Source organism: Wohlfahrtiimonas chitiniclastica (genome assembly GCF_002252325.1).
Taxonomy (GTDB): domain Bacteria; phylum Pseudomonadota; class Gammaproteobacteria; order Cardiobacteriales; family Wohlfahrtiimonadaceae; genus Wohlfahrtiimonas; species Wohlfahrtiimonas chitiniclastica.
Window position 1 is genome coordinate 288,124 of record NZ_NEFL01000003.1, and the last position, 53,299, is coordinate 341,422.

51 protein-coding genes and 1 tRNA gene (1 of these 52 cut by a window edge) are annotated in these 53,299 nt (G+C 44.8%); 35 read left to right on the forward strand and 17 right to left on the reverse strand.

Annotated elements, in window-relative coordinates:
* A protein-coding gene (htpX, locus tag B9T10_RS09060; RefSeq protein WP_008315367.1) for a protease HtpX crosses the window boundary here: on the forward strand, window positions 1-813 show its 3' portion. 72 nt of this gene lie to the left of the window's left edge; 813 of the gene's 885 nt are visible here — the last part of the coding sequence; its start codon lies beyond the left edge, outside the window; its stop codon occupies window positions 811-813.
* Between the two features lie 53 nt (window positions 814-866).
* On the opposite strand, the gene B9T10_RS09065 is transcribed toward htpX, so the two are convergent.
* Genes B9T10_RS09065 through B9T10_RS09080 form a run of 4 tightly spaced genes read right to left on the reverse strand, consistent with a single transcriptional unit; the run spans window position 867 to window position 4,936 of the window.
* On the reverse strand, window positions 867-1,874 hold the full coding sequence (locus tag B9T10_RS09065) for a glycosyltransferase family 2 protein (protein ID WP_094538308.1): 1,008 nt from the start codon (window positions 1,872-1,874) through the stop codon (window positions 867-869).
* Between the two features lie 48 nt (window positions 1,875-1,922).
* On the reverse strand, window positions 1,923-3,485 hold the full coding sequence (gene putP / locus B9T10_RS09070; protein WP_094538309.1) for a sodium/proline symporter PutP: 1,563 nt from the start codon (window positions 3,483-3,485) through the stop codon (window positions 1,923-1,925).
* A 28-nt stretch (window positions 3,486-3,513) separates the two neighbouring features.
* Window positions 3,514-3,981: an rRNA maturation RNase YbeY gene (gene ybeY, locus B9T10_RS09075; protein WP_008315364.1), complete on the reverse strand. Its 468-nt coding sequence runs from the start codon at window positions 3,979-3,981 to the stop codon at window positions 3,514-3,516.
* Entirely contained in the window at window positions 3,974-4,936 is a 963-nt protein-coding gene (locus B9T10_RS09080; RefSeq protein ID WP_008315359.1) for a PhoH family protein, read from the reverse strand. The genes ybeY and B9T10_RS09080 overlap by 8 nt, the downstream gene beginning before the upstream one ends.
* Before the next feature lie 201 nt (window positions 4,937-5,137).
* Between B9T10_RS09080 and pilB the strand changes: the two genes are divergently transcribed.
* The 4 genes from pilB to B9T10_RS09100 are packed head-to-tail and all read left to right on the forward strand — an operon-like array spanning window position 5,138 to window position 8,976.
* Window positions 5,138-6,829: a type IV-A pilus assembly ATPase PilB gene (gene pilB / locus B9T10_RS09085; RefSeq protein ID WP_094538310.1), complete on the forward strand. Its 1,692-nt coding sequence runs from the start codon at window positions 5,138-5,140 to the stop codon at window positions 6,827-6,829.
* A 36-nt stretch (window positions 6,830-6,865) separates the two neighbouring features.
* Entirely contained in the window at window positions 6,866-7,249 is a 384-nt protein-coding gene (locus tag B9T10_RS09090) for a RidA family protein (RefSeq protein WP_026165756.1), read from the forward strand.
* A gap of 3 nt (window positions 7,250-7,252) precedes the next feature.
* Window positions 7,253-7,942, forward strand: coding sequence for a pseudouridine synthase (locus B9T10_RS09095; protein ID WP_094538311.1), 690 nt, complete (start codon window positions 7,253-7,255; stop codon window positions 7,940-7,942).
* Entirely contained in the window at window positions 7,939-8,976 is a 1,038-nt protein-coding gene (locus B9T10_RS09100) for a methyltransferase (protein WP_094538312.1), read from the forward strand. The genes B9T10_RS09095 and B9T10_RS09100 overlap by 4 nt, the downstream gene beginning before the upstream one ends.
* Window positions 8,977-9,026: 50 nt before the next feature.
* Here the strand turns inward: B9T10_RS09100 and pckA are convergent, their stop codons facing one another.
* The 9 genes from pckA to B9T10_RS09145 form a co-directional block, all read right to left on the reverse strand.
* Window positions 9,027-10,640, reverse strand: coding sequence for a phosphoenolpyruvate carboxykinase (ATP) (gene pckA / locus B9T10_RS09105; RefSeq protein WP_008315353.1), 1,614 nt, complete (start codon window positions 10,638-10,640; stop codon window positions 9,027-9,029).
* Window positions 10,641-10,743: 103 nt separating this feature from the next.
* Entirely contained in the window at window positions 10,744-11,904 is a 1,161-nt protein-coding gene (locus B9T10_RS09110; RefSeq protein ID WP_008315352.1) for a D-alanyl-D-alanine carboxypeptidase family protein, read from the reverse strand.
* A gap of 15 nt (window positions 11,905-11,919) precedes the next feature.
* Entirely contained in the window at window positions 11,920-12,762 is an 843-nt protein-coding gene (locus B9T10_RS09115; protein WP_094538313.1) for a septal ring lytic transglycosylase RlpA family protein, read from the reverse strand.
* Window positions 12,762-13,796 (reverse strand): lytic murein transglycosylase B, encoded by a 1,035-nt coding sequence (mltB, locus tag B9T10_RS09120; protein WP_063503269.1) that lies wholly within the window; start codon window positions 13,794-13,796, stop codon window positions 12,762-12,764. Before mltB ends, B9T10_RS09115 begins: the two co-directional genes overlap by 1 nt.
* Window positions 13,793-14,929 carry a rod shape-determining protein RodA gene (gene rodA / locus B9T10_RS09125; protein ID WP_008315348.1) on the reverse strand — a complete coding sequence of 379 codons (1,137 nt, stop codon included), beginning with the start codon at window positions 14,927-14,929 and terminating at the stop codon, window positions 13,793-13,795. Before rodA ends, mltB begins: the two co-directional genes overlap by 4 nt.
* Window positions 14,929-16,764, reverse strand: coding sequence for a penicillin-binding protein 2 (gene mrdA, locus B9T10_RS09130; protein ID WP_246782188.1), 1,836 nt, complete (start codon window positions 16,762-16,764; stop codon window positions 14,929-14,931). Before mrdA ends, rodA begins: the two co-directional genes overlap by 1 nt.
* 90 nt (window positions 16,765-16,854) lie before the next feature.
* Window positions 16,855-17,337 carry a rod shape-determining protein MreD gene (mreD, locus tag B9T10_RS09135; RefSeq protein WP_008315345.1) on the reverse strand — a complete coding sequence of 161 codons (483 nt, stop codon included), beginning with the start codon at window positions 17,335-17,337 and terminating at the stop codon, window positions 16,855-16,857.
* Window positions 17,334-18,212, reverse strand: a complete 879-nt coding sequence (gene mreC / locus B9T10_RS09140; RefSeq protein ID WP_008315344.1) for a rod shape-determining protein MreC — start codon at window positions 18,210-18,212, stop codon at window positions 17,334-17,336. The genes mreD and mreC overlap by 4 nt, the downstream gene beginning before the upstream one ends.
* A 5-nt stretch (window positions 18,213-18,217) precedes the next feature.
* On the reverse strand, window positions 18,218-19,264 hold the full coding sequence (locus tag B9T10_RS09145; protein WP_026165755.1) for a rod shape-determining protein: 1,047 nt from the start codon (window positions 19,262-19,264) through the stop codon (window positions 18,218-18,220).
* Between the two features lie 149 nt (window positions 19,265-19,413).
* Between B9T10_RS09145 and tpiA the strand changes: the two genes are divergently transcribed.
* The 14 genes from tpiA (at window position 19,414) to B9T10_RS09215 (ending at window position 30,000) form a co-directional block, all read left to right on the forward strand.
* Window positions 19,414-20,166 carry a triose-phosphate isomerase gene (tpiA, locus tag B9T10_RS09150; RefSeq protein ID WP_094489122.1) on the forward strand — a complete coding sequence of 251 codons (753 nt, stop codon included), beginning with the start codon at window positions 19,414-19,416 and terminating at the stop codon, window positions 20,164-20,166.
* A 15-nt stretch (window positions 20,167-20,181) separates the two neighbouring features.
* A complete protein-coding gene (gene secG / locus B9T10_RS09155; RefSeq protein ID WP_063503272.1) occupies window positions 20,182-20,529 on the forward strand; it encodes a preprotein translocase subunit SecG in 348 nt (115 codons plus the stop codon).
* A 70-nt stretch (window positions 20,530-20,599) separates the two neighbouring features.
* A tRNA-Leu gene (locus B9T10_RS09160) sits at window positions 20,600-20,684 on the forward strand.
* Window positions 20,685-20,709: 25 nt separating this feature from the next.
* The gene (locus B9T10_RS09165) at window positions 20,710-21,927 is read left to right on the forward strand and encodes a type II secretion system F family protein (RefSeq protein WP_008315339.1); all 1,218 of its coding nucleotides are present in this window, start codon (window positions 20,710-20,712) and stop codon (window positions 21,925-21,927) included.
* Window positions 21,927-22,856, forward strand: coding sequence for a prepilin peptidase (locus tag B9T10_RS09170; protein WP_094491811.1), 930 nt, complete (start codon window positions 21,927-21,929; stop codon window positions 22,854-22,856). Before B9T10_RS09165 ends, B9T10_RS09170 begins: the two co-directional genes overlap by 1 nt.
* Entirely contained in the window at window positions 22,853-23,482 is a 630-nt protein-coding gene (gene coaE, locus B9T10_RS09175) for a dephospho-CoA kinase (RefSeq protein WP_094492538.1), read from the forward strand. The genes B9T10_RS09170 and coaE overlap by 4 nt, the downstream gene beginning before the upstream one ends.
* Before the next feature lie 3 nt (window positions 23,483-23,485).
* On the forward strand, window positions 23,486-24,199 hold the full coding sequence (gene zapD, locus B9T10_RS09180) for a cell division protein ZapD (protein WP_008315336.1): 714 nt from the start codon (window positions 23,486-23,488) through the stop codon (window positions 24,197-24,199).
* 12 nt (window positions 24,200-24,211) lie between these two features.
* Window positions 24,212-24,946, forward strand: coding sequence for a 3-oxoacyl-ACP reductase FabG (gene fabG / locus B9T10_RS09185; protein ID WP_094538315.1), 735 nt, complete (start codon window positions 24,212-24,214; stop codon window positions 24,944-24,946).
* A gap of 104 nt (window positions 24,947-25,050) precedes the next feature.
* Complete coding sequence (gene acpP, locus B9T10_RS09190; protein ID WP_018122678.1) at window positions 25,051-25,290, forward strand: acyl carrier protein; 240 nt, start codon at window positions 25,051-25,053, stop codon at window positions 25,288-25,290.
* Between the two features lie 123 nt (window positions 25,291-25,413).
* Entirely contained in the window at window positions 25,414-26,655 is a 1,242-nt protein-coding gene (gene fabF, locus B9T10_RS09195; RefSeq protein ID WP_008315333.1) for a beta-ketoacyl-ACP synthase II, read from the forward strand.
* Window positions 26,655-27,731 (forward strand): endolytic transglycosylase MltG, encoded by a 1,077-nt coding sequence (gene mltG / locus B9T10_RS09200; RefSeq protein ID WP_094538316.1) that lies wholly within the window; start codon window positions 26,655-26,657, stop codon window positions 27,729-27,731. Before fabF ends, mltG begins: the two co-directional genes overlap by 1 nt.
* 2 nt (window positions 27,732-27,733) lie before the next feature.
* Window positions 27,734-28,345: a dTMP kinase gene (gene tmk / locus B9T10_RS09205; protein WP_094538317.1), complete on the forward strand. Its 612-nt coding sequence runs from the start codon at window positions 27,734-27,736 to the stop codon at window positions 28,343-28,345.
* Complete coding sequence (holB, locus tag B9T10_RS09210) at window positions 28,342-29,283, forward strand: DNA polymerase III subunit delta' (RefSeq protein WP_094491815.1); 942 nt, start codon at window positions 28,342-28,344, stop codon at window positions 29,281-29,283. Before tmk ends, holB begins: the two co-directional genes overlap by 4 nt.
* 144 nt (window positions 29,284-29,427) lie before the next feature.
* A complete protein-coding gene (locus B9T10_RS09215; protein WP_094491816.1) occupies window positions 29,428-30,000 on the forward strand; it encodes a prepilin-type N-terminal cleavage/methylation domain-containing protein in 573 nt (190 codons plus the stop codon).
* A gap of 60 nt (window positions 30,001-30,060) precedes the next feature.
* Here the strand turns inward: B9T10_RS09215 and uvrB are convergent, their stop codons facing one another.
* Window positions 30,061-32,055 (reverse strand): excinuclease ABC subunit UvrB, encoded by a 1,995-nt coding sequence (gene uvrB / locus B9T10_RS09220; protein WP_094491817.1) that lies wholly within the window; start codon window positions 32,053-32,055, stop codon window positions 30,061-30,063.
* 156 nt (window positions 32,056-32,211) lie between these two features.
* Here uvrB and lon point away from each other — a divergent pair, with 156 nt between their 5' ends.
* From lon to B9T10_RS09270, 10 genes are all read left to right on the forward strand, one after another.
* Window positions 32,212-34,692, forward strand: coding sequence for an endopeptidase La (lon, locus tag B9T10_RS09225; RefSeq protein ID WP_008315326.1), 2,481 nt, complete (start codon window positions 32,212-32,214; stop codon window positions 34,690-34,692).
* Window positions 34,693-34,794: 102 nt separating this feature from the next.
* On the forward strand, window positions 34,795-35,091 hold the full coding sequence (locus B9T10_RS09230) for an HU family DNA-binding protein (protein ID WP_008315325.1): 297 nt from the start codon (window positions 34,795-34,797) through the stop codon (window positions 35,089-35,091).
* 103 nt (window positions 35,092-35,194) lie between these two features.
* Window positions 35,195-39,166 (forward strand): ATP-dependent RNA helicase HrpA, encoded by a 3,972-nt coding sequence (gene hrpA / locus B9T10_RS09235; RefSeq protein WP_094538318.1) that lies wholly within the window; start codon window positions 35,195-35,197, stop codon window positions 39,164-39,166.
* Window positions 39,167-39,264: 98 nt separating this feature from the next.
* The gene (locus B9T10_RS09240) at window positions 39,265-39,717 is read left to right on the forward strand and encodes a DUF441 domain-containing protein (protein ID WP_063455819.1); all 453 of its coding nucleotides are present in this window, start codon (window positions 39,265-39,267) and stop codon (window positions 39,715-39,717) included.
* 46 nt (window positions 39,718-39,763) lie between these two features.
* Entirely contained in the window at window positions 39,764-40,039 is a 276-nt protein-coding gene (locus tag B9T10_RS09245) for an accessory factor UbiK family protein (protein ID WP_246781933.1), read from the forward strand.
* Window positions 40,036-40,581: a disulfide bond formation protein B gene (locus tag B9T10_RS09250; RefSeq protein WP_094538319.1), complete on the forward strand. Its 546-nt coding sequence runs from the start codon at window positions 40,036-40,038 to the stop codon at window positions 40,579-40,581. The genes B9T10_RS09245 and B9T10_RS09250 overlap by 4 nt, the downstream gene beginning before the upstream one ends.
* Entirely contained in the window at window positions 40,578-40,961 is a 384-nt protein-coding gene (locus B9T10_RS09255; protein ID WP_094538320.1) for a rhodanese-like domain-containing protein, read from the forward strand. Before B9T10_RS09250 ends, B9T10_RS09255 begins: the two co-directional genes overlap by 4 nt.
* Window positions 40,958-41,329: a glutaredoxin domain-containing protein gene (locus B9T10_RS09260; protein WP_094538321.1), complete on the forward strand. Its 372-nt coding sequence runs from the start codon at window positions 40,958-40,960 to the stop codon at window positions 41,327-41,329. Before B9T10_RS09255 ends, B9T10_RS09260 begins: the two co-directional genes overlap by 4 nt.
* The gene (locus B9T10_RS09265) at window positions 41,329-41,940 is read left to right on the forward strand and encodes a MiaE family protein (RefSeq protein WP_063503283.1); all 612 of its coding nucleotides are present in this window, start codon (window positions 41,329-41,331) and stop codon (window positions 41,938-41,940) included. Before B9T10_RS09260 ends, B9T10_RS09265 begins: the two co-directional genes overlap by 1 nt.
* A gap of 1 nt (window position 41,941) precedes the next feature.
* A complete protein-coding gene (locus B9T10_RS09270) occupies window positions 41,942-42,505 on the forward strand; it encodes a M48 family metallopeptidase (protein ID WP_094538322.1) in 564 nt (187 codons plus the stop codon).
* On the opposite strand, the gene recD is transcribed toward B9T10_RS09270, so the two are convergent.
* Together recD and B9T10_RS09280 are read right to left on the reverse strand one after the other, a co-directional pair.
* Window positions 42,488-44,296, reverse strand: a complete 1,809-nt coding sequence (gene recD, locus B9T10_RS09275; protein ID WP_094538323.1) for an exodeoxyribonuclease V subunit alpha — start codon at window positions 44,294-44,296, stop codon at window positions 42,488-42,490. The two genes, B9T10_RS09270 and recD, sit on opposite strands and share 18 nt — an antisense overlap.
* The gene (locus B9T10_RS09280) at window positions 44,293-47,526 is read right to left on the reverse strand and encodes a UvrD-helicase domain-containing protein (RefSeq protein ID WP_094538324.1); all 3,234 of its coding nucleotides are present in this window, start codon (window positions 47,524-47,526) and stop codon (window positions 44,293-44,295) included. The genes recD and B9T10_RS09280 overlap by 4 nt, the downstream gene beginning before the upstream one ends.
* A gap of 161 nt (window positions 47,527-47,687) precedes the next feature.
* Between B9T10_RS09280 and B9T10_RS09285 the strand changes: the two genes are divergently transcribed.
* A complete protein-coding gene (locus B9T10_RS09285) occupies window positions 47,688-47,909 on the forward strand; it encodes a hypothetical protein (protein WP_008315313.1) in 222 nt (73 codons plus the stop codon).
* 64 nt (window positions 47,910-47,973) lie between these two features.
* Here B9T10_RS09285 and hemJ read toward each other — a convergent pair whose 3' ends face one another.
* Entirely contained in the window at window positions 47,974-48,408 is a 435-nt protein-coding gene (gene hemJ, locus B9T10_RS09290) for a protoporphyrinogen oxidase HemJ (protein ID WP_018122660.1), read from the reverse strand.
* Window positions 48,409-48,541: 133 nt separating this feature from the next.
* On the opposite strand from hemJ, the gene ispG reads away from it, so the two are divergent.
* The 5 genes from ispG (at window position 48,542) to B9T10_RS09315 (ending at window position 53,097) form a co-directional block, all read left to right on the forward strand.
* On the forward strand, window positions 48,542-49,759 hold the full coding sequence (ispG, locus tag B9T10_RS09295; RefSeq protein WP_018122659.1) for a flavodoxin-dependent (E)-4-hydroxy-3-methylbut-2-enyl-diphosphate synthase: 1,218 nt from the start codon (window positions 48,542-48,544) through the stop codon (window positions 49,757-49,759).
* Window positions 49,752-50,444, forward strand: a complete 693-nt coding sequence (gene trmB / locus B9T10_RS09300; RefSeq protein ID WP_094538325.1) for a tRNA (guanosine(46)-N7)-methyltransferase TrmB — start codon at window positions 49,752-49,754, stop codon at window positions 50,442-50,444. The genes ispG and trmB overlap by 8 nt, the downstream gene beginning before the upstream one ends.
* A gap of 20 nt (window positions 50,445-50,464) precedes the next feature.
* A complete protein-coding gene (locus tag B9T10_RS09305) occupies window positions 50,465-51,217 on the forward strand; it encodes a lytic transglycosylase domain-containing protein (RefSeq protein WP_094538326.1) in 753 nt (250 codons plus the stop codon).
* A 121-nt stretch (window positions 51,218-51,338) separates the two neighbouring features.
* Entirely contained in the window at window positions 51,339-52,487 is a 1,149-nt protein-coding gene (yiaY, locus tag B9T10_RS09310) for an L-threonine dehydrogenase (RefSeq protein ID WP_094538327.1), read from the forward strand.
* Window positions 52,488-52,539: 52 nt separating this feature from the next.
* On the forward strand, window positions 52,540-53,097 hold the full coding sequence (locus tag B9T10_RS09315) for an elongation factor P hydroxylase (protein WP_094538328.1): 558 nt from the start codon (window positions 52,540-52,542) through the stop codon (window positions 53,095-53,097).
* Window positions 53,098-53,299: the final 202 nt, after the last annotated feature.

Genomic DNA, 53,299 nt, shown 5'->3' on the forward strand with positions numbered 1-53,299 from the left:
GTCACCGGTTTGAGCGGTGCGTTAAACGGTGGCCAAGGTTTATTGCCAATGTTGCTTGCCGCAGCGGTGGTGGGCTTTACCGGCTCCATCATCTCTTTATTAATGTCAAAAAAAATGGCCATCCATGGCATGGGTGTGCACATTATTACCGAGCCTTCTAACCAAATGGAAGCATGGCTTGTGGATACAGTGCATCGCCAAGCAAAAGAAGCAGGCATTGGTTTGCCGGATGTGGGTATTTTTGAGTCAGCTGACCCGAATGCCTTTGCAACGGGCGCGAATAAAAATGCAGCCCTTGTGGCCGTCAGCACAGGTTTATTGCACACAATGAATCGAGATGAAATCGAAGCAGTGCTCGGTCATGAAGTTGCCCACGTTGCCAATGGTGACATGGTGACCTTAACTTTAATCCAAGGCGTGGTGAATACCTTTGTGATCTTCTTATCACGCATTGTGGCGAACATCATCACATCAGCCTTGCAAGGGAATAACGATGATGAGGCACCAGTTGAAAACAGTGGCACATTCTTCATTGTCTCGTTTGTATTGCAGATCATTTTTGGCTTCTTAGCAAGCATCATTGTGGCGTGGTTCAGCCGTAAGCGTGAATTTAAAGCTGATGAAGGCGGTGCACGTTTAGCAGGGCGCGATAAAATGATTGGCGCATTGCAAGCCTTACAGCGCGGTCATGCGAACGAAGATTTGCCGGGCAATATGGCAGCATTTGGCATCTCTGGTAAAGTTGCGAACTTATTCAGTACGCATCCACCATTAGAAGAGCGCATTGATGCTTTGCGTTTACAGCAACGTTAATAAAGTGAATTGAATAAAAAAAACCGTTGATGATTCAACGGTTTTTTTATTGATCAGCCAAAAATCTTTGCAAGGAGCCAAGCGGTCTTGATGTGGTTGTTTAAAAAGAGCTTGGCAACGATGCGTTTGATGAAGGGTAAATCCTGTAAATCGATCATTTGTTCTGTGATTAAGCGGGTAAAGTTTGCTTGAGCAATGGGGAAAAGCATGGCTTTGAGTTCAGGTTCTTTAGTTTTACGGATGATTTTGCTCACAAGCATCCGATACGCATCCTCTGCCATCTGTTGTTTGAGGCGCGCTGCCATTGCTTGAGAAATGCGCGGCGCTTTAAAAAAGTAATCATACGTATATTGTAGGCGGCGGGTGGCATCATTGAGATAACGTTGATGTTTTAAACTTGACGTCACACTGCTCGGGTGCCTGCGATAAAAATAGAGTGGCAAGTCAATGAACGCATAATCACGCGTGTTTGCGAGGATTTGTAGCGTGTAGAATACATCATCTTCATAGAAGATCTCTTCACAAAAGCGCTCATGACGATAGCGCTCAGTTCGGTAGAGTTTATTCCAAACATTTGCTTGCGGCGAATGGGCATCTTTATCTAAAAAGCGCACAAAACCATCATGATAAACCGTAATAGGTAAGGGCGAAGGAATCGCAACAGGCTGAATGTGATTCTCATCACTGAATAAGACCTTATCAAACGCCACGCAATCGAGGGTATCAGAGGATTCAATGACGGCTAAGCTCACTTTTAAAGCCTCAGGATGCAGCAAATCATCGCCATCGAGAATCATGAAGTAATCGCACGGTTGTATTTTTTCTAGACCCACATTGCGCGAATGGCACGGTGAGCCATAATTGCGCTCATTTTGTATGGCCACAAAGCGTGGATCTTTTTCGCTAAAGGCCGTGAGTTTTGCAAAGGTGTCATCGGTGGAGCAATCATCAATGCAGTAGCAGGTAAAATCTGCATGGCTTTGCTCAGCGATTGCCGTTAAGCAAGATGTGACATAGTCAGAGAGATTGTAAAACACAACAATGATGCCAACACTCTTCATAAAAAATCTCCATTAAAAAATTGCCCCAATGAAGGGGCAAATCAAGGATTATTGTAAGTAAGCTTTTGTGGCATCATCAAAGCGCTGCTGCATGGTGTTTGATGCAGGTTGACCGAGTTTGCTGAACACCACAATGGCGATCGTGGCTAAAATGAAGCCTGGGATGATTTCATACAATGATAAAATCGGCACGCTGTCAAATAGGCCTTGGCTGATGTTTTGGTATTGATCATCTGTTAAGCCGCCATAAGTGAGGGAAATATAAATCGGGACGATGTTTTTATACACAATCACCGACAATGCACCCACGATCATGCCCGCTAAAGCACCATTACGCGTCATGCCTTTCCATAAGAGGGATAAAATCACCACAGGACCAAATGCTGCCCCAAAGCCTGCCCAAGCGTAGGAGACTAAGGATAAGACTTTACTGTTCGGATCTTTGGCAATGAAGATGGCGATCGCTGCAATCATGAACACCATAAAGCGACCGACCCACACAAGTTCTCTATCTGAGGCATTGCGTCTAAAGAATCCTTTGTATAAATCTTCAGTTAAGGCGCTTGATGATACAAGGAGCTGACAGCTCAACGTACTCATCACTGCTGCCAATACACCTGATAACACAATGCCTGCCACCCAAGGATTGAGTAGGTATTTGGCCAATTCCATAAAGACTTTTTCAGAATCACCATTGACGATGCCAGCAATGGCTGCATTTTGTGTAAAGTATGCACGGCCAAAAAAGCCAATGCAGATGGCGCCAAATAGACACAAGGCCATCCAGGTGATGGAGATGCGGCGGGCTTTTGGAATGGTGTTCACAGATTCAGCCGCCATAAAGCGCACCAAAATGTGTGGCTGACCAAAATAACCTAATCCCCATGCTAAAAGGGAGATGATGCCGATGGTGGTCATGTTGTGGAAGATGTTCATGAAGTTAGGATTTTCTTTTAATACGATCTCCATCGTTTGCGGAAGGTCAGACAAGGAGAGGATCACCATGGTGGGCAGTAAAAGCAATGCAAAGATCATCAAAGTCGCTTGAATGGTGTCTGTCCAACTGACGGCTAAAAAGCCCCCAATGAATACATATAAAATGGTTGCCAAAGCGCCCACCCAAAGAGCCGTATCATAATTCATGTTAAAGGTGCTTTGGAATAAGCGTGCGCCTGCCACAATGCCAGAGGCACAGTAGATCAAAAAGAAGAATAGGATGATGAGGGCAGCAAAAATTTTCAATAAGCGTTTGTCATCTTCAAAGCGGCTATGGAAATAGTCTGGCAATGTTAAGGCATTGTTATTGAATTCAGTAAAGACGCGAAGGCGTCCTGCCACAAATAGCCAGTTTAAATACGCACCGAGGGTTAAGCCGATGGCGATCCATGATTCTGATAAGCCTGCTAAATAAATCGCGCCGGGTAAGCCCATTAAGAGCCAACCGCTCATGTCAGAGGCGCCGGCAGATAATGCAGTGACCACACTGCCAAGGCTGCGACCCCCTAAAATATAATCGGATAAATTTTGCGTGGCGCGATAAGCGATGAAGCCAATGGCGATCATCGCAAATATGTATAAGAAAAATGTAATGGTTAATGGGTTAAATGACATGTCTACCTCCTAGGAGGTGACATTATACTCAAATTTCGTAAGGATTTTTGATGGATAACGCCTCTAAAATCTCAATTTCCAAACTTTCCATCTCTTCGGCCTCTTCATCGATGATGTGATCATAGCCTAAAAGGTGCAAGACACCATGTGTCACCATGTGGGCTAAGTGATGGTCGAAGGTTTTTTCTTGCTCAATGGCTTCCGCTTCCACCACGCTCAAACAGATGATTAAATCCCCAAGAAAATAGACATCACTCTCTGGCAGATTACATGTTGAAGGAAAAGAGAGTACATTGGTGGGCTTATCTTTGGCGCGATAGGTGTGGTTGAGGGCTTGAATCTCCTCATCATCTGCAAAACGAATGGTGAGTTCTACAGTTGGCTCATCAATGGCGATGAAGGACAGGGCATTATTGACCCAAATTGCTAATTGATCATCCGTTGGGATGCTTGGATGGGTGGATGCATTTTGTACATCTAGCACTAAATCACTCATGACTGTTGTCCTCAGCCTTTTGATAGGCATTGATGATTTTGGCCACAAGCGGATGGCGCACCACATCTTTTGAGTCAAAGAACGTCATGGAGATGCCTTCGACGCCCTCAAGCACATGCATGGCATTTTTAAGCCCTGATTTGACATGCTTAGGTAAGTCAATTTGGGAGATGTCGCCTGTAATCACCGCCGTTGAGTTAAACCCTAAACGGGTGAGGAACATTTTCATCTGTTCAACGGTTGTGTTTTGCGCTTCATCTAAAATAATGAAGGCATCGTTTAAAGTGCGACCACGCATAAAAGCAAGGGGCGCGATTTCGATCACGTTGCGCTCGATGAGTTTGAGCACCGTTTCAAAACCCAGCATTTCATACAATGCATCATATAAAGGGCGCAAATATGGATCGACTTTTTGTGTCAAATCACCCGGTAAAAAGCCTAAACGCTCACCGGCTTCAACGGCAGGGCGCACTAAAATGATGCGGCGAATGGTTTGGCGTTCTAAGGCATCAACGGCGGAAGCCACCGCTAAAAATGTTTTACCGGTACCGGCAGGGCCAATGCCAAAGTTGATGGCATTTTCTGAAATTTCATTGAGATATTGTTGTTGATTGAGGCTGCGCCCGCGGATCATGCCGCGCTTATTTTTTAAGACCACTTCTTTGCGCTGAGTGTGTGCCGTATTGATGGCAGAGGCAACATCAAAGTTCGCGCCATGAAGGGTTAAACGCACCACGTCTTCATCTAAAATTTCTTCAGCGGTGGCATCATACAGGTGTTCTAAAACCAATTTAGCCGCAGCTTCGGCTTTTTCTTCCCCAATGATTTTAAATTGAGTGCCACGATTGGCAATCTCCACAGCAAAATGTCTCTCCACTAAATGTAAATGGGCATTTAAATTGCCACAGAGATTTGCGAGGCGTTCATTGTTGTCTGGAAAAGTCAGCTCAATCATTCATCTACCATATCTAAAAGGAAACCATTATACACCCAACGCCCCTAGAAGAAAGAGTGCATCTCTATTTCTAAGGTGGCAATAATTCGCTATAATCAAACCCATGAATCGATTGACCTTTAAAAGTGAGAATCTGGTGTGGCTATAAATCCAACGCAAAATAATACGAATGATGCAGCGCAACCGAAGAGTCCTTCATTGATGCGATTGATGCACAATGGCCTTGTGAAGGCATTGATGGAAAAAGGATTGGTGACCGAAGCGCACTTAGACCGAGCCGATACCATCATGCAGGCCGATAAATGCTCCTTAATGCGAGCATTGATCACCTTGAACATTGCGCCGCAAGCGCTGTTTGAAGTGACGCAGAGTTTGTCAAACTTGCCGCGTTTTGACTTTAGAGCATTTGATCTACGCACAAAACCGCCTGAGCTGTTGTCCACAGAAGAGATGGAAAAAAACCTTGTATTTCCGCTTCGCATGAAAAATGGCACGCTTTATGTGGCGGTGGCGGATCCGACGGATAGCCGCATGCTTGAAACATTGCGCTTTAAGTCACGCGCCATCATTGAGCCCATTTTAGTGGCGCCGATGCAATTGGTGGCACACTTTGAATCGTATGGCGGCGTGAACCGTGAGAAGTTGCAAAGCATCTTCACCCAAATGGAGACGCAAAAGAAAGAAGAAGCCACAGATCCGGATGCATCGGTCACTTATAACTTGATGAGTGACAAAGACAATTCACCGATCGTGCGCTTCATTAACGGCGTATTGGCCGATGCCATTACGCGCGGTGTGTCGGATTTGCACTTTGAACCGTATGAACACAGTTATCGCGTACGCTTTCGCATCGATGGCGTATTGCAAGAGGTATATACACCGCCAGATAGCTTTAGAGATCAAATTGCGGCGCGTATTAAAGTCATGTCCCAATTAGACATCACCGAAAAGCGCGTGCCACAAGATGGTCGTATTAAAGTGGATTTGAAAGGTCGCATCATTGACTTTCGTGTGAGCATCTGTCCGACCCTTTGGGGCGAGAAGATCGTTATGCGTATTTTAGACAGCTCAGCTGCGAACCTTAACATCGAGATTTTGGGCTTCAGTGACATTCAAAAGAAAAACATTCTAGAAGCCATTCAAAAACCACAAGGGATGATTTTGGTCACAGGGCCCACAGGTTCGGGTAAGACGGTGACGCTTTACACCTGTTTAGGCATTCTCAATCAGCCGACCACCAATATTTCCACTGCAGAAGATCCTGTTGAGATCAACTTAGAGGGCATCAATCAGGTGCCAGTGAATCCAAAAGTGGGGCTGAACTTTGCGGCGGCATTGAAATCCTTCCTTCGTCAAGATCCGGACATCATCATGGTGGGTGAGATTCGTGACTTAGAAACGGCGGACATTGCCATTAAAGCGGCGCAAACGGGTCACTTGGTGTTATCAACCTTGCATACAAACTCAGCGCCTGAAACCCTCACCCGTTTGATCAACATGGGTGTGGAAACCTTCAACATTGCCTCAACTGTGCATTTGATCATCGCGCAGCGCTTAGCCCGCCGTTTATGTTCTTACTGTAAGGAGCCGGTGCGCATTGAGTCAAAAGTGTTGGAAAGCTTAGGCTTTTCTGCGATGCAAGCTGCGGGACAAATTTATGGTCCTGTGGGCTGTGAGATGTGTAACAAAGGTTATAAAGGACGCGTCGGTATTTATGAAGTGATGCCCATTTCTGATACCATGGAGCGCATGATTTTAGACAAAGCGAGCGCCGTTGATATTGCAGAACAGGCTCGTTTAGAAGGGGTGGATAGCATTCGTCAATCTGCCATCAAAAAAGTAGTAGAAGGGGTGACCAGCATCGATGAGTTATTGCGTGTCACCACGGATTAATGATGCGGTCTTGTTTAAGTTAATGATATGGAGACTATGATGAAAAAAGTGATTGATTCACCAAAAGCGCCAAAAGCCGTTGGCCCTTATTCACAAGCACAAGTGTTTAAAGATTTATTGTTCACATCGGGTCAAATCCCATTAGATCCAGACAGCGGTGCTGTTGTGGGCAATGATGTGAAAACTCAAGCCCAGCGCGTATTTGAAAATTTACGTGCCGTGCTTGAAGAAGCCGGCGCAAGCTTTGATACAGTGATCAAAGCCACCTGTTATTTAGACAATATGGAAGATTTCGCAGCATTTAACGAAATCTATGCTCATTATTTAGGTGAAAGCTTGCCTGCACGTTCATGCTTCGAAGTGGCGCGTTTGCCAAAAGATGTATTGTGCGAAGTTGAACTGATTGCGTATGTTCCATAATTTATGCGTTTAGATCAATTCCTACAAAAGACTTTAGGGGTTTCTCGCCAAACGGCCAGAAGCATTCTTAAAAGCAAACAAGTGAGCGTCAATGGGGAAATGGTCAAACAAGCAAAACATCAACTCGATCTTGCTGTGGATCGAGTTTTTTATGGCCAAGAGCCGCTTGTTTACCAAGAATTCTACTATTGGATGCTCAATAAACCGAAGGGTTATGTGTCTAGCCACATTCATGATGGCGGCATTCCCATTTATCAATTGTTAGAAGATTTTAGTCATGTGGAGATGCATTGCGCAGGGCGCTTAGATGTGGACACCACGGGCTTAGTGCTCATCACGAATAATGGTCAATGGTCGCACAGAGTCGCGCACCCAAGCCAAGCGTGCTTTAAGCGTTATCGCGTGATGACACAAATGCCATTGTCAGATGATGCCATTGCTGCCTTAGAAAAAGGCGTCACCCTTGGCAATGGTGAAACCACATTGCCCGCGACAGTGGTACGTTTAGCAGACAATGAAATTGAGCTGTCCATTTGTGAAGGCAAATTCCATCAAGTCAAACGCATGCTCAAAGCTGTGGACAATGAAGTGATTGATTTGCACCGTTTACAAATTGGTGCCATCACCCTTGGCGATCTCGCTGAAGGGGATTTCCGAGCATTAACAGAAGCAGAGATTGAGGAGTTTGCATGATGCAAGATGCATTTAGCGCCCTTTATCAGCGCGCTGCCCATCAAACCTTTGATCAAAGTCTTTGGTTTGTGGATGAAAATTATGATGTGGCAAATCGCCCATTGATGATCAATGTGACAGATGCCATCACCAACCGCATTGACATTGCAGATTACTTAGCTGAGCATTGCACGGTGAATTTATCGGATTATGATTGTGCATCGTACGCCGATCACAGCATTGATGCAGTGTATTTGCGCGTGCCTAAATCTAAGGCATTGCTCAATCATATGGTGCGTGAATCATTGCGTGTCTTAAAGCGAAATGGGCGCTTAATTTGCGTGGGCTTTAACGATGAAGGGATTAAAAACACCTTTAAAAAGATTGAAAAAGCCACCGGTGAACTCATCGAGCAAGAGTTATTAGGCAAAGGGCTACGCATTGCAGAATTTAGCGTCACTGCGGCGAATGCTGCGGCGATTGAAGATCGTGGCTATCAAAACACCCTCAATGTTACCAATGACTTAGGTTTAACAATTGTGGGCAAAGCAGGTGTGTATGGGGCAGAGAAGATCGATGCGGGCAGTGCATGGCTGTGCGATGTGATGTTAGAGAATCTTTCGACTTTGCCAAATGCAGTGTTAGATTTAGGCTGCGGCAATGGTTTGATTGCTCTGCGTTTAGCGCAGCACTTTCCGGCAACCCATTATGTGGCGACGGACAATAACGTCACCGCAGTTGAGATGTGCCGCTTAAACTTTGCTAAAAATGGTGTGCAAGGTGAGGTAATTTTAGCTGATTGCGGGCAGACTTTAGCTGATCGCAGCTTTGAGATGATTGTGTGTAATCCGCCTTTTCATCAAGGTTTTGACACCTCTGAAGCCTTAACATTGAAGTTCTTAGCCACCATTGAGCGTTTGCTCACTAGAAAAGGGCAAGCGTGGCTTGTGATGAATCGATTTTTAAAAGTCGAGCACCTCATTAAAGGCACGGGGCTACAATTGACGAAGATTGATGAGAATCATCAATTTAAAATCTTAAAGCTCAATCGATGAGCATAAAAAAACCCTCAATTCTGAGGGTTTTTTATTAGATTAGAGATGCATTAATCTTTTTGTGGGCCAGCAGCCACTAAAGATTTGCCTAAATCTGTGTCTGTGTATTGGGCAAAGTTTTTGATGAAGCGGCTCGCTAAATCATCTGCTTTTGCTTCCCATTCAGCAGCGTTGGCATAAGTATCACGTGGATCTAACAATTTAGGATCAACATTTGGTAATTCAGTTGGCACTTCTAAATTGAAGATCGGAATGTGTTTAGATGGCAACTGATCAATTTCACCGCTGATGATGGAATTGATGATGGTGCGCGTATCTTTCAATGAGATGCGTTTACCTGTGCCGTTCCAACCTGTGTTCACTAAGTAAGCTTCTGCACCTGATTCTTGCATTTTCTTCACCAATACATCTGAGTATTGTGTTGGGTGAAGCAATAAAAATGCTGCGCCAAAACATGCTGAGAATGTGGGTGTTGGCTCAGTAATGCCGCGTTCTGTACCGGCAACTTTTGAAGTAAAGCCTGATAAGAAGTAGTATTGCGTTTGCTCTGGGGTTAATTTAGACACTGGAGGGAACACGCCAAATGCATCTGCCGTTAAGAAGATCACTTTTTGTGCAGGACCTGCTTTAGAGATCGGCTCCACAATGTTTTCAATGTGGTTAATCGGGTAAGACACACGCGTGTTTTCTGTTTTAGAACCATCGTTGAAATCTACAGTGCCATCTTCTAACACCACAACGTTTTCTAACAATGCATCACGGCGGATTGCGCCATAAATTTCAGGTTCATGATCTTTAGATAAATTGATGGTTTTTGCATAGCAGCCGCCCTCAAAGTTAAACACGCCATCATCATCCCAGCCGTGTTCATCATCACCGATCAATTCGCGGTTTGGATCTGTAGATAATGTGGTTTTACCTGTGCCAGATAAACCAAAGAAGATGGCCACATCGCCATCTTTACCCACGTTTGCAGAGCAGTGCATGGAGGCAATGCCTTTTAATGGCAATAAGTAGTTCATGACAGAGAAGAGACCTTTTTTCATCTCGCCGCCGTACCATGTACCACCGATCAATTGAACATTTTCAGTTAAGTTAAATGCTACGAAGTTTTCTGAGTGTAAACCGTGTTCTTTCCAGTTTTCATCAGTACATTTTGCGCCATTCATCACGGTGAAGTTAGGTTCAAATGTTTTGAGCTCTTCTTCCGTTGGGCGAATGAACATGTTTTTCACAAAATGTGCTTGCCATGCCACTTCTGTGATGAAGCGTACGCTTAAACGCGTGTCTTTGTTTGCACCACAAAATGCATCGATGATGTAGAGTTTTTTGCCTGTCAATTGATGCGTGACCACATCTTTTAACTCTGTCCACACTTCTTGCGTAATGGGATCATTATCATTTTTAACGCCACCGGTACCATTCCACCATAAAGTGTTTTCAGTGGTTGCATCTTTGACGATGAACTTATCTTTTGGGGAACGACCAGTGAAAATACCTGTATCCACTGCCAGCGCACCTAGATTGGTTAAGGTTGCTTTTTCATAGCCAGTTAATGATGGATCCATTTCTGCCTCAAACAGCACATCATAACTCGGATTATAAATAATCTCCGATGCTACAATATTGTGTGATTGCAAAAAGGCCTTAATCTTATCGATCATTTCAATCTCCAGGATGAGTGTCAGTGTAATAAAGTTAAATAATAAAGTTGAATATTATACAAGAATGCTACAAGTTTACTACAAATAGTTCGAGTTATTTCGATCACATGATTTGTGCTTTTAGCTTTTGGAATTTGTTTTGGAATTTGTATTTAAACTGATCCCAATAACGCTTCATAAAGCTTGCTTGTTCCACGGTTTCTTGTGCATAAAGTGGGGTGTTTAAAATGGTTTGTGTGCCATTTTTAACGATGAATTCGCCAATTTTTTGACCTTTTTCGACAGGCGCAATGAGGGGTTTTTTCACCTCAACGCTCGCACGTAAATTGTCATATTGACCACGCGGATAAGTGATGTAGATGTTTTTATCCGACACTAAATTCACGCTGTTGCTTTCCCCTTCATGAATGGGGGATTGCAAAATCACTTGGTCAGCATCGTATAATTTTTTGTGCTCAAAGTTCATAAACGCATAGTTCAAAAGCTCTGTCGATAACTGAGCGCGCTCTTTTTCGCTGTTTGTGCCAAGCACCACAACAATCACGCGAAAGCCATTACGAATGGCGCTTGAGGCTAAGTTATAGCCCGCTGAACGGGTGTGGCCTGTTTTGATACCATCCACACTTGGATCTGTCCACAATAAAGTGTTGCGGTTCTTTTGTGTGATGCCATTCCATGTGAAGGATTTGTGTGAGTAGATTTCATAATGTTCTGGGAAATCTTGAATCAAATGGCGCGACAAAACAGCAAGATCATAGGCGCTGCTGTAATGATTCGGATGCGGTAAACCTGAAGCATTCATGAAATTGGTGTCATTCATGCCAAGTTCTTTGGCTTTTTTGTTCATCTCAACGGCAAAATTGGGCTCACTGCCACGTAGATATTCTGCTAAAGCAATCGATGAATCATTGCCTGATTGAATCACAAGGCCAAGCACTAAATCATGCACGGTGATCTGTGTGCCTGCTTCTGCAAACATGCGTGAACCTTCTTGAGATTGGGCATATGGCGAGATGCTCACTTTAGCATCGGGCGCAATGACGCCTTTGTCTAACGCTTCGGCGATGAGGTAGCTTGTCATCACTTTGGTGACGCTTGCAGGCTCAAGGCGCTCTTTGCCATTGTAATCGGCTAAGATTTCGCCAGTGTCATAATCCATGATCACCCATGCTTTGACGGGGACATTGACGTGAATCGGGGGCAATTGCTGAGCAAAGCTCGCAGTTGAAAAAATCGAAAGACAAACCAGTAGAATTTTTTTCATGAATCGACTCTATGTTTATGACTGAATGTGGAAGGTTTTTGCCGATAAACCCTCTTTTTTGAGGGCCAATGCTGCTTCATCGGCTGCTTGTTGGGTATTATAACGATGAACAATCACGCGGTAAAACTGTCCGTCGTAATGAACTTCGGTGGGCAATTGATAGGCTTGCTGAATTTGCTCTTTAAAATTGCTCGCATTGTAAGGGCTGCTGTAGGCATTGAGCTGAATGGTGTAATTGCCATTAGCATCATGCTTTGGCAAGATCGGCGCATCATTATTGACCAGAGAATCACCATGGGAATCGGAGATCACATCGGTGGCCTCTGGAATGTATGTGTGCCCATAGGCTGCTTTTTCAGAGTTTAAGTGTTGGTAAGGCTTTAATGCCACCACGCGCACTTTCGCTGTCCCTTTGCCGATCATGCCCAAATCTTTAGCGGCTTGATAGGACAGATCAATGATGCGGCCTTTCGCAAAAGGTCCGCGATCATCAACGCGCACATTGACGGATTTACCATTTTCAAGATTTGTCACTTGCACATAAGTGGGGATGGGCAATGTGCGATGCGCCGCTGAATAAGCATGCATATTATAAGGCGTGCCGCTTGAAGTGCGCTTAGCATGGAAATCTTTCCCATACCAAGAAGCAATGCCCGTTTCGCTGTAGCCTTTTGAGGTTTCTTTGACATGATACGTCTGCCCAAGGGCTTGATAGCTTTTCGGGTTGCCATATTTACTGACGGGCTCTTTTTTCGGCACGGCACCATGGCTGTTTTGTTCGGTTTTTGGTGCACTGCTACAGCCTGCAATGATGAGCGGGACTAAAGCGGCGACAAGTAACAGAGGTTTACGCATCATTATTTTCTTTCGTTGATGGCATTGGCCAATTGAGAAACCGCCAACGCATACATATTTGAATGGTTGTAACGGGTGATCACATAGAAGTTATGAAAGCCCAACCAATATTCATAATGATTTGGGGAGACTTCAAAGTCCATCAAAGTCACAGGTAGGGTGGTGGTCAGATTGGTTTTAACGCCTAAGGATTTAAGCTTCGCTAGGCTTGTTTTCGGTGGCAATACGCGCCCACGTTGGAAATAGCTGGCCACTGCCTGAGGATTGGTGACATCGACTTTAGCAATCAATGGACCATTGCGCTGCCAACCATGTTTAGATAAATAGTTGGCCACAGAGCCAATGGCATCCACAGGATTGTCCCATAAATCTTTCACGCCATCGCCATCAAAATCAACCGCATATTGTAAATAGCTTGAGGGCATAAATTGCGGATAACCCATTGCGCCAGCATAGGAGCCTTTAAAGCTGAAGGGATCACGTTTCATGCCGTAAGCGATTTTAAGGAAATTGGCAAGCTCTTTAGAGAAAAACTCAGCACGACGCGGATATTCAAAGCTCAAGGTTGCGAGTGCATCCACCACCGCCCAATTGCCTTTATTGGTGCCATAACCGGTTTCTACACCAATGATGGCGGCAATCACAGCAGCCGAGACGCCATATTCGCGTTCAGCACGTTCTAAGGCGGATTGATATTGATGGTAAAACGCCACCCCTTGATTGATGCGCTGTTCTGTCATGAAAATGGGACGATAGCGACCCCAATTCATTTTTTCCGCAGGGCGATTCATCGCCTCAACAATCGTGGGTTTAATCGATGCACGGTTCATGGTTTGTGTGAGCCATGCTTGATCAATGCCGGTGGATTGATGGGTTTTTTCAATGAAATTTGCCACATCTGCCCGTTCTGCTAAATGGGTTTGTGCACGGGGCACCGCTTGCTCAGGATGCGCTGTGCGCGTTGGCGTCGGTGCGGTTGAGCATGCACTGATGAATAGGATCGTTGAACAGGCTAACCATAGATTGAGTCGTTTCACGTTGTGTATTCCTTTTCTTTTTTAGGCTCGGGGTGGGCGAAAATGCTCATGATTATACCAAATGAGATGAACAAGGTCACAATGGATGTACCCCCGTAACTGATGAAGGGCAATGGCACGCCCACAATTGGTAATAAACCGCTGACCATGCCAGCATTGACGAAGATGTAAAAGAAGAAGCATGCCGTAATTGATCCGCCAATCAGTTTATTAAAGGGCGTTGTCGATCGATTGACTAAGTAAAAGGCACGCAAAATGATCATAAAGTACAAGGATAACAAAAAGGCGATGCCCACAAAACCAAATTCTTCAGCGGTGATGGCGTAGATAAAATCGGTTGAGGATTCTGGTAGGAATTTTAAGGAGGCTTGTGTGCTGTTGAGCCAGCCTTTGCCATACATGCCACCTGAGCCAATGGCAATTTTAGACTGAATGATTTGATAACCTTTACCAAGGGGATCAGATTCAGGATTGAGCAGCGTTAAAATGCGGCTTTTTTGATAGGTTTGTAATCCAAATTCCCACACAAATGGCAGCGCACTGCCCACAATCACAAGGGTTGCGATGATGTAACGCCACAATAAGCCACTGAAAAAAATCACCGTGATGCAGGCAAAGAGAATCAAAAGCGCTGTGCCTAAATCAGGCTGACGCAACACCAATGCAAAGGGCATAAGGGTGATGATGAGTGCCAATATGATGTTGATAAAACTCGGTGGTAAACTGCGATTGCTAAGGAAGTAAGCCACCATCATTGGGGCGGCTAATTTAGCAAATTCAGAGGGTTGAAAACGCACCACTTTTAAATCAAGCCAACGGTGTGAGCCATTGACCTCAACGCCCACCACATAAATCAGGGCAAGCGCAATGAGGGTGATGCCAAAAAAGTAGGGCGTCAGGCTTTTGATCACATGGGGCGGAATGAAAGCGATGATCATCATGGCGATGATGCCGATGATCATGCGTAACGCTTGGGCTTGCACAATGTCAAAGTTACTGCCAGAGGCACTGTATAAAATCGCAAGGCCACAGGCGCAGACGGTCAATAGCAGTAAAAATAGCGTGGTGTCTAAATGAAAAAGCGCCAATAAACCTTTGGGTCTAGGGGCGAGATGTGCGTCAAAGCGTTGCATTATTCACCTGCCTTTGCATTGGTTTTAGGGGTTTGTAGGGGGGCTTTAAAGTGCGTCATCCAGGCATGGATCACCTCTTTAGCAAGCGGCGCGGCAACGCCTGAGCCCGAGCCGCCATTTTCTAAAAAAACTGTCACCACAATGCTAGGATCATTCGCTGGTGCAAAGGCTGTGAACCATGCGTGATCATGATGTTTTTTCGCCAATGCATCTTTATTGTAAACAGCATTTTGGGCAATGGATTTGACTTGTGCAGTCCCTGATTTACCAGCAATCTTATAATTTAAACCGGTGGCGATGCGCCGCGCAGTGCCTTTATTGTCATGCACAACACCCACCATGCCATCGATGATGCTTTGCCAATATTCAGGGCGACTGACGTGTATGGGTTCAATGGGCACAGGTTCATTGATCACCATTTCATTGGTGCTAGGATTGCGGATGGCATGCAAAATATGGGGCACAAATGCATTGCCACGCTGGGCGACAATTGTGGTGGCTTGGTTGACTTGTAAAGGCGTAGTCAGCCAATAACTTTGCCCAATGCCCGCGGTGACGGTTTCCCCATCAAACCAAGGTTGATTGAAGTTCAATCGTTTATATTCAGGCGTTGGCAGCACGCCGCGGCTTTCCCCTAATAAATCAATGCCAGTGGGCTGGCCTAAATAGAACTGCTTTAAAAAATCCGTCATGGGTGTAATGCCCATTTTATAAGCAAGATCATAATAATAAACATCGCACGATTGCACGAGGGATAGGTATAAATTCACTTTCCCATGCCCCCAACGGCGCCAATCGCGGAATTTATGTTTATTGCCGGGCACTTGGAAAAATCCTTGGCAATTGATGTGGGAGGTTGCCGTGATGATGCCTGCCTCTAAACCGGCTAAGGCAATTTGTGGCTTAATGGTGGAGCCTGGCGGATAGCGCCCTTGCATGACTCGATTTAAGAAAGGTTTATCAGGGTTGCTGTTTAAATCATCAAAGTCTTTATGGCTGATGCCATTGACGAAAAGATTGGGGTTGTAATTGGGTTTTGAGACAAACGCAAGCACTTCGCCAGTTTTGGGATCAAATGCCACAATGGCGCCTGTGTGATCACCGAGCACCTCTTCTGCCACTTTTTGTAGACGCATGTCTAGGGTCAGATAGATGTCACGCCCTGGCGTTGGCAATGTTTGTTCTAAACGGCGAATGATGCGGCCATTGGAATTGGTTTCCACTTCTTCAAAACCCATGGTGCCACGCAAAACATCTTCAAAGCTTTTTTCCGCTCCTTTTTTACCAATGTGAGTGAGGGTAAGATATTGGTTTTGAATGTTTTTTGCCTCGATGTCCTTCATGTCGTTTTGATCGATCCGCCCAACATAGCCGAGCGCATGAACCGCCGTATTATATTCAGGATAAAAGCGCGTGAGTTGGGAGGAGATGTCCACACCATCGAGCTGATAGAGATTGACCGATAAGCGATTGATCTCAGCTTCAGTGAGCTGCTCTTTTAAGGGCACAGGTGTTTGGCGGGCAGTGACGCGATCGGTGCGATAATATTTATTGAGCTCTTGCTCGGAAATATCCACCCATTGCGACAGTGTTTCGATGATCTCTGCCACTGGTTTTGAGGTGTTTTGACGCGTGATGGTCAGATTAAATGAGGGCACATTTGTGGCGAGCACCACACCATTGCGATCAAAGATTTGTCCACGGGTAGGCGGCATCGGAATGAGCTGGATTCGGTTAGAATCCGACATGGTGGCATATTTATGGTGCAAATTGATTTGCAAATGAAAGAGCTGCGTCAGCAGCAGCGTAAAGCATGCAATGATGATGATCAGCATGAACAGGACGCGATTGCGAAAAATGATCTGTAATTTTGCTTTACTTCGTTTTTTTCGCGCAATGACTTTAGAGAAAAATACCATACGTTTTTATCGAGAAGGGATCTTCAGTATATGACAAGCTTCGTTCAATAACGTCAGAATCAATGGCCAAATGAGGGCGGAGGTGACAATGGAACCAAACATCCAGAAGTTAAACTCATTGGTGTTGCCCACCATGTTATTGATGATCAATGAGAGTAACACTTGTAACACATAAAAGCCCATAAAAGCTAAGGATAGCTGACCGATGGAAATTCTGTTGAGCCATTTGTTGTGGCGCTTTGTGATGTAAGCGGTGATGGCGAAAATGAGTGCATTGAGCCCAAGCGGATAAAAGAGGGTGATGTCTAAGAGTAAACCCACACTCCACGCAGAGAGGATGCTGAATTGTTTTTTGGTGTAATGGAGCCAAAAGAGCGTGATCATCAATAAAAATTGTGGGCGAAAGGGCTCAAGGTAATTTGAGAGCGAAATGAGCTCTAACGACAACCCTAATACAATGGAAACAATCAATAAAATATAGTACTTCATTGTGCCGCAGCCTCAGGCAAGGGGGATAAATCAGGTTCGATGGATTTGAGCACCAAGACTTCACGCGTTTTATTGAGTTCTGCGGTGGGCTTTGCGCTGATTTTGGCAAAGTGATTGGTGGGATCATGCTCAATGCTTGTGACAATCGCCACAGGATAACCTTGTGGGAAGCGTTGATCTAAGCCTGAGGAGATCAATAAATCCCCCACTTTAATGTCTTCATCAATGGGGATGTTTAAAATGTTTAATGATTGACTGTTGCCGGTGCCTTGGGCAAGACCGCGGATGCCATTGCGATTGACTTGCACAGAAAAAATGTGCTGAGGATCTGAGATTAAAATCGCTTTACTTGAACGAGGATTGACCTCAATGATCTGCCCGATGACGCCAGAGGTATCAATGATGGGTTGATGCACTTCAACGGCATCATTGCTGCCGCGATTGAGCTCAACAATGAAGCGATAAGGGTTGGTGTTTGTGCTCATGATCTCTGCAATGATCGAGGGATATTGCAACGTATTTGAAGAGCGCAATAACATGCGTAAACGACGATTTTCAGCCAGTAGACTTGCATTGCGTTGCACTTCAAACTCTAAAATATATTGGCGATTTTGTAATTGCTCGATGGTGTCGATGAGCTCTTTTTTATCACTGGCCCAGATTTTAATCTGTTTACCGAGTGAACTTGGCAACTCTGCCAATAATTTAATGGGATAAATGACCGCATTGACCGATGATTTAATGGGCATCGTGTGCAGCGTGCGCGCATCTAAATACAACAAAACAACTGACGCGAGCACAGCAATCACCATTTTAATGGTGATGATGCTCTGGTTCGGAATCAGTTGCTTTTTTTGCGCGCTTGATTGTGTCATTCAATTTATTCAAGTGCAAATGCGTTTAAACCATACATGCCTTGCATTTCTAGGGCTTTACCACCGCCACGCACCACACAGGTTAATGGATCATCTGCGATGATGGCATCTAATCCTGTCTCTTCAGAGATGAGTAGATCGATGTTGCGTAAAAGCGCGCCGCCACCGGTGATGACAATGCCACGCTCAGAAATGTCAGCCGCCAATTCTGGGGGTGTTTGCTCAAGGGCTAAACGCACCGCGCTGACGATGCCTTGTAATGGCTCCATCAAGGCTTCTAAAATTTCATTGGACGTGAGGGTAAATGTGCGCGGAATGCCTTCGCTTAAGTTACGGCCACGCACTTGTGTCTCTAACACTTCATTGAGTGGATAGGCTGTGCCCACATCTTGCTTGATGCGCTCAGCGGTTGGCTCGCCAATGAGCATGCCATAGTTGCGGCGTACATATTGAATGATGGCTTCATCAAAATGGTCACCGCCAATGCGGATGGAGTTGGCATACACAATCCCTGTTAAGGAGATCACTGCCACCTCAGAGGTACCACCGCCAATGTCTAAAATCATTGAACCGGTGGCTTCGTGAACCGGAATGCCTGCGCCAAGGGCAGCAGCCATGGGTTCAGGAATTAGTTTAACATCAATGGCGCCGGATGCTTCTGTGGCTTCTTTGATGGCGCGTTTTTCCACATGGGTCGCACCTGATGGTACACAAACAATGATGCGTGGCGTGGGTTTAATGAAGGCACGTTTATGCAATACGCGATTGATGAAGCTGCCGAGCATGTCTTCTGTGCGCTCGATGTCAGCAATCACGCCATCTTTTAAAGGGCGATATGCATCAATGCCATCTGGCGTTCTGCCGAGCATGCGTTTGGCTTCATGACCGACAGCGGCGACTCTTTCACGGCCTGTTTTTTTATCTTTTTCCATAGCCACAACGGACGGCTCATTTAAAATGATGCCCTGTCCGCGAGCATAGATGAGTGTGTTCGCTGTTCCGAGGTCGATTGAAAGATCACAAGAGAAGAGTGACTTTAGTCGTTTTGGTATCATAATTTGTCCATCTGCCATCAGGAAAATAAAAATAAGGTGCCCATTTTACATGGTTTTGAGGGAATATAAACCTATGGGGCTATAAAAAAATGTGACAATGCAGTAACATACAATGGCTTTTAAAAATAGACATGTATAGGTGCCTTATGAAAAAGAAAAAGTTGATTGCAGGAAACTGGAAAATGAATGGCGACATCGCGCTCGCTCAAACAATCGTCGATGGCATTAAAGATGCTGCCGATCAAAGCAATCATGATGTGGTGATCGCGCCACCTTTTGTGTATTTGCCTCAAGTGGCGTTATGGGCAAAAGAGAGTAAAATTCAGCTCAGTGCACAAAATTTAGCAAAATTTGATCAAGGTGCTTATACCGGTGAAGTCTCTGGCAAAATGCTCAAAGACATTGGCTGTCAATATGTGCTTGTCGGTCACTCAGAGCGTCGTCAATATTTTGGCGAAACCAATGATGTGGTGGCAGAAAAAGTAGAGTTTGCCCTTAAAAATGGTTTAACCCCGATTTTATGTGTGGGCGAAACCCTTGAAGAGCGCGAAAGCGATGCTTGGAAAAGTGTGATCGAAGCGCAGCTAAATAGTGTTGTTCAGCGCATTGGCATGGAAGCATTTGAGAACGTTGTTGTAGCTTATGAGCCCGTTTGGGCAATTGGTACAGGCAAGTCAGCGAGTGCAGAGATTGCCAACGAAGTGCACGCGTTTATTTTCTGTACATTAATTGGTAAAAGTGATAGTATTCGCGATTCTTTACGTATTCTATATGGTGGAAGTGTCACGGCTGATAACTCCGCACAATATATGGCCATGAGCCATATTGATGGCGTGTTAGTGGGCGGCGCTTCATTGAAACCAGATGTATTTTCACAAATTATTCGAAGTGTTGAGTAACATTGAAGGTTTAATATGGTATTAACAACAATCATTACAGTGATTCACGTTATTGTGGCTTTGTGTATTGTCGGATTGGTTTTGATTCAACACGGCAAAGGCGCAGACGCAGGAACGGCTTTTGGTAGCGGAGCTTCTGGTACAGTATTTGGTGCTGCCGGTAAAAGTAACTTTTTAGCACGCATGACAAAATGGTTAGTGGTGGTGTTTTTCCTCACCAGTTTTTCCATGATGGTCTTGTATGGCAAAAAAGCCACAATTGAAGGCGAGAGCGTGTTAGATGTGCCAGCTGTATCGATTGTGCCAACGATTGAAGATCTGTCTGTTCCTTCTGTTGATCCTGTAGAAAATTCAACAAAATAAATTAATGTGCAAATCGCGCATTAATTATGCAGACAAATAGAAAAATTAATATATACTGTTTGAGTTAATTGCCGGCGTGGTGGAATTGGTAGACACGCTACCTTGAGGTGGTAGTGCTGAAAGGCTTCCCGGTTCAAGTCCGGGCGTCGGTACCATTATACTAATAAAGAATGGAAACCTATGGCTTTAGATAATCGAAAAGAAGTCGACTATAATTGGGTTGGTCGTGATAAGTTAGGTAATCGTGTTGAGGGTGTGTTAAAAGCAGCGTCTCCCACTAAGGTGAGATCTCTGTTAAATGCCCAAGGCATTCAACCACTCAAAATTGTCAAAGCTAAAGTCAAAAAAGGTAAGGGCGGTAAGGTTAAGCCCGATGACATTATGCTCTTCACGCGCCAATTGGCGACGATGCTAGCAGCAGGTCTACCGTTATCTGAAGCACTCTCTATGCAGGCTTCAGGCGCATCTAAAATTGCTTTAAGTGAATTATTGTATACAGTCAAAACCGACGTTGATCGCGGTGGTGGCTTGTCGAACGCTTTAGCAAAACATCCTTTTATCTTTGATCGCACCTATGTGGGCTTAGTGGCTGCCGGTGAGCGTTCAGGGACACTTGAAATCATTCTAGCGCAGCTTGCGGATTTCTTAGAAAAATCAAGTCGCATCAAAAAAACCATCAAAAAAGCATTGGTTTATCCTGCCATCGTTATTTTCATTGCGTTAAGCATCACCGCTTTAATTTTATGGAAAGTGGTGCCTGTCTTTGCGGACATGTTTAAAGAGCAGGGTAGGGAATTACCCGGTGCAACGCAATTTGTTGTGAACATTTCAGAAGGGATTCGCTCATGGGGCTTCATTTATACCTTAATGGGCATTGGCGTCTTCATTTATCTCTTTAAGCGTTTACTGCGCACGAATTTAAAATTCAAACGCAAATTTGATGAAGTGGTGCTTAAACTCCCGATTTTTGGTAATTTGATTGTATTGTCTAACAGTGCAAACTTTGCAAGTACGTTGGCGACGATGTATGAGGCAGGTACGCCAATGATTGCAGCCTTAACAACGGTGGCGGATTCAACCAGTAATTCTGTATTTAAAGAAGCAATTGAGAAAATTAATGCGAACGTCTCCATCGGGCAAGAGTTAAACTTTGCGATGCGTCAATCAAAAATGTTCCCCGATATGGTGAGCTATATGGTGGGCATTGGTGAAAAATCCGGTAACTTATCTGAAATGTTGAATAAAGTTTCAAACTTATACATGGAAGATATCGACAATGCCGTGGGCGCGATGATGTCAATGATTGAACCGATTTTGATCGTGATTCTAGGCTCGCTCGTTGGTGGTATTGTTGTGGCGATGTATTTACCGCTCTTTAGTATGGCTGAAGGTATGTAGTGCAAGCAGAAATCCCCTTGTTCATCTTAATTTTTATTCTCGGAGCTGCCATTGGCAGCTTTTTGAATGTTGTTGCCTATCGTTTGCCTAAAATTCTGTTTGATCAAGATTATCGTGTGATTTCAGGGTTTTTGCGTGAAGAGGCGGCAAAGCCCGATCGCTTTAAAAGTGGCATTCCCATTTTAGATCGCATTTTGTCCCGTAACAATGCCGATCAACTCTTAACAAAGCATGATGTATTGCCCGCAAAAGGATTGCTATATTTAGCAACGCCTGCATCAAGCTGCCCAAACTGTGGGCATAAAATCCGCGCGTATGAAAACATTCCTGTCTTAGGTTGGCTCTTTTTAAGGGGCAAATGTTCAGGCTGCCATTCTCCTATTTCTGTGCAATATCCGCTCGTTGAGTTATTCACTGGATTATTAACAGTTGCCGTGATTTACGTGACGGGCTTAGATTTAAATGGCGCGCTCTTTGTCTTTTTTATGTGGATTTTGATGACGTTGTCATTGATTGATCTCAAATTCTACGTATTGCCGGATCAATTGACCTTACCATTGATGTGGCTTGGCTTATTGTCGAGTTTTTATGGTTGGATTCATGTTAATTTTCAGGAAGCCTTTTTAGGTGCAATCGTCGGCTATTTATCTTTATGGTTCATCAATCAAGTGGCGCGCCTTATTTTGCGTCGTGATGGCATGGGCAATGGCGACTTTAAACTATTGGCTGCCCTTGGCGCATGGTTGGGTTTAGGCAATCTCTTTAATGTGATTTTGCTCTCTTCCATCAGTGGTGCGATCGTGGGCATTGCAGTGATGATGATTTCTAAAAATCGTATGATTCCGTATGGGCCATTTTTAGCGCTCGCTGCCTTGTTGATTGTACTTTTTGGCATTGAGCCCCACACCTTTTTCTATCTTGCCTCATGATGGATCGACAGATCATTGTTCTGACGGGTGGCATTGCTTCTGGCAAAACATTGGCCTCTAATTATTTGGGCACGCTCAATGCACATGTGATTGATACAGATGTCATCGCGCGTCAATTATTACAAAAAGATGGCAATCCCTATTCTGAAACAGCGCTCACAGCGGTTAAAGCTGCCTTTGGCGATGAAATTTTTAAAGCGGGTGTGATTGACCGCGTTCAATTGCGCGCATTGATTTTCAGTGATCCCGTCCATAAAACAACGCTGGAAAATATTATGCACCCATTGATTCATCAGCGGGTTCAAGATTTATTGGGCACAGGCGATGGCTCATATGATTTAGTGGTGGTGCCTCTATTGCATGAAGGCTCACCATATGTCGCGCTGGCCGATCAAATTCTAGTGATTGAAGTGGATGAAGAAATACAGCTTGAGCGCGTGATGGCGCGTGATCACATTGATGAAACCTTGGCAAAACGCATCATTGATTCTCAACCAAGCAATCAGGCGCGCAGGGCTTTAGCGAATACAATCATCCTCAATACGAATGCTGAATATACGCAAAAAGTATTGAAACAGTTAGATAAACAGTATAGTCTAGCACCATCTAAGAATAGGGTGACATGATTTATGATTTATGAATTTCCTCTCAGTGAGGGTGTTCGCCGTTTGTTGCGTGCGGAGATGCTGTTTAAACAGAGCCAGTCGCACATTGAGTATGACAATCCATTTAGCACGATTGCAGCATTGTCAGCATTGGTGGATTTAGTGGAAGTGATCTCGAAAAATAATTTAAAAATTGAGATGATCAAACAGTTAGATCGTTTGCAATATAAAGAAGAGATCAGTGACGCACAGCGTCAAGAGATGAAAGAACTCAGCCAAGATTTAGTCTTTGGCAGCGTGAAAGCTTTTGATGAAGTCAAAGAAAACATCTTTTTAAATGTGGTTCGTCAGCGTTTGAAAATGACCGGCGGATTGGGCGCATTTGATTTGCCAAACCTCCATCATTGGTTGCGCTTTGAGCACGGATTGCGTTTAGAGCACATGGATCGTTGGTTTAAGCAGTTTGCGCCCACAGAAAAAGCATTGAATTATGTTTTATCGATGTTGCGCGCTTTGTCAGATCAAGAAGTGTGCCATTTTAAACAAGGACTATTTTACAAAACGGTAAAATGGGACGCTGAATTGGTGCGCCTAGACATGGGAGATAAAATGATCTACCCAGAGTTCAGCGGCAATAAGCAGCAATTGAGCATTCGATTAATGGAACAAACATCACCTTTTGATCCTGTCACGCAAGTGAAAGAGGATTTAGAGATGGTGGTTGAACGTTGTGGTTAATAGAGGTTTTTTATGAGTCAAGAAAAGAAAATTGCATTGGTAACAGGCGCAACTCGCGGGATTGGTAAAGCGATTGCCGAAGCTTTAGTGGCAGCGAACTACTTTGTGGTGGGCACCGCAACATCAGAAAATGGTGTGGCAACCATTCAAGGCTTCTTAGGCGACAATGGCGATGCGCTTGTATTGAATGTTGCAGAAAGCGAAAGCATTGATGCAGTCTTAAAAGCCATCACTGAAAAGCATGGCGTGATCTCTGTATTGGTGAACAATGCAGGCATCACAAAAGATCAGTTACTCATGAGAATGAAAGATCAAGATTGGTCTGATGTGATCACGACTAACTTAACCAGTATTTATAAATTATCGAAAGCAGTGATGCGCGATATGATGAAAGCGCGTTTTGGCCGCATTGTGAACATTACCTCCATCGTGGGCGTAACAGGCAATGCTGGGCAGACGAACTATGCAGCGGCAAAAGCAGGTGTGATCGGCTTTACAAAATCCATGGCCATTGAAGTTGCAAGCCGTGGTATTACTGTAAACTGCGTTGCGCCCGGGTTTATTGACACCGATATGACAAAAGATCTGCCAGACGCAGTGAAAGAGTCATTACTCAAAAATATTCCAATGAATATGCTCGGTCAACCTGAAGATATTGCCAATGCAGTGAAGTTTTTAGTGGCGGATGAGTCAGGTTACATCACTGGCGAAACGATCCATGTGAACGGTGGAATGTACATGCCATAGTGCAGGACTTGAAAAAGTCTTGGACTTTGTGCAACATTTTTTCTAAAATACAATTTGGTAATTTGATACCTATATTTTTTATTAAGTTAAGGATTTTTAAAATTATGAGCGATATCGAAGCACGTGTTAAGAAGATTGTTATGGAACAACTTCAAGTGAAAGAAGATCAAGTAACAAATTCATCTTCTTTCATTGATGATCTAAGCGCGGACTCTTTAGATACAGTTGAGTTGGTAATGGCTCTTGAAGAAGAGTTTGATTGTGAAATCCCAGATGAAGAAGCTGAAAAAATCACAACAGTTCAACAAGCAATTGACTACGTGACAGCAAACTTAGATAAATAATTTATTCAATGTCATAATTTGAATAATCTGGTCAGAATTGTCGATAGAGCGGTTCTCATAGGACTCAAAGGTTTTATGAAACCGTTCTATTTTTTTATCATATAAACATTAAGGAAATCGGTTATGAAACAGCGAGTAGTTGTCACAGGCTTAGGCATCGTTTCTGCATTGGGTAATACTGTGGAATCGGCTTGGACGAATATTTTAGCTGGAGTGAGTGGTGCTGCACCCATTACTGCATTTGATGCAACAGGGTATCCGGTCACTTTTTCGGCATCAACCAAAGATTTTGACGTTTCAAAATACATGAATCCGAAAGATGCCAAACGTATGGATCTATTCATTCAATACGGGATTGGCGCTGCGGTGGATGCGATTAAAGACGCAGGTCTTGAAATCACAGATGCCAATGCAGATCGTATCGGTGCGATGCTCGGCTCTGGCATTGGTGGCTTGCCTGGCATTGAAGATAACTGCGAAACTTTATTGAAAAAAGGCCCGAATCGAATCAGTCCTTTTTATGTGCCACGTTCAATCATCAATATGTTGCCTGGTCAATTATCGATTTTGACAGGATTTAAAGGCCCTTCCATTTCTGCTGTGACCGCATGTGCCTCAGGGACACATTCCATTGGTTTAGCAGCGCGCATGATTGCGTATGGAGATGCCGATGTGATGATCGCAGGTGGTGCAGAGATGGCCACAACCCCAACAGGCATCGGTGGTTTTGCCGCTGCGCGTGCCTTATCTTCTCGCAATGATGAACCCACAAAAGCCTCTCGTCCGTGGGACAAAGACCGTGATGGCTTTGTACTTGGCGATGGTGCCGGCGTCATCATCTTAGAATCTTATGAACATGCTGTAAAACGCGGTGCACGCATTTACTGTGAATTGGTGGGCTTTGGTGCCACCAGTGATGCCTATCACATCACTTCGCCAATGGAAAACGGTGAAGGCGCAGCGCGCTGTATGCAAATGGCATTGAATGATGCAAAAATGAACCCAGATGCCATTGATTACATCAATGCGCATGGAACATCCACAAAGCTTGGTGATATGGCAGAATTGACCGCTGTGAAATCCATTTTTGGTGAGCATGCTTATCAACTGGCCATGAGCTCAACAAAATCCATGACCGGTCACTTATTAGGTGCCGCTGGCGGGATTGAAGCTGTCTTTGCGATTTTATCCATTCGTGACAATGTTGCGCCGCCCACCATTAATTTAGACAATCCGGATGAGGGGTGTGATCTCAATTTGGTGCCACATACGGCACAAGCGCGCAAAATTGATGTTGCCATCTCTAACTCTTTTGGCTTTGGCGGCACAAATGGCACGTTGATCTTCTCTAGGATGCAAGATTAATGGCATCACTGTTGCATTATCTTCAAAAAGCATTGCTGTTCATCGTTAAATATGTGCTCTCGCGTGCCATTTTATTGGCGGTCTTTGTGGGGCTCTTTTTGTGGCTCGCACAATTTGGGTACAACTTTTTAACGTACATGAAAACGCCCATGATCACCACCGAAACGCCTGTTTTGGTGGAAGTGAAACCGGGCATGAACAGCGATGCATTATTGCGTGAATTAAAAGCGAAAATCCCTTCGACGGATCCAAATTTCCTTAAAATCTATGGCCGCTTAACCGGCACACTCAGCGACATTAAAGCCGGTGAGTATGAGATCACCGATCAAATGCGACCGGCGGATTTTTGGACGAATGTCATCAAAGGACGCAGCATGCAATACGGCTTTACGTTGGTGGAAGGTTGGAATTTTAAACAGATGCGCGATGCGATGATCAATCATCCGAACATTGTGCAAACCATCCCCAAAGATGCGACGCCCGATGAAGTCATGGCGCTCATCGGTTACAAAGGGCAGCCGTATGAAGGTTATTTCATGCCGGAAACGTATCTCTTTCCGCGTGGGTATACGGATGTTGAGCTTTTAAAGCGCAGTTATGAATCCATGCAGCAGTTTGTCAATCAAGTGTGGGAAAAGCGTGATTTAGACTTACCTATCAAGAATCAACATGAATTATTAACGCTCGCGTCAATCATTGAGAAAGAGACAGGCGTTGCCCATGAGCGCCCAGAAATTGCCGGCGTCTTTGTGCGCCGCTTACAAAAAGGCATGCGCTTACAGACAGATCCAACGGTGATTTATGGTTTAGGTGATCGCTATCGCGGTACGATTTATCGCAGTGATCTTCAGCGTGATACACCATATAACACTTATACGCGTAATGGCTTGCCCCCAACGCCGATTGCAATGCCAAGCGTTGCGGCGGTGTATGCGGCGGCGAATCCTAAAGAGGGCAATAGCCTGTACTTTGTGGCCAAAGGCGATGGTTCAGGCGAGCATATTTTTAGCGCAACGTTAGAGCAGCACAATCAAGCGGTTCGCAATTATCGAGCGCGCTTAAATAATGGAAATTAAACATGCAAACAGGACGTTTCATTACGTTTGAGGGCACGGAAGGCGCGGGCAAAAGTACGCAAATTCCATTGCTCAAAGCTTGGCTTGAATTACAAGGTAAAACCGTCATCACCACAAGAGAGCCGGGCGGTACACCTTTGTCTGAAAAGATTCGTGCCTTACTTTTAAATGATGACATGACGGCAGAAACAGAATTATTACTCATGTTCGCCGCACGTAAAGATCACATTGAACAGGTGATTCAGCCGGCATTACTACGTGGCGACTGGGTATTGTGTGATCGCTTTACTGAGGCAACGTATGCGTATCAAGCCGCAGGGCGTGCGATTGATGTCTCCCGCATTGCTTATTTAGAAGATTGGCTGCAAGGCACATTGCGCCCTGATTGCACATTGTGGTTTGACATTGATGTGGCACAAGGCATGGCACGCGCTGAAAAACGCCATGCGCTCGATCGCTTTGAGCAAGAAGCCATGAGCTTTTTTGACAAAGTGCGCAGTGGCTATGCTGAGCAAGCCGTAAAGCGACCGGCACAATTTAAACGCATTGATGCGGCATTAAGCATCGATGAAATCACTTTGCAAATCACAGAACAGTTGCAACCGCTGCTATGAGTCAAGCCCTTTCGTTTCATGCATTGCCATGGTTTGATCAGCCCTTAGCCGAGTTAATGGCGCGTTATGATCATGGTCAGTTTCCGCAATCTCTGTTGATGCTCGGTGAGCAAGGCATTGGTAAACAACAGTTTGCTGAAGATGTGGCACAAAGCATGTTGTGCTTAAATCGCACCCATCATGAGCCGTGCGGGCAGTGCCAAAGTTGTGTGTGGTTAAAGCGTGGCAATCATCCGGATTATTTAGCTGTGATGACGGAAGAAAAAAGCCAAGTGATTAAGATTGACCAAATTCGTCAGCTCATTCAATTTGCGCAAATGACCAGTGAAACGGGGCGCAAAGTGATCGTGATCCACAATGCCGATGAGATGAATGTCAATGCGGCCAATGCGCTGTTAAAAACGTTAGAAGAGCCGACGCCCAATTGCTACCTGATTTTAGTGAGCAATTATCCCAAAAAATTACCCATCACCATCACCAGCCGTTGTCAACGTTTACCCTTGACGCTGCATGATACTGCTTTGGCATTTGACTGGCTTTGCCAAACATTGCCAAATACCGCGCCTCACATCATCGAGCAAGCAATGGCGCTGAGCTACAATCGCCCTTTACAAGCTCAAGCATTGTTAGCGAGCGATGGCTTAGACACAATAACAACACTACAAAAACAGTTTGCTAAATTTGTGCAGCAGCCCATTGATAATCCTGAGCTTGTGGAGATGATGACAAAAAATTGGGCGCTTGCCAGTCATGCCATTCATTTATGGCTCTCACAAGCATTAAAGGGGCAGGGCAACATTGCAGGACTCAATGCGATTGCACCACAAAAGCTGATGGAACTTTATGATGCGTTCATTCGCTTGATGCATTTATCGGATACCACTGTCAAACAAGAGTGGCTCATCCAAGATTGGCTGACAAAATTTGTCACTCCTTAGGCAAAAATTGGACAGCGATTAAGCTATCTTGTTTCTATATTATTGATATTTATATAAAATATATTGTTGGCATGGTTTGTGCTTTATTAAAAGCATGTCTGACAGGCTAATATTAATTTTAAACTAATTTATTTAGGAGTCGTTATGTTACAAAAAGGTTTTACTTTAATTGAATTAATGATCGTTGTTGCTATCATCGGTATTTTGTCTATGTTTGCATTGCCTGCATACCAAGATTACACAAAACGTACATACGTTTCTGAAGGTTTGGCTTTGGCAAGTGCTGCAAAAATGCAAGTGACAGAAGAGTTCTCATCTACAGGCATTTGGCCAACGAGTAATGCTAAAGCTAATTTAGCAGCAGCAAATGCTATCACTGGCCAGTCAGTCAGTGGTATTCAAGTAGTATTAGGTACAAGTTATGGGGGGGCAAATACAGCGGTGAATAGTGCCGCTGCAATAAAAAATGATGCTGTTGTTAGTAATATTTTAATTCATTATAATGCACGTGTAACAGGCGTTGCTGCTGATAATACTTATAAAGATGCTACGGCAGGTACAGCTGCATCTGGTGTGTTAGAATTAGCACCTGTAATTTATGAAAGTGCTGATAATCAAGGTTCTGTTAAATGGGTTTGCCAAAAACAAGATCCGACAGCTGCTAACATTGAAATTAAATGGTTGCCATCAGCATGTCGTACAGAAGTTGCTGGGTAATTAAATAACAGCTTAAATATTTGAAAAACCCCGCTTTGCGGGGTTTTTTATTGCCAAAGATTAAATCAATGCGCGTCTAAGTTGCTCGATTTGATCACGCACACGGGCAGCCTCCTCAAATTCTAGGTTTTTCGCGTGTTCCATCATCGCTTTTTCAAGCATGGCAATTTGTGCAGTGACAGTTTTGGGATCTTGCACTTGATGGAGATCAATGTCAGGTGACCAAATTTGTCGCTCATCATTTTGCTCAGTGATGTCACGGGCGCCTTCCATAATATCCGCCACTTTTTTATGCACTGTGGTGGGCGTAATGCCATGCAGTGCATTGTAGGCTTGCTGTTTTGCCCGTCGTCTTTCTGTTTCCTCAATGGCAACGGCCATCGCTTTGGTGATTTTATTGGCGTATAAAATCGCCTTGCCTTCTGAATTGCGCGCCGCGCGCCCAATGGTTTGGATGAGCGAGCGCTCAGAGCGCAAAAAGCCCTCTTTATCCGCATCTAAAATCGCCACAAGGGAAACCTCGGGAATATCGAGCCCTTCGCGCAGCAAGTTAATGCCCACTAACACATCAAACACACCTAAGCGCAGATCACGGATGATCTCGGTGCGCTCGACGGTGTCAATGTCCGAGTGCAAATAACGCACTTTCACTTGATGCTCACTTAAAAAGTCCGTCAAATCCTCGCTCATGCGCTTGGTCAAGGTGGTGATGAGCACGCGCTCATTTTTAGCCGCGCGGTTGTAAATTTCACTCAACACATCATCAACTTGTGTATCAGCCGGGCGCACTTCAATGATGGGATCAAGCAATCCTGTGGGGCGCACCACTTGTTCGGCGATGTTGTCTGCATGTTCAGCTTCATAGGTGCTTGGCGTTGCTGAAACAAAGATGGATTGCGGCATTAGCTTTTCAAACTCATCAAATCGCAAGGGGCGATTGTCGAGTGCTGAAGGTAAGCGAAAGCCATAAGTGACCAAATTCTCTTTACGGGAGCGATCCCCTTTATACATCGCGCCAATTTGTGGAATGGTGACGTGGGATTCATCAATGAACAGCAGGGCATTGTCAGGCAGATAATCAAACAGCGTGGGCGGTGCGGCACCAGGATTTCTGCCAGAGAGATAACGGGAATAGTTTTCGATGCCTTGGCAATAGCCTAATTCCACAATCATCTCAAGATCAAAGCGCGTGCGTTGCTCAAGGCGCTGGGCTTCCACTAATTTATCCTGTGCACGTAAATGTTCAAGCTGCTGCACAAGTTCCGCCTTAATGCCATCAATGGCACCTAACAAGGTTTCTCTTGGCGTCACATAATGGCTGGAAGGATACACCGTTAAACGGGGCACTTTGCGCTCAATGTGTCCTGTTAATGGATCAAAAAAGCTTAAGCGCTCCACCTCGTCATCAAACAATTCAATGCGTACGGCATAGCGCTCACTTTCTGCAGGGAATACATCAATGACATCACCACGCACACGAAAATGCCCGCGCTCTAATACGGTATCATTGCGGGTGTATTGCAGTTCAGCAAGCCGCTTTAAGATGCTGCGCTGATCGATCACTTCACCGACGGAGAGATGCAAAATCATCTTCATATAATGATCTTTATCCCCAAGCCCATAAATGGCGGAAACCGTCGCCACAATGATGGTGTCATTGCGCTCTAAAATTGCCTTCGTGGCAGAGAGGCGCATTTGCTCGATGTGATCATTGACGGAGGCGTCTTTTTCAATGTAAGTGTCCGATGCCGCCACATAAGCTTCCGGTTGATAATAATCATAGTAAGAGACAAAGTATTCCACGGCATTATTTGGGAAAAACGCTTTCATTTCGCCATAGAGCTGGGCGGCCAATGTTTTATTTGGTGCAAGAATGATGGCAGGGCGCTGCGTTTGTGCGATAATGTTCGCCATGGTGAAGGTTTTGCCTGAACCGGTAACCCCAAGCAGCGTTTGTGCCGCTACGCCATTGTTTAATCCATCGATCAAACTGTGTATGGCAAGCGGTTGGTCCCCCGCGGGCTGATAGTGACTGTTGAGTTCAAATGCGTTCATTTTGATAAAATATTCTCAATAAAGATTGAATTTTAATGGTGTTGCCACCATCCATATACAAGTGTGAAATTTAAATTGTATGATTTAAAAAATCAGTTACGATGGTAAAGTTTACCGATCGTTATCTAAAAATTATTTTGGAGTCGTTATTATATTATGTCACATTCCCCAGAAGTTCATCAGCGTCCAATGATTGCAATTCGTGATTTGGTGGTGTTTCCGACATTAACCGTACCACTTTTAATTGGTCGCCCTCTATCTATGGGTGCACTACAGGCTGCTGAGCATTTTAATAATGAAGTTATCTTAGTGACTCATATTTCAATGGATAGCGAAACTGTGAACATGGAGAGTGTTTACGGTACAGGCGTGATCGGGCGCATTATCCAAAAAGTGCAGATCGAAGATGGTACCTATAAAGTGCTCGTGGAAACTGAAGAGCGCGTTAAATTACATGGCATTACACAAGTGGCAGCGAAAGATGATGAAGAGAATGATCATTGCATGGCTGATTATGAAGTGGTGCCTGTTGAAGAAGATTTGTCCGAAAACTTAGCAAAAGTGTATGGCAATGTCATTCGCAATCTCTTTAACAATGTGGCAAGCCTCACAAAAGTGCCAGAAGATCTCTTAAAGCATCTGAAAAATGAAGAAGATTTATATAGTTTAGCCGTGAAGGTGATTAACTATTTGCCTGTATCGATTGCGAAAAAGCAAGAGATCCTTGAAGAGGATACCATCGGGCAATTGGTGAAAAATTTAGTCTCTCAGCTCACCTATGAAGTGGATGTGCTTGAGACACAAAACCGTATTCAAGCCTCTGTACAAAAACAGATGAGCAAAAATCAGCGCGAATACTATTTAAATGAGCAGATCAAAGCGATCAGAAGTGAGCTTGATGATCTAAATGACACCGGTTTATCTGAATTAGATCAGCTTGAAGAGCAGATCATTGCGGCAAAAATGCCAAAAGAGGCAGAAGAGAAAGCATTGCTTGAGCTCAAACGCTTAAAATCCATGCCGGCGATGTCATCTGAAGGCACCGTTGCGCGCACGTACATCGATTGGCTATTGAAAATGCCATGGAATCAGCGCTCGCGCCTTAAATATGACATCACTAAAGCAGAAGAGCGTTTAGATCAAGATCACTCAGGCTTAGATAAAGTGAAGGATCGCATTTTAGAATATTTAGCGGTCACGAATCATACGAAAAGCGTGAAGGGCAATATTTTATGTTTAATTGGCCCGCCGGGCGTGGGTAAAACCACATTGGCGCGCTCAATTGCTGAAGCCACTGGGCGTGAATTGGTGCGCATGAGCTTAGGCGGCGTACATGATGAATCAGAAATTCGTGGTCATCGCCGGACATACATTGGCGCATTGCCGGGCAAAATTGTGCAGATGTTGGCAAAAGCAAAAACCAAAAATCCGTTGATGCTTTTAGATGAGATCGACAAAATGGGTTCTGATTACAAAGGTGATCCTGCCCATGCCATGCTTGAAGTGTTAGATCCTGAGCAAAACTCAACATTCAATGATCACTACTTAGATGTGGATGTGGATTTATCAGAGGTGATGTTCATCGCAACGGCCAATAGCTTTAACATTCCGGGTCCTTTGCGTGATCGCATGGAGATCATCGAATTATCAAGTTACACAGAGCTTGAAAAACTCGACATCGCGAAAAATTACTTGTTGCCAAAGCAGTTAAAAGAGCACAAGTTAAAAGAGAATGCCATTGAGATCTCGGATGATCTATTGCTCGACATCATTCGTTTATATACGAAAGAAGCGGGCGTACGCTCTTTAGATCGTCAAATTGCGAAAATCTGCCGTAAAGCGATTAAAGACATCCTTAAAGCCGGTGAAGCCGCCCACAAAGGGAAAGGCAAAGCAAAAGTGAAGGTCAGTGAGCATCCGACCATTGTATTGACCAAAGCATTGCTTGAACAATATTTAGGTGTGCCGCGTTTCCGCTTTGGCGTGAAGGAAAAAGAGGATCAAGTGGGCTATGTCAATGGCTTGGCTTGGACGCAATTAGGTGGTGAATTGCTTGGCATTGAAGTGGAAGTGATGCCGGGGAAAGGCAATCTCATTACGACAGGCAGCTTAGGCGATGTGATGAAAGAATCGATGCGCACCGCCATGAGCCTCATTCGTGCCCGTGCGAAATCTTATGGTTTAGCGGATGATTTTGCCGACAAGATCGACATCCATGTGCATGCACCAGAAGGTGCGGTGCCAAAAGATGGCCCAAGCGCTGGTGGTGCCATCACAGTTGCCATTTTATCAGCCTTGTTGAATCAAGCGATTCGTGCGGACATTGGCATGACGGGTGAAGTGACATTGCGCGGTCACATTTTAGCCATTGGCGGCTTGAAAGAAAAGCTTCTCGCAGCTGCCCGTGCCGGCCTTAAAAAGGTGCTCATTCCTGAGGAAAATGTGAAGGATTTAGAGGACGTACCGGCAGAAATCAAGGCTCAATTGACCATTATTCCGGTGTCACATTTTGATGAGGTGGTTTCTCATGCTTTTGTGAAAAATATCGAGAAAAATGAAGAATTTCAACGATATAGCGGTTTAAATGACTTTTCTGTGCCTGTGACTAACGTCAAGAGTGTTGAAAAACACTGCTAAAATTTCTTGACTCGTCAGTAATTGCAACGTATAAAGCATATTGAGCTCCCCAGAATAGGGGAGCAGTCATTCAAATGTGATAATAAACTAGGTAGGTATTTTATGAACAAAACAGAATTGATTGCTGCGGTTGCAGAAAAAGCGGAAATTAGCAAAGTATCAGCTGCTAAAACAGTTGATGCGGTAATGGAAACAATCAAAGAAACTTTACAAGCTGGTGATAGCGTAACGTTGATCGGTTTTGGTACTTTCTCAGTACGTGATCGTGCAGCACGCACAGGTCGCGATCCACGTAACCCATCTAAAACAATTGAAATCAAAGCTTCTAAAGTACCTGCATTCAAAGCTGGTAAAGGCTTGAAAGATGCGGTGAACGGTTCTGCAAAAAAAGCTAAATAATTTTTAGTTTTTTTATCTGAACAAGCTCTAATTCGACACGTTCGAGTTAGAGTTTTTTTATGTGCTATCCTATGGGCTTATTTTCACACTGATTGAATGAGCCATGAGTCAAATTTCTTTATCATCTCTGTTTGAACTGTTGCCGCACACTGAGTGCAAACGCGCCCACACCTTTCGCCGAGCATTACACACATTAAAAAAATCGCACGGTGATGAGCCACAAGCCTTAGAGGCATTGGCAACGGATATGATGACTTCCGCTGAATGCGTGCTTGCCAAAAAAGCGGCATTTCCCGAGCTGAATTACAACGAATCTTTACCCATTTATGCGGCGCGCGATGAGATCAAAGCGGCGCTTGAGGCGCATCCTGTCATTGTGGTGTGCGGGGAAACAGGCTCAGGAAAAACCACGCAATTGGCGAAATTCTGTTTAGAACTTGGTTTAGGCGCGCGTGGGTTGATTGGCCATACGCAACCCAGACGTTTAGCGGCGCGCAGTGTTGCCGATCGCATCGCAGAAGAGTTGCATGTGCCCATTGGCGGCTTTGTGGGTTATAAGATGCGCTTTGCCGATCAAACAGCGCCAGAGACCACCGTCAAACTCATGACTGATGGTATTTTGCTCGCAGAACTCACCAAAGATCCTTATCTGAATCAATATGAAGTGATCATCATCGATGAAGCCCATGAGCGCTCATTGAACATTGACTTTTTGCTTGGCATTTTAAAACGCATTTTAGAAAAACGCCGGGATTTAAAAGTCATCATTACATCGGCGACCATTGATCCTGAGAAATTTGCCACATTTTTTAAAACGCCGCACCATTCTGTGCCCATTATCAATGTGTCAGGGCGCACTTATCCAGTGGAGATTCGTTATCGCCCGCTCATTCAAGAGAACGAAGGCGATGATTTAAGCCTTATTGAAGGCATCACCGCAGCGGTGCATGAATTGAGCACAGAGCAACCTGGGGATATTTTGGTCTTTTTACCTGGGGAGCGTGAGATCCGTGATGCTGCCGATGTACTGTCTAAAGAATTTTCACGGCATTATGATGTGTTACCGCTCTTTTCTCGTTTAAGCAATGCTGAGCAAAATCGCATTTTTAAACCGCATCATAAACTGCGCATTGTGCTAGCGACCAACGTTGCCGAAACCTCTTTAACCGTCCCCGGCATTAAATATGTGATTGATTCAGGCATTGCGCGCATCAGCCGTTATAGCCCACGTTCACGCTTGCAGCGCTTGTTGATCGAGCCGATTGCCCAAGCTTCTGCAAATCAGCGCAGCGGCCGTTGTGGGCGTGTGAGCGAAGGCATTGCCATTCGTCTATTTAGCCGCGAGGATTTTGAGGCGCGTCCGCTCTTTTTAGATCCTGAAATTAAGCGCACGCAATTGGCATCCGTCATTTTACAAATGGCGCATTTGCGCTTAGGCAATCCGGAAGATTTTACCTTTATTGAACCGCCAGAAGCCCGTCAGATCAAAGAGGGTTACATGGCACTTCGAGAGATCAAAGCGATTGATGACCAAAGCCGTTTGACGCGCTTGGGGCGACAATTGGCACTGCTGCCACTTGATCCACGTTTTGGCGCGATGATCTTTAAAGGTGCAGAGCTTGGCGTGGCGCATGAAATGCTGATTTTGGTGGCGCTATTATCCATCCAAAACCCGAATGAACGTCCGATTGATAAACAACAAGCTGCTGATGAGAAGCACCGCCTCTTTAAGGATAAACAGTCCGACTTTATGGGCTATTTGAACTTATGGTTTTGGTATCAAAACACGGTGAAGGGCAATTCTCAATCTTATTTGCGTGAGTTGTGCCGTCAGCATTTTATCTCTTTTATGCGCATGCGTGAATGGTTTGAGCTTTATCAACAGATCCGCGAGATGCTCAAATCAAGTGATGTGCGCCTCAATGATTTGCCAACATTGGCAGAAACACAAACGGGTGATTATGATTTTCCTGCCTTTAACAGTGATTTGATCCATCAATCCTTATTGGTGGGTTTGTTAGATCACATTGGTGCATTGGGTGAAGAGGGCGCTTATCAAGGGGCAATGGGGCAAAAGTTTCGCATTTTCCCTGGCTCAAGCTTATATAAAAAGCCACCAAAATGGTTGATGGCGATGGAGATTGTGGAAACGTCCCAAGTGTATGCGCGCATGTGTGCGGGCATTAAGCCTGAATGGCTAGAGATCATTGGCAGCCATTTAATCAAATCTCAATACAATGAACCGCATTGGAGCAAAAAGCAGGGGCAAGCGGTGGCAGAAGAGACAGTGTTTCTCTTCAATTTAGCCATCATTCGCAATCGCCGAGTGAGCTTTGGTGCCATTAATCCTGAATTGTCCCGCGAATTGATGATCAAAGAAGGTTTGATTCAAGATGACATTGCCACGCGTGCAGCGTTTTATCGTAAAAATCGTGCCACCATTGAAAAAGTCGAAACGATGGAGGATAAAACCCGCCGCCGTGACATTTTAGCGGAAGAAGTGGTGCTCTATGAATGGTACGATGCACGCTTGCCAAAGGATTGCTACAGCGTTAAAAAACTTGAAAAATGGTGCCAAGTCAAAGCAAATAATGATGCATTGATTTTCTCAGAGCGCGACATTTTAGCTCACGATGAGGATCTGAATTTAGAAGAGTTTCCAGAAGTGCTAGAGCTCAATGGCTTAAAACTCAATGCTCAATACCTTTTTGATCCTGCGGCAGAAGATGATGGCATGACGCTGTTGGTGCCGTTAGCCGCGCTGAATTTATTGGATCAAACCCGTTTAGATTGGCTCTCTCATGGTTTGATTTTAGAGAAAATTACAGAGTTGCTGCGCACATTGCCCAAAAGTTATCGTCGTCAATTTGTGCCGCTGCCAGATTTTGCCGCAGAGATTTTTAATGCCATTGAGTTTGCCGAAGGCAACCTCTATTTTCAGCTGCAAACCATCATTCAGCGTTTGCGTGGCATTGAGATTGAGCCGCATGAGTTTGATGAAAAAGCATTGCCAAAGCACTTACGGATGAACATTCGCATCATTGATGCTGGCGGCAAAACCCTTGGGCAAGGGCGCGAGCTTGATGCATTGCAAAAGAAATTCTCCCATAAGGCAGAATCTGCCTTCCAGCAATTGGTGGCGACAGAATCCCCATCGAAAAAGCGTAAAAAAGCTGTGCTGGCTGAAAAGGTGGTGCACAGTGAGCCGCAACCCCATAGCTTTACCGATGATAATTGGGTGATTGAGCCAGAGGTGAAATTTACGCGCAATGGCATTCAATTGGTTGGTTACGTGGCGCTTGAAGCGTCAGAAGATGGACTCAAAGCAAAACTCTATGATCGACAAAGTGAAGCGAGCCGTGCGCATCTACACACTTTGATTGAGCTCAGTTTAAAAGCCCTTCGCCAAGAGGTGAAGTACCTACAAAAGCAATGGCCGCAGTTTGGCAAGCTCGCGTTGATGTTTAGGCAAGTGGGCAATGAGACGATTTTAAAAGAGGATTTGATGAAGGCAGTGATTCGCGATTATCTCGATGAAGCCACATTGCCACGCGATGCAAAAACCTTCAATCAGCTCATTGATACGATGCGTAAAGGCATTGTGAGTCAAGCCACTGATTTGACAAAACTGGTGATTGAAATCTTTATGGAGAGTGAAAAAGTCTCCGATGCGCTGCGTGCTTTGCACCCGATGAATCGCGCATTGATTGAAAAGCCCATTCAAAAAGCGAAAGATCGCCTCATTTATGCTGGCTTCATCAGCGAAACGCCTGCCTTTTGGCGTGCACAATTGCCGCGTTATTTAAAAGCGATGGCGGTGCGTGTCGAGCGCTTTAGCCAAAACATCAGCCGTGATGAGGCTCATGCTAAGATCATTGCCAACCATTTATCACAACTTGCAAAAGCGGTGGAGAAGTTTGGCAACAGCCCTGAAGTGGTGGAATATCGTTGGATGATTGAGGAACTTGCTGTCTCTTTATTCGCACAGCCAATGAAAACGGCGGTGCCGGTGTCAGAAAAGCGTCTCAATAAAGTGTGGGAAGCCCTAGATTTGATGATGAAGAATCAGCGGTAGAATTGATTTTTCATCTCTGTTTTGCAGCCCTCGGCAGATCAGTTAGAATGGGGCAGCATTAGGAGACGCACTTCATGAAAAAAGGACCGATCAAATCCATGGCACATCTAGATTTTACGTTACTGTTTTTAATCATCATTGCAGGGCTTGGGCTGTTGAGTAAAAATGACACTGTATTGATCGCGATGCTTGTGCTCATTGTGATGAAAATAACGCCGCTCAATCAATTGTTGCCATGGGTGGAGAAAAAGGGCTTATGGCTTGGCGTGATTGTGCTCACAATTGGCGTCATGTCGCCATTGGCAAGTGGCAAAATCAATCCGCTTGAGGTGCTTGGGAATTTAAAAAATTGGCAATCGGTGATGGCAATCATCATGGGCATTGCGGTGGCTTGGCTCGGCTCGCAAGGTGCAGCGTTATTAGAAGCGCGCCCGATGTATGTGCCAGAACTTTTAATTGGAACGATCATCGGCGTTGCGCTCTTTAATGGTGTGCCCGTTGGGCCACTCATTGCCGCAGGACTTTTATCTTTATTGGTACGATGGCAGTAAGCTTTAGCGTATAATGGGCTTTTTTATCCCAAAATGTGAGGGCACAATGCCAAAAGATTTCTTACAAAGCATGGCCGGTAAAATTCAAGAATCATTACCTGAAGGCCTCAAAAATACTCATGCGGAGATCGAAAACATGGTCAAAACGCAAATGGAAAACCTCTTGCCAAACTTTAAGTTTGCTAAGCAAGATGAGTTTGAGATCCAACAAAAGATTTTATTGAAAACCCGCAGCGAAGTCGATGCATTAAAGCAGCGCGTTGAAGCGTTAGAAGCGGTGATTGAATCTTTGAACAAACAAAAAACGGATCAAGCTGAATGAAACAGTTGGCAGCATGGCAAAATCAACGTTGGCTTTGGTTGCTTGGCGGCTTTATGGCGCTCGGACTTGAGTTGGTGGCGGTGTACTATTTTCAAGGGCATTTAAAGCAAGATCCCTGTGAAAAGTGTGTGTACATCCGTTTTGCCTTGGTGGCGGCGTTTGTGTTTGCCATGATTGCTGCCATTCATCCCCGAGCGCTGATCTGTAAAGTGGTGGGTTATGCGGGCGTTTTGTGGGCATTGGTGAAAGGTTGGCTCTACAGCTATCAGTTAGAGCGCATCATTTTAGACCGCCTGAGTCCTGATTATAATCCCTTCACAAGCAGCTGCTCGTTAACGAATGCAGATTTCCCTTTTGGGCTGCCGATGAATCATTGGGTGCCATCGCATTTTCAGCAGTTTGGTATTTGCGGGGAAGACACATGGCAGCTGATGGGCATGAATATGGCAGAATGGATGTTGATGATCTTTACGGCCTTCATTGTGGTGGTGAGCTTGATGTTATTGTCAGCCTTGTATGAAGGATGGAGAAAAAGAGTATGAACCGATTATTATGCGTGTTGATGACGACATTTGCCCTGCAAACGGGTTTTGCCATGGCGGAGGGGCATTTGCAGCAGCCTTCTGATTATGCGGCATTAAAAAGTACTCAGCAATTGATTGATGTGCGTACGCCCGCAGAATTCAGTGAAGGCACGTTAGACAATGCACAAAACATCGACTTTTTAGCCGATGATTTCAGAGCAAACATTCAAACCCTCAATAAAAATGAGCCGGTGTATCTATTTTGCCGCTCTGGCAATCGCAGTGAAAAAGCTCGTAACATTCTGTTAGAGGAAGGCTTTAAAGAAGTGTACGATTTAGAAGGTGGCTACAAAGCTTGGACATTGTGGCAAGAGATGAATAAGGAGAAAACATTATGATGAAAGCCATTCGTTGGATTTTAGGGAAAATCATTTTAGCTGTCGATGCCATCACAGCACCGACGCCGATGGCGCGTTCAGTGGAAGCGCAACAAAAACTAGATGAAGCCACGGCTAAATTAAAGTTGTATCAATATCATGCGTGCCCATTTTGCGTAAAAGTGCGCCGTGAGATTCGCCGTTTGAATCTAAACATTGAGCTCATTGATGCCAAAGAACCTGCAGCAGAAAAACGTTTAATGGAAAATGGCGGCAAGCGCCAAGTGCCATGCTTGTACATCATCAATCCGGACAACTCCATAACGTGGTTATATGAGTCCGATGCCATCATCATCTTTTTACAAACTTTGGCGAAGGAATCAGTGTAATGGCGGTTTTGTTACCTGAAATTGAAACATTTTTGCAGTGTGAAACACCACAAGCATGGATTGATGAAGCAAAGAAGCCAGAAAACATGGACATTTTGCTCATTGACCATGCCAATTGTGAGAAAAAAGCGGCGTTTACCGCACTCAATCTCATTATGAAATACACAGAGCTTGAGGACTTACAGCATAAAATGTCCCGCTTAGCGCGTGAGGAGCTGCGTCATTTTGAGCAAGTGGCAGCCATCATGAAAAAGCGCAATGTGACGTATCGCTATTTAGAGGCCTCTAAATATGCAGATCGCTTGCGTCAGCATTTACGCAAAACGGCGAAAGAGCGTTTGACGGATATTTTGATCATCGGTGCTTACATTGAAGCGCGTTCGTGTGAGCGTTTTTTCCGTGTTGCGCCGCATTTAGATGATGAGCTCAACCATTTTTACAATGCATTGATTAAATCAGAAGGGCGCCATTATCAGGATTATTTAAAATTAGCGGAGCAATATGCTGGGCAATCGATTGATGAGCGCATTGCGTTCTTTGGAGAAGTGGAAAAGGCGGCGATTTTAACGCCGGATTCTGTGTTCCGTTTCCACAGCGGCATGCCGGCGTAATATGACAAATATTGATTGGGTGGTGGTCAAAAAGCCCATCAAGCATTTATACATTCGCATTCAACGCGATGGTCAAGTGTGTGTCAGTGCGCCAGAGCATTTATCACAAGCGGCTCTTGAAGCCGCTTTGCTGCATCATGAGCCTTGGGTTTTAACAAAGCTTGCGGCGTTTGATGCAGCAAAAACCACAGATGGCGTTTATCTTTGGGGGCAACCTTATGTGGGGGAGGGTGATCTTGATGCGTTGTATCGGCAAGCATTGAATGCGGCGATTCCCCCATTATTAGAAAAGTGGTTGCCCATCATGGGGGTGACGTTAAATGAGTGGCGCCTTAAAAAAATGAAAACGCGCTGGGGCACATGTAATCCGCGTGCGCAGCGCATTTGGCTCAATGTCTATCTTGCCGCATATCCACAAGAGTGCTTAGAGTATGTGGTTGTGCACGAGCTTACGCATCTATTAGAAGCCAGTCATAATCACCGTTTTAAAGCGCTCATGACGCACTTTTTGCCGGATTGGCGTGCCCGTGCTGAACTGCTTAAAACCTCACGACATACGATTTAACTGCGCCCCAATGCCGCTGAAACGTTCGGTATGATTGCGAATGGTGGTTTCGATGATGCGCGGCGTACCCATCAATGTGAGCTGTTTTTTAGCGCGCGTAATGCCTGTATAGAGCAGCTCTTTGGTGAGGATTTTACTGTAAAAATCTGGCAATACGAGCATCACATGATCAAACTCACTGCCTTGCGATTTATGGATCGTCATGGCAAAAGCCGTTTCATAATGGGGCAATAGCTGCACAGGTAGCGCCCTTAATTCGCCATTGTCACTTTCAAAATAGGCAATGATGCGCCCATTGTCCTCTGTGATAATGCCCACATCACCATTGAAGATGTGATTGACATAATCATTTTGCAAAATCATGATGGCTTGCCCGTGATAAAGCCCATTGCCATCAGCATTAAACAGTGTGGTGCTGATGTATTCATTGAGCGCATGGGTGCCGAACTCTGACACATTGATGGCGGATAAAATGCGCACCTTTTGTAGCGCATCAAAGAGCACGTGTGGCTCAGCTTTGCTTTGGCACAGCGCAACATAATCAGCAAGTAGTGCATGAATGAGCGTGCGCCAGTTGCCCACTTCTCCAGTATTGATGAAGGTGAGCTCATCGGGAAATTGCGCCACAATTGGCATGAAACTGCGGGCATGCTGCTCATTGACAGCTTTTGCCAATTGCCCAATCCCTGAATGCTCAGAAAATCGATGACTTTTGGTTAACAGCGTCACATTATTAAGGGGCACATCCTTTGGGGTGAATTCAGTAGATAACGATTGCCCCATGATGCTTTCAATGAGGGCAAGGCGCTTGGCATCATAACCGATGTTTTGGCAAATCTCTCCCATAATGGCGCCAGCTTCCACGGAGGCCAGCTGATCTTTATCGCCCAAAATAATGATGCGCACATGCGGCGGTAAAGCTTCAATCAAGAGATTGAAAATATAGAGATCAATCATCGAGGCCTCATCAATGATGATGAGGTCGGTGGGTAAAGGATGATACGTATGATAACGCGGCTTGATTTGATTGGGGTTAAAACTCAATAAGCGATGCAGCGTGGTGCTTTGATTGGGGATTTTATCCAGTAAATGGGTCAGTTCTGGCCGCTGGGCTTTAAAGTTGGTTTTTTGCTTTTCAATGGATTCACTCAAGCGTGCCGCTGCTTTTCCCGTGGGGGCGGCAAGTGAAATGTGTAAATTCGGATGCTCATTGAGGAGCAGCATCAAAATGCGAATCACCGTGGTGGTTTTGCCGGTGCCAGGCCCGCCGGAAATGATGGAGGTGGGCGAAAGAAGTGCATTGACAGCGGCGATTTTTTGATGATCAATCTCATTGCTTCGTGGAAAGAGTTGATGTAAAAGATCGATGGTGTCATCACTTGGCATGTTCGCATCGCTGTCTTGATGGCGCTTTAAAAAATCCACAATGATGGTTTCGTAGTGGAGGTTTTTAGCCAAATAAACGCCATTATTGGCAATCGCTAAAGGATAATGAGGCTGTTGCTTGATCCAAGCAAACAGCGGCGCCCAATCCTCAATGGCGTCAATGCCGGCCAAATGTTTGAGGGTTGTCATGCATTCATCAATCTTTTGGGCATCAAAGCCGGTGAACCATCGTTCATGATGAATGTAGCGCAGTGGCACCATGGTGTGCTTTGAGCCATAAGCGCGGCTCACAATGAGGGCCAGTAACTGTAATTTTAGATCCGTTTTGCTGAGGGTTTTGGCAAAATGGCAATCAATGCTTGTGAAAAAGCCTGATGATTGGGCATACGTTAATAAATCGCTCATGGTTGCTCCATCAATTGATCTAGGGCGTTGATGTGATCACGGCTTGGCAAGGTGTAATAGATGCCTGTATCACCGGTATTTGTCATGCCGCGCACAAAGAGATAAAACACGCCGCCAAAGTGACGATCATAATCAAAATCTGACATGCGAAAACGTAAATAACGGACCAATGCCACGGTATAGATGAGGTATTGCACATCATAATAGTTGTCAAGCATCGCTTGGTGCAGCGCATCGTGCTGATAATCCTTAAGTGTATTGCCAAGGTGATTGGTTTTATAATCGATGATGTAAAATTTTCCTTCGTGCATAAAAATGAGGTCAATGAAGCCTTTCATCATGCCTTCGAGTGTGAAAAAATCAAGCTCGGCAGTTTGCTCACGGTGTTGATTTAAAAAATCATTGAAGCGCTCAGGCGTTAAATGCGCCACTGGAAAGAGAAATTCCAATTCATGCAGAGCGTTTGTCTGCAGCGCATCCCCAAAGGTGCAATGAGGCAACAGGGGATGGGCAAAAATTTTAGTGAGCCAGGCTTCTAAAATGGGCACCCACAGCTCTAATTGTGTGGTGACGGTTTCTGGCAAGGCGCTTTTTGTGATGAGGTCAGCGAGTCGATTGTCTTCAAAAATGGCCTGGGGTGCATATTTTTCAAATAAAGTGTGCATGAATGTGCCCGTTTGTGCCCCTTTTGGAAAGGTGAAGATGGATGGAGGCAGCGCTTCATCGGGTAGAACATCAGGTTCACTGTCAGGGTTAATGGGGGATTCATCGCTGAGGTTATCGGCAAAATAGGAGTTTGGTGCATGGCGCGTCAATTGTGTGAAGCTAGAGATGTTCCATCGACGATTAATGTGTCCATGAAAATGGGCAGCGCTTAAAACATCGTTGACCACAGGTGGCGGATCGTAGTGAACGCTTGGCGTCTCATTGATGGTGATGACATTGACGGACTGAAGTTGACGGAGTGCTTCAAGCGTAAAGGGTTCATTGCCAGGATGATCAAAAAGCTTGGCATACACAATGTTGGCATTGATGTTGCTTTTGCCAGACAGAAAATTTTCTGACAAGGCAATCTCGCAATAATATTTTGCACGCGTGAGCGCCACATACAGCAGTCGCATGTTTTCAGCTTGCATTTCTGTGAGGGCATCGGCTTCAAAGTCAGGGTTGGCTTGAAAGTCAATGGTTTTTAGGTTTGGATCTTTTGGGTCATCGACAATAAAGGGCGGCTTAATGTTACGAGTTTCTAGGCTTGAAGGCACAAAGGTGATGGGAAACTCCAGCCCTTTTGAGCTGTGAATGGTCATGATGGTGATGACATTCATCTCACTTTCTAAACGCAAACTATAGCTGCCCCCGGCGGTTTCATCGCCGCCTTCATCGGGCAGTTGCATTTGTAGATTGAGCCAGTCAAGCAATGCCTCTTTTGTGGGTGCTAACAAGCTTTGGGCTTGCAGTAATTCACACACATGGCGAATGTCCGTCATGATGCGGTCAAATTCCGGATGATTACGAAAACGGTGAATGCGTCCATGGCGATGAAGGAATTTATCCACCATCGGGATGATGCCAAAGCGTTCCCAATCCTCTAAGCACTGTTCGCGCTCGGAGAGTAAAGACTCATATTGCAAATGGTCATGGAGCACATTGTGCAGATCTTGCAAGGTGAATTGATAGAGTAAAGAGGCAAACGTTTGCTTCATTAATTCTTGATTGCGTAGGTTTAATAAGCTTTTTAAAAAGAGATGAATGAGGTGCGCCGCTTCACTCTTAAAGACTTTATTTTTATCAGAAAGGTACACCGCCGGTAGATTCTCTGCGCGAAGGGCTTTTAAAATCGTGGTGGCATCATTTTTATCACGCACCAAAATGGTGATGTCATTGTTTTCAATCGAGCGGCGGATGCCATCTTTATGGATTTGACCGCTTTTGAGTAGGCACTTGATGCGCTGTGCAATGTAATGCGCTGTTGCCGCTTGAAAGGTGCCTTTATTGTTGTCACCCGACAAATGGGCAATCGTGATGCCTGTTTGAGGCTCATCATCAATGGAGAGATAACTCAGCGCTGCTTTTTCTGGCGTACTCACCGGCTGAAAGGGAATGTTTTCATTTAAAAAGGGGTAGGGCGTTTGCTCAAAGAGTTCATTGACGCTTTTGACTAAAGCGGCGCTTGAACGGTAATTGGTGCCCAGCGAATAACTGTGCTCAGCGGCTGCTTTTGCTTGTAAATAGGTGTGAATGTCTGCCCCGCGGAATTTATAAATGGATTGCTTAGGATCGCCAATCATCAAGAGTGTGCGTTCTTTGCTGTGACCAAAGAGGGTGGAGAAAATCTCATATTGTGTGTGATCGGTATCTTGGAATTCATCGATCATCGCCACTTGATAACGTTTTTGAATGTGTGCAAGTTGCGTGGGTGTGGCTTGTCGGACGAGTTTAGCCGTTTCATGAATGAGGTCATCGAAAAACAACACGCCATGTTTGCCTTTGATGCGTAAAAAGATGCGGTCAAAAGCTTTGGTGGCATAGCTCCAGAGCAAGGTTTTGATTTGATTGATGTCTTGTTCGCCATCCTCATTAAAGGCATTGAATACGGCATCTTCTAAAGCAAAGAGATTGTCAGGGGCGATTAAAGTATCGGCCACAGATAAAAAAGGCGACACCATGGTTTGTACATGGTCAGGCGTTTTATACACAGGAAAGGCAATGGCCGCTAAACGCTCTGAGAAAAAATAACACTCCTCGCGCCAAAACTGTTTGGCCGCTTGGGTTTTCAGTTCCGTGTCTGAGGTTTCAAGACGCACATCAAAGGGTAAATGGGAGTCTAAAGGGTTTTGGCTCAAAAATCGCTGACAAAAGCTGTGAATGGTGAATACGTTCGCATCACTCATCAGGCGTTCTGCTTCTTTGAGAATGAGGCGGGCTTTGTAATGCTCAGTCTGTGGGACGATCTTGAGCATCTCCATAATCAGCTGATCTTCACTGTGGCCTGTTTTAAATGCCTCTTGCACCTCTAAAATTCGGCTGTAGATGCGCACGCGCAGCTCAGCGGTGGCAGCCTTAGTGAACGTCACAATGAGAATGTCTTCTAAGCGAAGGGGCGCAACGCCAATGCCCAGCAGATAACGAATCACAAGTGTGGTGATGGTGTATGTTTTGCCGGTGCCTGCGGATGCCTCAATGAGCACTCTGCCTTCGAGTTTAGAGGTCAATGGTTCGATAATTTTCATAACTATTTGTTTTAATTCGCCTTACTGAGATCATTACGGAAGGTAATTATTTCATTAGGATATTTGAGTTCGATTGGTTTATAATCATCTGATTGAAAGGCAAGTGTATTACAGAATTAAACGAATTGTAATAACAGAAAATCAAAAAGGTTAGGAACTATATGAAATTCGTTACAGTTAATATTTTGGGAACGGTTGACCGTGACACGGGTCGAGAGATTATTGTGGGCGCCGCGCATCGTAGCCAGTATTCATTTGTAGCCATTGAACACATCACCTTGATCAATGTTAAAGATAAAAAAGTCTATTTAACCCTCACGACGGGTAAAGTTTTGATTTGTACATTAGGCGTGCTTGCATTATTAAAAGATCACATTGATTAATGAACGCATGACGCATCAAAAAGCCAAACGATTGTTTGGCTTTTTTGTTATGTCTGATTGAGCGTTAGCTAAAAGACATCGGTTGTTTTAACACCACCAATAAAACAATCGCCACAAGGAGTACCGTTGGCAATTCATTGAATAAGCGGTAGAACTTATGGGTGTGCTTGTTGAGGTCTAAGCGGAATTTTTTCACATAGATGCGGCACATCACATGATAAGCCACTAAAAATACCACCAATAATAATTTAATGTGTAACCATGCCATTTTTAAAAGGGCTGGGTTTTTAACAATCATGGTGATACCAAATGCAATGGTGAAAAAGGCGCCAATGTCCATCATGATGGCCAATTTACGCTCCATCACTTTAAAGGTTTCATTTGTTTGTGGATCTTTGTTCATGGCGTGATACACAAATAAGCGCGGTAGATAAAAGAGGCCTGCAAACCACGTCACCATCGCGATGATGTGCCAAGCCTTGAATGCTAAATAACTCATAAAACAACTCCCTGTTGGTAAAAAGTCACCCATTGTAACCTTGAAATCATCTTTGTGGAATTTTCTCTTCTTGAGTTATAAGGTGCACTTAGCGATAATAAACGCTTTATTTTGAGTAGGATTTGTCTCTCTAATGACTAATACAATTGTACGACGTCAAACCACGCAAGTGATGGTTGGGAAGGTCGGCATTGGATCGGATTATCCCATCCGTGTGCAATCGATGACCAATACAGATACCGAAGACGTCGCGGCCACCACACAACAGATCATTGAATTGGCGGATGTGGGCTCTGAGTTGGTGCGCATCACCGTCAATACCGAAAAAGCGGCTGAATCTGTGCCGAAAATTGTCGATGAATTGTTAAAGCGCGGGTACGATACGCCGGTCATTGGCGACTTTCATTTCAATGGCCATCGTTTGGTGACGAAATATCCAGAATGCGCAGCAGCATTGGCGAAACTTCGCATCAATCCGGGTAATGTGGGGCGCGGTCAAAAGCGTGATGAGCAGTTCTCTGCCATGATTGAAGCGGCAGTGAAATTTCAAAAGCCGGTGCGCATTGGCGTCAATTGGGGCAGTTTAGATCAAGCTGTGCTGGCGAGATTGTTCAGCGAAAATCAGGATCGCGCGGTGCCACTGAGCAATGAGATGATCATGCGTGAAGCGATGATTGTGTCAGCATTAGAGAGCGTTGCGTATGCCAAATCTTTGGGGCTTCGTGATGATCAGATGATTTTATCTGTCAAAGTGAGCCAATGCCAAGATTTGATCGCCGTGTATCAGCGCATGGCGATGCAAACAAATTTACCGCTCCATTTAGGGTTAACAGAAGCTGGTATGGGCACTAAAGGCATTGTGGCATCGACGGCGGCGTTGTCCGTGATTTTGCAGCAAGGCATTGGCGACACCATTCGCGTCTCTTTAACGCCATTGCCAGGGGCGCCACGCACTGAAGAAGTGATGGTGGGTAAAGACATTTTGCAAAGCTTAGGGCTTCGTCTGTTTTCACCGAAAGTGACAGCATGCCCAGGATGTGGGCGCACAAGCAGCGATTACTTCCAGCGTTTAGCCCAAGACATTCAAGGTTACTTAGATGAAGTGATGCCTCAATGGAAAGGCACTTATCCGGGTGTTGAATCGATGGTGGTTGCGGTGATGGGCTGCGTGGTCAATGGTCCTGGTGAATCAAAATTAGCGAACATTGGCATCAGTTTGCCCGGCAGCGGTGAAGCACCGGTGGCGCCTGTGTACGAAGATGGACAAAAAACGGTGACGTTAAAAGGTGACCGAATTGCAGATGAATTTATAGAGATTGTGAAACAATATGTCGAAAGAACTTATGGGTAATACAGAAAAGCCGGTTTATATGCGTGAAGTGCGCAGTTTTGTCAAACGCGAAGGGCGCCTGACAGCAGGGCAAGAACGCGTTTTAGAGAGCAGCGAATATTTATTGCGTGAAGAAGATTTAGGGGATGTGCTCGATTTAGATCAGCTCTTTGGGCGCACGAATACAGAACGCACTTTAGAGATTGGCTTTGGCAATGGTGAATCCTTAGCCACAATGGCAGAAGCTGCGCCAACACGTGACTTTTTGGGCGTAGAAGTGCATCGTCCGGGTGTTGGGCATTTATTGTTAGAAGTGGAAAAGCGCGGTTTGACCAATTTACGTGCTGCCAATGAAGATGCAGTGGAATTACTCAAACATAAAATTAAAGATGGCAGCTTTGATCGTGTGCAAATCTTCTTTGCAGATCCTTGGCACAAGAAAAAACACCATAAACGTCGCTTGGTGCAAACTGAATTCATGAATTTATTGGCGACAAAAATGAGCAAAGGCGGCATTTTACATCTAGCCACTGATTGGGAAAATTATGCAGAACAGATGATGGAAGTGTTAACGGCGCATCCTGATTTTGAAAACTGTTATGAAGGCTTTGCGCCGCGCCCTGACTTTAGACCAAAAACAAAATTTGAAGCCCGCGGCGAACGCTTAGGTCACGGCGTTTGGGATTTGTTGTTTAAGCGTCGTTAAGTGTTGTGAGCCAACGCTCTATGATCATCAAAAGCATCCTTCGAGCCAGCGTCTTGACGTTGATGCCGCTCGTTGCGCATGCCGACATTTATTCGTATTTAGATGAGTTTGGGCAAACCCATTATGTGAATCATCCGATTGAGGGCGGGGCGCTTGTGAAACGACTCTCGCCCATTATGGAAGAAGACAATGCGGTGGAAGATGTGCAGCAATTGCTCAATGCACCGCGCTTTAGCCGCACGGTGACGATGGTGTCTGATGGCTCTGAGTTCCAAGGGGATTTCCCGCGCCCTCGCGCATTTGCCAATCATGGCATTGAGGCTGCAGGCGTTAATCCCATTCTTCGTCCGCCCCCTTCGTTGCCCACTATGAAAGGGCGTGATAGCTTTGCGCCTTACATTACGATGGTGGCGCGGCAATATGATTTACAGCCAGCGCTGTTGCATGCGGTGATTACGGTGGAGTCTGCTTATAATCCAAATGCCATCTCCCATGCGGGTGCAAAAGGATTGATGCAATTGATGCCGGCTGCAGCGGCACGTTTTGGGGTGGATGATCCTTATGATCCCATTCAAAACATGCGCGGTGGCGCTGCTTATTTGCGTTGGTTGTTGGATTATTTTGGGGATGTTTCGCTTGCTTTAGCGGGTTATAACGCCGGTGAAGGCTCTGTACGTAAATATGGCAATAAAATCCCACCTTTTAAAGAAACGATGAATTATGTACCAAAAGTGTTACAATACTATCAACAGTATAGGGCACAAGGTTACTAAAATTAACATAAAGTATGATCTAGCTCAGGATCAATGGCAGATCACTTCTGTATAGTGAGTAAAGTAGTCAGACAATAATAAAGTTTTATTCAATCACCTCTTTAAACGTAAGGAGTATATTATGGCCACACAATTCTTAATGCCTTCTAAAAACATTATGGGTGCAGGTGCACTCGATCTCGCGTATGACGACATTAAAGCCCAAGGCTTTAAAAAAATCTTAATCGTGAGTGATGAAGGCTTAAAAGGCGCAGGTATCATTGACTTAGTTGTAAAAGGTTTGAAAGATAAAGGCATTGAATCTGCCGTTTACTCAGGCACTAAGCCAAACCCAACCACAAAAAACGTGGAAGAAGGTTTGGCAATTTTAAAAGCAGAGCATTGTGATGCCATCATCTCTTTAGGTGGCGGTTCTCCGCATGACTGTGCTAAAGGCATTGCTTTAGTGGCAGCGAATGGCGGTAAAATCAACGATTATGAAGGCATCAATAAATCAGCAAAACCTCAGTTGCCATTGATTGCCATTAACACAACTGCGGGTACCGCTTCTGAAATGACCTATTTCTGTATCATTACAGATGAATCACGCCACATTAAAATGGCGATTGTAGATGCGCACACCACACCATTATTATCCGTGAATGATCCTGAATTGATGAAAGGCATGCCAAAATCATTAACAGCTGCCACAGGGATGGATGCATTGACGCATGCGATTGAGGCTTATGTATCAACGGCGGCAACACCGATCACAGATGCATGTGCCGTTAAAGCGGTGGCGCTCATTCATAAAAATTTACGCGATGCAGTGAATGATGGCGCAAATATGCATGCCCGTGAACAAATGGCGTACGCACAATTTTTAGCAGGGATGGCATTTAACAACGCATCTTTAGGTTATGTGCACGCAATGGCGCATCAACTGGGCGGTTTTTATGACTTACCACATGGCGTATGTAACGCAGTCTTATTGCCACACGTACAAGAATACAATGCGAAAGTGGCGGCAGGGCGCTTAAAAGATTTAGCGGCATGCTTTGACATCGACACTCGCGCGATGAGTGATGAAGAAGGTGCAAAAGCGTTAATTGCAGCGATTCGTACATTAAGTCAAGATGTGGGCATTCCTGCAGGCTTAAAAGATTTAGGTGCGAAAGAAGAAGATTTCACAATCTTGGCAGAAAATGCATTGAAAGATGCTTGCTCCTTCACGAACCCACGTAAAGGCGATGAAGCAGAAGTGATTGCAATCTTCAAAGCAGCATTCTAACTGTAACAAATTGAACAATTGATTATAATCCCCACTCGTTGGGGATTTTTTTATGAATAAAGGTGGCAAAGTGCATGATTATCAGGATTTGATTCGTCTATTTAAGGATGAATTTTACGATGAATTCAATACTCTATTGGTGAAAGGGGAGGATGAGCCCATTTATATTCCTGCCAATGATGTGGTGCCATATCATCAAATTGTCTTTGCCCATGGCTACTTTACCAGTGCGCTGCACGAAACCTCTCATTGGTGCATTGCAGGACAGGCACGCCGTTTATTGGAAGATTATGGCTATTGGTATTGCCCAGATGGGCGCACGGAAGATCAGCAAAATCAATTTCAACAGATGGAGATTCGTCCGCAATCGGTGGATTGGCTCTTTTGTTTGGCGACGAATGTGCCGTTTTATGTCAGTTGCGATAATTTAGAGGGCGATTTTGAGCCTGATCATGTGGCATTTCGTGAAAGTGTGCGCCAAAATGTGATTAAAATGTTGGCAAATGATGACATTCCGCCCCGTGCCGCACGTTTTTTAAAGGCATTAAATGGCTTTTATGGTACAGAAAAGATGACGGTGTCGCGCTTTATAGAACTCAGCGCACAATAATTTCAATTATTTTTATGCTTTATCTTATTGTTAAATATGGTTTTTGTGAAATACTTTAAAATTAATTGAAAAAGAGTGTTGACACCTCTCTGAATTTATCTATAATGAGCACCTCTTCTGAACGAGGCGCTGCTGAAAAGCGGTGAGTTTGAAGGGTTTTGAGAGGTTGAGATAGTTGTTTAAGTCTCCCTCGCTGAAAAAA

Excerpts from the sequence above, each read along its gene's own strand:
- hemJ (WP_018122660.1), bottom strand. The coding sequence starts at position 48,408 with ATGAGTTATTTAGCATTCAAGGCTTGGCACATCATCGCGATGGTGACG.
- pckA (WP_008315353.1), bottom strand. The coding sequence starts at position 10,640 with ATGATCGATAAGATTAAGGCCTTTTTGCAATCACACAATATTGTAGCA.
- B9T10_RS09080 (WP_008315359.1), bottom strand. The coding sequence starts at position 4,936 with ATGATTGAGCTGACTTTTCCAGACAACAATGAACGCCTCGCAAATCTC.
- B9T10_RS09280 (WP_094538324.1), bottom strand. The coding sequence starts at position 47,526 with ATGAAAATTATCGAACCATTGACCTCTAAACTCGAAGGCAGAGTGCTC.
- B9T10_RS09115 (WP_094538313.1), bottom strand. The coding sequence starts at position 12,762 with ATGATGCGTAAACCTCTGTTACTTGTCGCCGCTTTAGTCCCGCTCATC.
- B9T10_RS09165 (WP_008315339.1), top strand. The coding sequence starts at position 20,710 with ATGGCTTTAGATAATCGAAAAGAAGTCGACTATAATTGGGTTGGTCGT.
- B9T10_RS09285 (WP_008315313.1), top strand. The coding sequence starts at position 47,688 with ATGAAATTCGTTACAGTTAATATTTTGGGAACGGTTGACCGTGACACG.
- B9T10_RS09240 (WP_063455819.1), top strand. The coding sequence starts at position 39,265 with ATGGCACATCTAGATTTTACGTTACTGTTTTTAATCATCATTGCAGGG.
- B9T10_RS09305 (WP_094538326.1), top strand. The coding sequence starts at position 50,465 with ATGATCATCAAAAGCATCCTTCGAGCCAGCGTCTTGACGTTGATGCCG.
- mreC (WP_008315344.1), bottom strand. The coding sequence starts at position 18,212 with ATGACACAATCAAGCGCGCAAAAAAAGCAACTGATTCCGAACCAGAGC.
- yiaY (WP_094538327.1), top strand. The coding sequence starts at position 51,339 with ATGGCCACACAATTCTTAATGCCTTCTAAAAACATTATGGGTGCAGGT.
- fabG (WP_094538315.1), top strand. The coding sequence starts at position 24,212 with ATGAGTCAAGAAAAGAAAATTGCATTGGTAACAGGCGCAACTCGCGGG.
- putP (WP_094538309.1), bottom strand. The coding sequence starts at position 3,485 with ATGTCATTTAACCCATTAACCATTACATTTTTCTTATACATATTTGCG.
- B9T10_RS09095 (WP_094538311.1), top strand. The coding sequence starts at position 7,253 with ATGCGTTTAGATCAATTCCTACAAAAGACTTTAGGGGTTTCTCGCCAA.
- B9T10_RS09315 (WP_094538328.1), top strand. The coding sequence starts at position 52,540 with ATGAATAAAGGTGGCAAAGTGCATGATTATCAGGATTTGATTCGTCTA.
- mltG (WP_094538316.1), top strand. The coding sequence starts at position 26,655 with ATGGCATCACTGTTGCATTATCTTCAAAAAGCATTGCTGTTCATCGTT.
- ispG (WP_018122659.1), top strand. The coding sequence starts at position 48,542 with ATGACTAATACAATTGTACGACGTCAAACCACGCAAGTGATGGTTGGG.
- B9T10_RS09245 (WP_246781933.1), top strand. The coding sequence starts at position 39,764 with ATGCCAAAAGATTTCTTACAAAGCATGGCCGGTAAAATTCAAGAATCA.
- coaE (WP_094492538.1), top strand. The coding sequence starts at position 22,853 with ATGATGGATCGACAGATCATTGTTCTGACGGGTGGCATTGCTTCTGGC.
- B9T10_RS09090 (WP_026165756.1), top strand. The coding sequence starts at position 6,866 with ATGATGAAAAAAGTGATTGATTCACCAAAAGCGCCAAAAGCCGTTGGC.
- B9T10_RS09250 (WP_094538319.1), top strand. The coding sequence starts at position 40,036 with ATGAAACAGTTGGCAGCATGGCAAAATCAACGTTGGCTTTGGTTGCTT.
- acpP (WP_018122678.1), top strand. The coding sequence starts at position 25,051 with ATGAGCGATATCGAAGCACGTGTTAAGAAGATTGTTATGGAACAACTT.
- fabF (WP_008315333.1), top strand. The coding sequence starts at position 25,414 with ATGAAACAGCGAGTAGTTGTCACAGGCTTAGGCATCGTTTCTGCATTG.
- mreD (WP_008315345.1), bottom strand. The coding sequence starts at position 17,337 with ATGAAGTACTATATTTTATTGATTGTTTCCATTGTATTAGGGTTGTCG.
- B9T10_RS09265 (WP_063503283.1), top strand. The coding sequence starts at position 41,329 with ATGGCGGTTTTGTTACCTGAAATTGAAACATTTTTGCAGTGTGAAACA.
- B9T10_RS09110 (WP_008315352.1), bottom strand. The coding sequence starts at position 11,904 with ATGAAAAAAATTCTACTGGTTTGTCTTTCGATTTTTTCAACTGCGAGC.
- B9T10_RS09260 (WP_094538321.1), top strand. The coding sequence starts at position 40,958 with ATGATGAAAGCCATTCGTTGGATTTTAGGGAAAATCATTTTAGCTGTC.
- zapD (WP_008315336.1), top strand. The coding sequence starts at position 23,486 with ATGATTTATGAATTTCCTCTCAGTGAGGGTGTTCGCCGTTTGTTGCGT.
- holB (WP_094491815.1), top strand. The coding sequence starts at position 28,342 with ATGAGTCAAGCCCTTTCGTTTCATGCATTGCCATGGTTTGATCAGCCC.
- secG (WP_063503272.1), top strand. The coding sequence starts at position 20,182 with ATGGTATTAACAACAATCATTACAGTGATTCACGTTATTGTGGCTTTG.
- B9T10_RS09270 (WP_094538322.1), top strand. The coding sequence starts at position 41,942 with ATGACAAATATTGATTGGGTGGTGGTCAAAAAGCCCATCAAGCATTTA.
- rodA (WP_008315348.1), bottom strand. The coding sequence starts at position 14,929 with ATGCAACGCTTTGACGCACATCTCGCCCCTAGACCCAAAGGTTTATTG.
- trmB (WP_094538325.1), top strand. The coding sequence starts at position 49,752 with ATGGGTAATACAGAAAAGCCGGTTTATATGCGTGAAGTGCGCAGTTTT.
- B9T10_RS09065 (WP_094538308.1), bottom strand. The coding sequence starts at position 1,874 with ATGAAGAGTGTTGGCATCATTGTTGTGTTTTACAATCTCTCTGACTAT.
- pilB (WP_094538310.1), top strand. The coding sequence starts at position 5,138 with ATGCGATTGATGCACAATGGCCTTGTGAAGGCATTGATGGAAAAAGGA.
- recD (WP_094538323.1), bottom strand. The coding sequence starts at position 44,296 with ATGAGCGATTTATTAACGTATGCCCAATCATCAGGCTTTTTCACAAGC.
- B9T10_RS09255 (WP_094538320.1), top strand. The coding sequence starts at position 40,578 with ATGAACCGATTATTATGCGTGTTGATGACGACATTTGCCCTGCAAACG.
- lon (WP_008315326.1), top strand. The coding sequence starts at position 32,212 with ATGTCACATTCCCCAGAAGTTCATCAGCGTCCAATGATTGCAATTCGT.
- mrdA (WP_246782188.1), bottom strand. The coding sequence starts at position 16,764 with ATGCTGATCATCATCATTGCATGCTTTACGCTGCTGCTGACGCAGCTC.
- tmk (WP_094538317.1), top strand. The coding sequence starts at position 27,734 with ATGCAAACAGGACGTTTCATTACGTTTGAGGGCACGGAAGGCGCGGGC.
- uvrB (WP_094491817.1), bottom strand. The coding sequence starts at position 32,055 with ATGAACGCATTTGAACTCAACAGTCACTATCAGCCCGCGGGGGACCAA.
- B9T10_RS09230 (WP_008315325.1), top strand. The coding sequence starts at position 34,795 with ATGAACAAAACAGAATTGATTGCTGCGGTTGCAGAAAAAGCGGAAATT.
- hrpA (WP_094538318.1), top strand. The coding sequence starts at position 35,195 with ATGAGTCAAATTTCTTTATCATCTCTGTTTGAACTGTTGCCGCACACT.
- B9T10_RS09215 (WP_094491816.1), top strand. The coding sequence starts at position 29,428 with ATGTTACAAAAAGGTTTTACTTTAATTGAATTAATGATCGTTGTTGCT.
- ybeY (WP_008315364.1), bottom strand. The coding sequence starts at position 3,981 with ATGAGTGATTTAGTGCTAGATGTACAAAATGCATCCACCCATCCAAGC.
- B9T10_RS09100 (WP_094538312.1), top strand. The coding sequence starts at position 7,939 with ATGATGCAAGATGCATTTAGCGCCCTTTATCAGCGCGCTGCCCATCAA.
- tpiA (WP_094489122.1), top strand. The coding sequence starts at position 19,414 with ATGAAAAAGAAAAAGTTGATTGCAGGAAACTGGAAAATGAATGGCGAC.